This is a genomic window from Shewanella sp. DW31, assembly GCF_015767295.1.
GTDB lineage: Bacteria > Pseudomonadota > Gammaproteobacteria > Enterobacterales > Shewanellaceae > Shewanella > Shewanella oncorhynchi.
In genome coordinates this window covers 403270-460940 of record NZ_JADWMP020000001.1, presented here as the reverse complement: position 1 = coordinate 460940, position 57671 = coordinate 403270, and the positions used below count along the sequence as shown (strand labels likewise).

The 57671-nt window shown below is 45.7% G+C and carries 50 protein-coding genes and 4 tRNA genes (1 of these 54 running past the window's edge); 30 read left to right on the top strand and 24 right to left on the bottom strand.

The features are described 5' to 3' along the window. Nucleotides 1–61: 61 nt before the first annotated feature. Nucleotides 62–238 carry a hypothetical protein gene (locus tag GWI56_RS01955; RefSeq protein ID WP_006079984.1) on the bottom strand — a complete coding sequence of 59 codons (177 nt, stop codon included), beginning with the start codon at nucleotides 236–238 and terminating at the stop codon, nucleotides 62–64. Between the two features lie 324 nt (nucleotides 239–562). Between GWI56_RS01955 and GWI56_RS01950 the strand changes: the two genes are divergently transcribed. From GWI56_RS01950 to rimK, 4 genes are all read left to right on the top strand, one after another. Further along, a complete protein-coding gene (locus GWI56_RS01950; protein ID WP_173247621.1) occupies nucleotides 563–2716 on the top strand; it encodes a CHASE domain-containing protein in 2154 nt (717 codons plus the stop codon). Next, complete coding sequence (locus GWI56_RS01945) at nucleotides 2713–3147, top strand: response regulator (RefSeq protein WP_105250317.1); 435 nt, start codon at nucleotides 2713–2715, stop codon at nucleotides 3145–3147. The genes GWI56_RS01950 and GWI56_RS01945 overlap by 4 nt, the downstream gene beginning before the upstream one ends. Before the next feature lie 9 nt (nucleotides 3148–3156). Further along, nucleotides 3157–4872 carry a GGDEF domain-containing response regulator gene (locus GWI56_RS01940; RefSeq protein ID WP_131523939.1) on the top strand — a complete coding sequence of 572 codons (1716 nt, stop codon included), beginning with the start codon at nucleotides 3157–3159 and terminating at the stop codon, nucleotides 4870–4872. A 179-nt stretch (nucleotides 4873–5051) separates the two neighbouring features. Next, on the top strand, nucleotides 5052–5957 hold the full coding sequence (rimK, locus tag GWI56_RS01935; protein WP_113939182.1) for a 30S ribosomal protein S6--L-glutamate ligase: 906 nt from the start codon (nucleotides 5052–5054) through the stop codon (nucleotides 5955–5957). Nucleotides 5958–6015: 58 nt separating this feature from the next. Here the strand turns inward: rimK and GWI56_RS01930 are convergent, their stop codons facing one another. The 4 genes from GWI56_RS01930 to GWI56_RS01915 all read right to left on the bottom strand — a co-directional run bounded on the left by GWI56_RS01930 (nucleotide 6016) and on the right by GWI56_RS01915 (nucleotide 8693). Continuing rightward, nucleotides 6016–6708 carry a TorF family putative porin gene (locus GWI56_RS01930; RefSeq protein ID WP_105250314.1) on the bottom strand — a complete coding sequence of 231 codons (693 nt, stop codon included), beginning with the start codon at nucleotides 6706–6708 and terminating at the stop codon, nucleotides 6016–6018. A gap of 292 nt (nucleotides 6709–7000) precedes the next feature. Beyond that, on the bottom strand, nucleotides 7001–7273 hold the full coding sequence (locus GWI56_RS01925) for an HU family DNA-binding protein (protein ID WP_006079990.1): 273 nt from the start codon (nucleotides 7271–7273) through the stop codon (nucleotides 7001–7003). A gap of 159 nt (nucleotides 7274–7432) precedes the next feature. Continuing rightward, nucleotides 7433–8230 carry a response regulator gene (locus tag GWI56_RS01920; RefSeq protein WP_105250312.1) on the bottom strand — a complete coding sequence of 266 codons (798 nt, stop codon included), beginning with the start codon at nucleotides 8228–8230 and terminating at the stop codon, nucleotides 7433–7435. A gap of 82 nt (nucleotides 8231–8312) precedes the next feature. Further along, nucleotides 8313–8693 (bottom strand): hypothetical protein, encoded by a 381-nt coding sequence (locus GWI56_RS01915; protein ID WP_105250311.1) that lies wholly within the window; start codon nucleotides 8691–8693, stop codon nucleotides 8313–8315. Nucleotides 8694–8820: 127 nt separating this feature from the next. Here GWI56_RS01915 and GWI56_RS01910 point away from each other — a divergent pair, with 127 nt between their 5' ends. Further along, entirely contained in the window at nucleotides 8821–9330 is a 510-nt protein-coding gene (locus GWI56_RS01910) for a DUF4240 domain-containing protein (protein WP_198571977.1), read from the top strand. Between the two features lie 13 nt (nucleotides 9331–9343). On the opposite strand, the gene GWI56_RS01905 is transcribed toward GWI56_RS01910, so the two are convergent. Then, nucleotides 9344–9658, bottom strand: a complete 315-nt coding sequence (locus tag GWI56_RS01905) for a hypothetical protein (protein WP_198571976.1) — start codon at nucleotides 9656–9658, stop codon at nucleotides 9344–9346. Nucleotides 9659–9793: 135 nt separating this feature from the next. After that, nucleotides 9794–10102, bottom strand: coding sequence for a hypothetical protein (locus GWI56_RS01900; RefSeq protein ID WP_105250308.1), 309 nt, complete (start codon nucleotides 10100–10102; stop codon nucleotides 9794–9796). Between the two features lie 278 nt (nucleotides 10103–10380). Between GWI56_RS01900 and GWI56_RS01895 the strand changes: the two genes are divergently transcribed. After that, nucleotides 10381–10905, top strand: a complete 525-nt coding sequence (locus GWI56_RS01895) for a DUF3016 domain-containing protein (protein ID WP_198571975.1) — start codon at nucleotides 10381–10383, stop codon at nucleotides 10903–10905. Between the two features lie 43 nt (nucleotides 10906–10948). On the opposite strand, the gene GWI56_RS01890 is transcribed toward GWI56_RS01895, so the two are convergent. Together GWI56_RS01890 and GWI56_RS01885 are read right to left on the bottom strand one after the other, a co-directional pair. After that, complete coding sequence (locus GWI56_RS01890; protein WP_198571974.1) at nucleotides 10949–12706, bottom strand: GGDEF domain-containing protein; 1758 nt, start codon at nucleotides 12704–12706, stop codon at nucleotides 10949–10951. Nucleotides 12707–12871: 165 nt separating this feature from the next. Continuing rightward, nucleotides 12872–13180 carry a prephenate dehydrogenase gene (locus GWI56_RS01885; RefSeq protein WP_198571973.1) on the bottom strand — a complete coding sequence of 103 codons (309 nt, stop codon included), beginning with the start codon at nucleotides 13178–13180 and terminating at the stop codon, nucleotides 12872–12874. Between the two features lie 48 nt (nucleotides 13181–13228). Between GWI56_RS01885 and GWI56_RS01880 the strand changes: the two genes are divergently transcribed. Then, a complete protein-coding gene (locus GWI56_RS01880) occupies nucleotides 13229–14131 on the top strand; it encodes a TraB/GumN family protein (RefSeq protein ID WP_198571972.1) in 903 nt (300 codons plus the stop codon). Between the two features lie 33 nt (nucleotides 14132–14164). Here the strand turns inward: GWI56_RS01880 and GWI56_RS01875 are convergent, their stop codons facing one another. Next, entirely contained in the window at nucleotides 14165–14938 is a 774-nt protein-coding gene (locus tag GWI56_RS01875; RefSeq protein ID WP_198571971.1) for a methyltransferase domain-containing protein, read from the bottom strand. 728 nt (nucleotides 14939–15666) lie between these two features. Between GWI56_RS01875 and GWI56_RS01870 the strand changes: the two genes are divergently transcribed. Together GWI56_RS01870 and GWI56_RS01865 are read left to right on the top strand one after the other, a co-directional pair. Continuing rightward, nucleotides 15667–16497: a MaoC/PaaZ C-terminal domain-containing protein gene (locus tag GWI56_RS01870; RefSeq protein WP_198572032.1), complete on the top strand. Its 831-nt coding sequence runs from the start codon at nucleotides 15667–15669 to the stop codon at nucleotides 16495–16497. 344 nt (nucleotides 16498–16841) lie between these two features. Beyond that, nucleotides 16842–18554 carry a formate--tetrahydrofolate ligase gene (locus GWI56_RS01865; protein WP_198571970.1) on the top strand — a complete coding sequence of 571 codons (1713 nt, stop codon included), beginning with the start codon at nucleotides 16842–16844 and terminating at the stop codon, nucleotides 18552–18554. A 72-nt stretch (nucleotides 18555–18626) separates the two neighbouring features. Here the strand turns inward: GWI56_RS01865 and GWI56_RS01860 are convergent, their stop codons facing one another. Further along, nucleotides 18627–20285, bottom strand: coding sequence for a mechanosensitive ion channel family protein (locus GWI56_RS01860; RefSeq protein ID WP_198571969.1), 1659 nt, complete (start codon nucleotides 20283–20285; stop codon nucleotides 18627–18629). A 233-nt stretch (nucleotides 20286–20518) separates the two neighbouring features. On the opposite strand from GWI56_RS01860, the gene GWI56_RS01855 reads away from it, so the two are divergent. Next, the gene (locus GWI56_RS01855; protein WP_168827347.1) at nucleotides 20519–20848 is read left to right on the top strand and encodes a hypothetical protein; all 330 of its coding nucleotides are present in this window, start codon (nucleotides 20519–20521) and stop codon (nucleotides 20846–20848) included. 146 nt (nucleotides 20849–20994) lie between these two features. Here the strand turns inward: GWI56_RS01855 and GWI56_RS21785 are convergent, their stop codons facing one another. Beyond that, nucleotides 20995–21120 carry a hypothetical protein gene (locus GWI56_RS21785; protein WP_105250299.1) on the bottom strand — a complete coding sequence of 42 codons (126 nt, stop codon included), beginning with the start codon at nucleotides 21118–21120 and terminating at the stop codon, nucleotides 20995–20997. Between the two features lie 288 nt (nucleotides 21121–21408). Between GWI56_RS21785 and GWI56_RS01850 the strand changes: the two genes are divergently transcribed. The 6 genes from GWI56_RS01850 to rraB all read left to right on the top strand — a co-directional run bounded on the left by GWI56_RS01850 (nucleotide 21409) and on the right by rraB (nucleotide 26006). Beyond that, nucleotides 21409–21699, top strand: coding sequence for an ABC-type zinc uptake system zinc chaperone (locus GWI56_RS01850; RefSeq protein ID WP_198571968.1), 291 nt, complete (start codon nucleotides 21409–21411; stop codon nucleotides 21697–21699). Nucleotides 21700–21780: 81 nt separating this feature from the next. Next, nucleotides 21781–22965: a hypothetical protein gene (locus GWI56_RS01845; RefSeq protein WP_105250297.1), complete on the top strand. Its 1185-nt coding sequence runs from the start codon at nucleotides 21781–21783 to the stop codon at nucleotides 22963–22965. Next, on the top strand, nucleotides 22949–23857 hold the full coding sequence (locus GWI56_RS01840) for a zinc ABC transporter substrate-binding protein (RefSeq protein WP_198571967.1): 909 nt from the start codon (nucleotides 22949–22951) through the stop codon (nucleotides 23855–23857). The genes GWI56_RS01845 and GWI56_RS01840 overlap by 17 nt, the downstream gene beginning before the upstream one ends. Nucleotides 23858–23861: 4 nt before the next feature. Continuing rightward, complete coding sequence (locus GWI56_RS01835; RefSeq protein ID WP_173496258.1) at nucleotides 23862–24662, top strand: metal ABC transporter permease; 801 nt, start codon at nucleotides 23862–23864, stop codon at nucleotides 24660–24662. A gap of 161 nt (nucleotides 24663–24823) precedes the next feature. Then, nucleotides 24824–25567, top strand: a complete 744-nt coding sequence (locus GWI56_RS01830) for a 1-acylglycerol-3-phosphate O-acyltransferase (protein WP_105250295.1) — start codon at nucleotides 24824–24826, stop codon at nucleotides 25565–25567. 40 nt (nucleotides 25568–25607) lie between these two features. Next, nucleotides 25608–26006 (top strand): ribonuclease E inhibitor RraB, encoded by a 399-nt coding sequence (rraB, locus tag GWI56_RS01825; protein ID WP_198571966.1) that lies wholly within the window; start codon nucleotides 25608–25610, stop codon nucleotides 26004–26006. A gap of 82 nt (nucleotides 26007–26088) precedes the next feature. Here the strand turns inward: rraB and GWI56_RS01820 are convergent, their stop codons facing one another. Together GWI56_RS01820 and GWI56_RS01815 are read right to left on the bottom strand one after the other, a co-directional pair. Then, a complete protein-coding gene (locus GWI56_RS01820) occupies nucleotides 26089–27063 on the bottom strand; it encodes a sensor domain-containing diguanylate cyclase (RefSeq protein WP_198571965.1) in 975 nt (324 codons plus the stop codon). A gap of 18 nt (nucleotides 27064–27081) precedes the next feature. Beyond that, complete coding sequence (locus GWI56_RS01815; protein WP_028759518.1) at nucleotides 27082–28077, bottom strand: response regulator; 996 nt, start codon at nucleotides 28075–28077, stop codon at nucleotides 27082–27084. A gap of 561 nt (nucleotides 28078–28638) precedes the next feature. Between GWI56_RS01815 and GWI56_RS01810 the strand changes: the two genes are divergently transcribed. Then, the gene (locus GWI56_RS01810; RefSeq protein ID WP_198571964.1) at nucleotides 28639–29445 is read left to right on the top strand and encodes a crotonase/enoyl-CoA hydratase family protein; all 807 of its coding nucleotides are present in this window, start codon (nucleotides 28639–28641) and stop codon (nucleotides 29443–29445) included. A gap of 35 nt (nucleotides 29446–29480) precedes the next feature. Here the strand turns inward: GWI56_RS01810 and GWI56_RS01805 are convergent, their stop codons facing one another. Together GWI56_RS01805 and rapA are read right to left on the bottom strand one after the other, a co-directional pair. After that, nucleotides 29481–30383 (bottom strand): DUF3530 family protein, encoded by a 903-nt coding sequence (locus GWI56_RS01805; RefSeq protein ID WP_198571963.1) that lies wholly within the window; start codon nucleotides 30381–30383, stop codon nucleotides 29481–29483. A 189-nt stretch (nucleotides 30384–30572) separates the two neighbouring features. Further along, a complete protein-coding gene (gene rapA, locus GWI56_RS01800; RefSeq protein WP_173247585.1) occupies nucleotides 30573–33479 on the bottom strand; it encodes an RNA polymerase-associated protein RapA in 2907 nt (968 codons plus the stop codon). Nucleotides 33480–33885: 406 nt separating this feature from the next. Here rapA and GWI56_RS01795 point away from each other — a divergent pair, with 406 nt between their 5' ends. The 3 genes from GWI56_RS01795 to GWI56_RS01785 all read left to right on the top strand — a co-directional run bounded on the left by GWI56_RS01795 (nucleotide 33886) and on the right by GWI56_RS01785 (nucleotide 41759). Next, the gene (locus GWI56_RS01795; RefSeq protein ID WP_105250289.1) at nucleotides 33886–35280 is read left to right on the top strand and encodes a PhoH family protein; all 1395 of its coding nucleotides are present in this window, start codon (nucleotides 33886–33888) and stop codon (nucleotides 35278–35280) included. Nucleotides 35281–35495: 215 nt separating this feature from the next. Beyond that, nucleotides 35496–39212, top strand: coding sequence for a response regulator (locus tag GWI56_RS01790; protein ID WP_113939159.1), 3717 nt, complete (start codon nucleotides 35496–35498; stop codon nucleotides 39210–39212). Nucleotides 39213–39350: 138 nt separating this feature from the next. Continuing rightward, on the top strand, nucleotides 39351–41759 hold the full coding sequence (locus GWI56_RS01785; RefSeq protein ID WP_198571962.1) for a zinc-dependent metalloprotease: 2409 nt from the start codon (nucleotides 39351–39353) through the stop codon (nucleotides 41757–41759). Nucleotides 41760–41779: 20 nt separating this feature from the next. On the opposite strand, the gene GWI56_RS01780 is transcribed toward GWI56_RS01785, so the two are convergent. Then, nucleotides 41780–43588: a protein kinase gene (locus GWI56_RS01780; protein WP_198571961.1), complete on the bottom strand. Its 1809-nt coding sequence runs from the start codon at nucleotides 43586–43588 to the stop codon at nucleotides 41780–41782. Nucleotides 43589–43837: 249 nt separating this feature from the next. On the opposite strand from GWI56_RS01780, the gene GWI56_RS01775 reads away from it, so the two are divergent. Both GWI56_RS01775 and GWI56_RS01770 read left to right on the top strand, forming a co-directional pair. Beyond that, complete coding sequence (locus GWI56_RS01775) at nucleotides 43838–44179, top strand: hypothetical protein (protein ID WP_105250285.1); 342 nt, start codon at nucleotides 43838–43840, stop codon at nucleotides 44177–44179. Between the two features lie 102 nt (nucleotides 44180–44281). Continuing rightward, entirely contained in the window at nucleotides 44282–44938 is a 657-nt protein-coding gene (locus GWI56_RS01770) for a thiopurine S-methyltransferase (protein WP_198571960.1), read from the top strand. 276 nt (nucleotides 44939–45214) lie between these two features. Here the strand turns inward: GWI56_RS01770 and GWI56_RS01765 are convergent, their stop codons facing one another. After that, nucleotides 45215–45406, bottom strand: coding sequence for a bacterioferritin-associated ferredoxin (locus GWI56_RS01765; protein ID WP_076498521.1), 192 nt, complete (start codon nucleotides 45404–45406; stop codon nucleotides 45215–45217). A gap of 261 nt (nucleotides 45407–45667) precedes the next feature. On the opposite strand from GWI56_RS01765, the gene GWI56_RS01760 reads away from it, so the two are divergent. Beyond that, nucleotides 45668–47242 (top strand): PAS domain-containing methyl-accepting chemotaxis protein, encoded by a 1575-nt coding sequence (locus GWI56_RS01760; protein ID WP_198571959.1) that lies wholly within the window; start codon nucleotides 45668–45670, stop codon nucleotides 47240–47242. 85 nt (nucleotides 47243–47327) lie between these two features. Here GWI56_RS01760 and GWI56_RS01755 read toward each other — a convergent pair whose 3' ends face one another. Beyond that, nucleotides 47328–48263, bottom strand: coding sequence for a D-2-hydroxyacid dehydrogenase (locus GWI56_RS01755; protein ID WP_173247570.1), 936 nt, complete (start codon nucleotides 48261–48263; stop codon nucleotides 47328–47330). Nucleotides 48264–48355: 92 nt separating this feature from the next. Between GWI56_RS01755 and GWI56_RS01750 the strand changes: the two genes are divergently transcribed. Beyond that, nucleotides 48356–48691 (top strand): DUF3392 domain-containing protein, encoded by a 336-nt coding sequence (locus GWI56_RS01750; RefSeq protein ID WP_113939153.1) that lies wholly within the window; start codon nucleotides 48356–48358, stop codon nucleotides 48689–48691. A gap of 20 nt (nucleotides 48692–48711) precedes the next feature. Here GWI56_RS01750 and GWI56_RS01745 read toward each other — a convergent pair whose 3' ends face one another. The 5 genes from GWI56_RS01745 to rsgA all read right to left on the bottom strand — a co-directional run bounded on the left by GWI56_RS01745 (nucleotide 48712) and on the right by rsgA (nucleotide 55614). After that, on the bottom strand, nucleotides 48712–49434 hold the full coding sequence (locus GWI56_RS01745; protein WP_173247567.1) for a glycerophosphodiester phosphodiesterase family protein: 723 nt from the start codon (nucleotides 49432–49434) through the stop codon (nucleotides 48712–48714). Nucleotides 49435–49448: 14 nt separating this feature from the next. Continuing rightward, nucleotides 49449–52652 (bottom strand): mechanosensitive ion channel domain-containing protein, encoded by a 3204-nt coding sequence (locus tag GWI56_RS01740; protein ID WP_198572031.1) that lies wholly within the window; start codon nucleotides 52650–52652, stop codon nucleotides 49449–49451. Between the two features lie 68 nt (nucleotides 52653–52720). Next, nucleotides 52721–53602: a DMT family transporter gene (locus GWI56_RS01735; RefSeq protein ID WP_198571958.1), complete on the bottom strand. Its 882-nt coding sequence runs from the start codon at nucleotides 53600–53602 to the stop codon at nucleotides 52721–52723. Nucleotides 53603–53608: 6 nt separating this feature from the next. Further along, entirely contained in the window at nucleotides 53609–54487 is an 879-nt protein-coding gene (gene asd, locus GWI56_RS01730; protein WP_028761759.1) for an archaetidylserine decarboxylase, read from the bottom strand. A gap of 62 nt (nucleotides 54488–54549) precedes the next feature. Further along, the gene (gene rsgA, locus GWI56_RS01725) at nucleotides 54550–55614 is read right to left on the bottom strand and encodes a small ribosomal subunit biogenesis GTPase RsgA (protein WP_105250279.1); all 1065 of its coding nucleotides are present in this window, start codon (nucleotides 55612–55614) and stop codon (nucleotides 54550–54552) included. A 112-nt stretch (nucleotides 55615–55726) separates the two neighbouring features. On the opposite strand from rsgA, the gene orn reads away from it, so the two are divergent. From orn to GWI56_RS01695, 6 genes are all read left to right on the top strand, one after another. Continuing rightward, a complete protein-coding gene (orn, locus tag GWI56_RS01720; RefSeq protein WP_006080044.1) occupies nucleotides 55727–56272 on the top strand; it encodes an oligoribonuclease in 546 nt (181 codons plus the stop codon). A gap of 269 nt (nucleotides 56273–56541) precedes the next feature. After that, nucleotides 56542–56617 (top strand) — tRNA-Gly (locus GWI56_RS01715). Between the two features lie 42 nt (nucleotides 56618–56659). After that, nucleotides 56660–56735: transfer RNA gene (locus tag GWI56_RS01710), tRNA-Gly, on the top strand. Nucleotides 56736–56856: 121 nt separating this feature from the next. Next, nucleotides 56857–56932, top strand: a tRNA-Gly gene (locus GWI56_RS01705). Nucleotides 56933–56974: 42 nt separating this feature from the next. After that, nucleotides 56975–57050, top strand: a tRNA-Gly gene (locus GWI56_RS01700). 515 nt (nucleotides 57051–57565) lie between these two features. Further along, nucleotides 57566–57671: the beginning of a hypothetical protein gene (locus tag GWI56_RS01695; protein ID WP_028761762.1), read on the top strand. 350 nt of this gene lie beyond the right edge of the window; 106 of the gene's 456 nt are visible here — the first part of the coding sequence; the start codon lies at nucleotides 57566–57568; the stop codon falls past the right edge of the window.

The following is a 57671-nucleotide window of genomic DNA, read 5'->3' as shown; positions in this document are numbered from 1 at the left end:
TGATCACCGACTGAGATCATCATCCCATCATTTTGACCACTAGATAGCGAGATAGAATTGGCTAGAAAAAATCGTCATCTCCTAATGCACGTTTTAACTCCGCCCGCTCGAGGTAGTCTTCTAAACGCTTTTTGACTTCGCGTCTATGCTGCATTGCCTCGGCGGCTTTGCTGTTTCTTGGTGTGGTCATTGCCTCAAGTTCAGTATCGTTGGGCACGACTTCAGTAATATGAGCCATAACGAATTCCTCTTGTTGTTCCTAACGACTTTCTAACTAAAAATAGTATGGTAGAAAAGCAAATAATTTTGTGAGTTAGGGTGAAAAATTCTTCCCGTGAGTCGGATGATTCAGCTTACCGCTGTTTTGCGTAGGCACTAGACTGCAATTGAATATTTGATTAATTTAGTTTTTGCTTATTTTGTGATTAAGAGCACGGTATCGTCATAGATATATTCGCGTTAATTCCGAGTTAAATAGTAGGATAAACTTGAATTTAGTCATAATTACAACAACACTTGTACCTGTGTTTGTTGTTAATCGTTTGCTAGGGAATTGGCTTACATGGACAAGGATCAGTTTTCTAAATCACTCCCCCCATCTAATAATATCTACTTTAGCGTGCTGAGCTCTAGCTGGCTGATGATAGTGGCTGCCTTACTTTTCATGGGGATCTCTTGGTATGTGCTTGAGCAATATCTTAGGGATAGAGGTGAAGAGCGTTTCGAAAATAGCGTTCAAGAATTAACAGAAGCCGTGAATCGCAGAATGCTTGCCTATGAGCAAGTCTTACGTGGTGGCGTTGGCTTATTATTATCCTCGAGTAATGTGACACGTCAGGAATGGCAAACTTATGTCATCAATGCTCATTTATCTGAGTATTACCCAGGTTTTCAAGGTTTTGGCTATGCTCAGTTACTTCAACCTGAAGCATTAAGTGCGCACATCCAACAAGTTCAAGCTGAAGGTTTTAAAGACTATAAAGTTTACCCAGAAGGAACGCGTGATCAGTATTGCGTGATTGTGTACTTAGAACCCTTTGATTGGCGTAATCAAAGAGCCTTGGGTTATGACATGTGCTCCGAGTCTAATCGATATAAAGCCATCACTCGCGCTATTACCACTGGACTGCCGACAGTTTCTGGCAAAGTCGTATTAGTTCAAGATACTTCTGATGATGCGAAAGCGGGCTTTTTAATGTATTTACCGCTTTATCAAGGCACCACAACAACAGAGGCTGAGCGTAAACAGCACGTGTTTGGACTTGTGTATGCAGCGTTTAGGATGGATGACCTCATGCAAGGGATTATGGGGGAGCGATTCTCAGGCTTGAAACTTGCCATTTATGAAAGTCCGCAGGCAAGCGCTGACAGTCTAATGTTTACCAGCAGCAAAGTGGCCCCGAATGAGCAGGATGTGTTTTATCACTCACAGACTGACTTAGTTGGAGGGCAGTTGTGGCGCTTAGACATTTCATCACAATCGCGTTTTATCTCGAGAGCGGAACAGACCCAAGGTATGTGGCTCCAATTTATCGGTTGTGGTTTTATTTTGGCATTGTTTTACTCAGTGTTAATTATGGCGCGTAATCGATATAAGGAGTCTTTACTGACTTCAGAGTTAATTGCTAACGAAAAACGCTTTAGATTAGTAATTGAAGCCTCTCCAAGTGCGCTATTTATGGTGGATAAATCTGGATTTATTACTTTAGTGAATACCCATGCTGAACGTTTGTTCGGCTATACCAGAGACGAGTTACTCGGTCGTTCCATCAATATGTTATTGCCCGAAACCCTAAGGGATGCTCATCAGCAGCACATGAGTAACTATTTAGTGCAGCCTATTGCGAAAAATATGTCGATGCGGGATGACCTGTTTGGCTGTTGTAAAGATGGCAGTCGACTCGCAATTGAAGTGGGGTTGACGCCTATTCATTTTAGTAATGGCATTTCTATTCTCGCGACAATTAATAATGTCTCTGAACGTAAACGCATTGAAGTTCAGCGTGCAGAACATATGCTTGAGCTTGAGCGTATCAATCAAGAATTAGACAGGTTCGCCTATATTGCTTCCCATGATTTGAAATCCCCCTTACGTGGTATCGAGCAGCTAACCTCTTGGTTATCAGAGGATTTAGTCGATAACACCAATGAAAATGTACAGAAATACCTAGGGCTTATCCAAAGTCGTATTCATCGAATGGTGTTATTACTCGATGGACTATTGATGTTTTCTCGGATTGGTCGTGTTGATACCGAAACTACTGAAGTGAAAAGTCGGCAACTGGTTGAAGACATGTTTGCGCTCGTCGCGCCGCCACAGGGATTTGAATTAGTCCTAAAAGGTGAATTTCCAAATTTTTATACCGTAAGACCATTGTTGGAATTAGTTATACGAAATTTAATCAGTAACGCCATAAAACATCATGACTTAGGTACAGGTGTGATTACGGTTTCATGTGAGGCGGTTGATCAGCAGTATCGATTCAGTGTGATAGATGATGGTCCGGGGATATCAAGCTCATATCATGAAAAAGTCTTCGAGATGTTTCAAACACTTAAACCAAGAGATGAAGTTGAAGGCAGTGGTTTAGGCTTATCACTTGTGAGGAAAACGGTTGAAAGTTTAGGTGGAGAGATTCAGCTCAAATCGCAGGGCCGAGGTTGTTGTTTTTGCTTTAGTTGGCCTAAGAAAATAGTGAAAAAGGAGCTTCTATGAGCGCAGCAAATCACTATCAACAGGTCACCATTTTATTGGTTGATGATGATGACGTGGATTACATGGCCGTGCAGCGGGCGATGAGACAATTGAGGTTACTCAATCCCTTAGTGCGTGCTCGGGATGGGATTGAAGCATTAACTATTCTAACTAGTTTAGACACGATCAAAGGTCCGTATCTTATTTTGCTCGATCTTAATATGCCAAGAATGAATGGGTTTGAGTTCCTTGAGCGAATACGCTCAGATCCTTCTCTTTCTTCGTCTGTCGTTTTTATGCTCACCACGTCGAGTACCGATGAAGATAGGATGAAAGCCTATAGCCATCATGTGGCTGGTTACATGGTTAAAACTGATATGAAAGACGGTTTTAACAATATTTTTAATATGCTTGAAGGTTATTGGCGAATAGTGGAGCTCCCATCCGCATAAGGTGAGTATATGGATTTACTACTGATCGATGATGATGAAGTTGATAGAACTGCGATCATCCGAGCACTCAGACAGTCAAAGTTGACTTTTAATGTGGTCGAAGCAAATTGTGCATTTGATGGTTTAAATCTCGCATTAGAACGTCATTTTGACGGTATTCTATTGGATTATTTATTACCCGATGCTAATGGCTTAGAAGTGTTGATCAAGCTCAATGCCATGACGCAAGACCAGACCGTAGTCGTTATGCTGAGTCGCTATGAAGATGAGAAACTGGCTCAACGCTGTATTGAACTAGGGGCACAGGACTTCTTGCTTAAAGATGAGGTTAACTCGCGGATACTAACCCGTGCAATTCGTTATGCGAAACAAAGATCTTCAATGGCGTTGGCGTTACGCAATAGTCACCAAAAACTAAAAGAGCTAGCTGAACACGATTCGTTGACTAAGCTGGTTAATCGCTATGGTTTTGAACTTTGTCTTAATCGAGCGATAGCAAGGGCCAAACGTTGTCACGACTATTTAGCCGTTATCTTACTCGATTTAGATGATTTTAAAGCGATCAATGACACTCTAGGCCATCAGACGGGGGATATTCTTTTAGTTAAAGTAGCCGCTCGATTAAGTGAAGTACTACGAGATGGCGACATTATTGCCCGTTTAGGTGGGGACGAATTTGTCGTGCTAGTCACTGATAATGATTATAAATATTTCCCTATGATTGTGGCTAATCGATTGTTAAAAGTGTTTGAGGACGTGTTTTGTCTCGGTGATAACGATGTGCTTATTGGTGCCAGTATCGGCGTGGCTTTTTATAATGAAGCGGCTTCGAACAGTTCTGAGCTGATGAAATGTGCCGATATCGCTATGTATCGCGCTAAAAAAATGGGCCGAAACCAGATTCAGTTTTACTCAGAAGCTTTAGATAAAGAGGTGCGTTACCGTAATCATATCGAGTCGAGTTTGCGTACTGCCTTAAAAAGAAATGAATTTAAGGTTCATTATCAAGCGCAAGTGAATGCGAAAACCCATCAGCTGGTGGGGATGGAAGCCCTTATCCGATGGCAGCATCCTGTAGACGGCATTATCACCCCAGATCAATTTTTACCCATAGCCGAAGAAATTGGATTAATGGAGGACATTGATGATTGGGTGCTTGAACAAGCCTGTATTCAGGCACAGGTTTGGTTAACCCAATTACAGCCAACAGGGAGAGAATTTACCATTGCCGTTAACCTGTCTGCATCGCAAATTGGAAATGAGAACCTGTTTGATAAAATAGCGAATACGCTGACTAAGACAGGACTTCCTGCTGTAGCATTAGAGCTTGAAATTACTGAGAATTGCCTTATTGAAGATCCCCATGAACATGCCAAAATGCTCGATAGAATCGCCGAGTTAGGGGTGCGTTTTGCCCTTGATGATTTTGGGACGGGTTTTTCGTCCTTAGAACATATCAAATTGTTTCCCATTAGCGTGCTGAAAATCGATAAAAGCTTTGTCGCTTCCTATGATAAGGATGATAAAGACACTCGTTTGCTCGCTGCATTACTTAACTTCGCCCATGGGTTTAATGTCATATCAGTAGCTGAGGGCGTTGAAACAATTGAGCAGGCTGAGTTTTGTACTTCTCGCCATTGTACTGTATTACAAGGTTATTTGTTTTCTCGTCCCTTAGATGCAACGGAGTTTGAGGCTAAGTATATTCTGCCGCTGTTAACTTAAACCGAGTTCCGAGTGTGATAGGTCTTGAAGTATTTCATTAGCATAATGATTTCGTCTGGTGAGGAATATTTTCTTGCTTTACACTGAGCAATAGACAAATATCAGCCCCTTTTTCTGTCGCTGTGCTTTTGGTGCCGCAGAACGGTTTATTCACTCATGCTTAAGTTGGTCACTCAGCAATGAAAATAGGTATTTTATCCCAATTCCCCCAGTTGTATTCAACACAACGTTTAGTCGCGGCTTGCCAAAGTCGTGGACATGAAGCGGTCGTGATCAATACGCTGAATTGCTATATGAATATTAATTCTATTAAACCTAGCATTCATTATGAAGGTACTGAATTAGTTGGGTTTGATGCCATCATTCCGCGTATTCATGCTAGCGTGACTTTTTATGGTTGTGCCGTTGTACGTCAGTTTGAAATGATGGGCGTATATGCCGCGAATGATTCAATCTCCATTGCGCGTTCGCGGGACAAATTGCGGGCACTGCAACTACTTTCCCGCAAAGGGATTGGCATGCCAGTGACGGGTTTTGCCAATAAGCCAAATGATATCCCTGATCTCATCAATATGGTGGGCGGCGCTCCGTTAGTCATTAAATTACTCGAAGGCACTCAAGGGATTGGTGTCGTACTCGCTGAAACTAAAACGGCTGCTGAGAGCGTGATTGAAGCATTCTTGGGGCTCAAAGCGAATATCTTAGTGCAGGAATACATTAAAGAATCCAATGGTAGTGATATTCGTTGTTTTGTTGTCGGTGACAAGGTTGTTGCTTCGATGAAGCGTCAAGGTCCCGAGGGAGATTTCCGCTCAAATCTGCATTTAGGTGGTTGTGGTGAGGTGGTAAAAATCACCTCTGTTGAGCGTAAAATGGCTATTGCCGCTGTGAAGGCGATGGGATTGGTTGTCGCGGGAGTAGATATTTTACGTTCTAACCGTGGTCCACTGATCCTTGAGGTTAATTCGGCGCCAGGCATTGAAGGGATTGAACAAACAACAGGGATTTCAGTGACTGAGCCCATTGTTGAATATATCGAGAAAATGGTTGCGGCCCGTAAAACAAACCGGTCAATTATTGCCTAGTAGGTGATGGTGATAAAATGACGCCACTTTTTAAGGTGGCGTTTTTTATGTTTAGAGCTTATAGATCAAAACTGTAGGAATATCCGAGTACTAGTTTGGCATCATCATCGGTGAGATCGGTATCAGAGACCATAAATGACACTGTGCCTATGCTGGTATCTGCGCTGAGAGTCACGTTATAGTCGGCATAATTATCTTCGCCAAACCAAGATTGGACGACATCACCGTTTGAGTAACCATAGTGCACTGATAAACTCAGCTTTTCAGTGAGAGGAACGGATACCGTCGCGGCAAGATAACTGAGATCTTTATTATCTAAAGGATCGGCGGCCAGATCGTCACCGGCATTGATGACTTGGGAGTAAGCCAGTTCGAGCCATTTCCACGTGACAGCAGCATGGAGCTCACCAAAATCAATACTGCCCGGTGCGTCTGGATAGGCGTAGTAGAGATAGCCAAAGTCGTAGCTGATGTCTTCGGTAATACTGCCGCCATAACCCGCATATAGATCAAGCTCGTAGCTAGTATCATCACCAAAATCCACATTCGATGCCCAAGTTCCCGCATAAAATCCAGAATCGTGGCTGTAGTCAAGGCCACCTTGGATTGCGACCGCATCTTTAGTTTGGGTCGCACCGCGCCATAGATAATTAGAGGTACCGCCAATGTTGCCTGATACGGCTGCAAAGGCGTTGCCTGCCAGTAACATTCCCGTCGATAAGGCCAAAACGCTGTACAGTGATTTCTTCATGCTCATCCCCTCGATTGACTTATTTATCGATTCACCATTGGCACACTCAAAGTCAGCTGTGTTCATTAGTGCATCTTGGTTTTTTTCTAAGGAAGGATTTGCTAATCACATGCCACTATTACAATGCCATGTAAAACAAGGTATTAGAATTCGCAATGTTAATTAAATGTTTTTTTTTTGCCAGTTTGTGGGGCAGAGGCGCACTTTTGTTGTGCAAAAAATATTCAGTGCTTCACTGGGATTGGGCAAAAAAAACGCCTCACAATGGAGGCGTTGTATTGAATTTTATAACTTAGTTTACGCTGTCACGTAGGGTTTTACCCGCTTTAAACTTAGGCACTGTCGCTTCAGCAATTTGAATTTCTTTACCCGTTTGTGGATTACGGCCAGTGCGAGCGGCACGAGTCGCTGTTTCAAAAGAACCGAAACCTACGATGGAGATTTTGTCACCATTTTTCATTGATTCGGTAATAGCTGCTTCAAAAGACTTCAATGCGCGTGCTGCTTCTACTTTCGTTAGATCGGCATTTTCTGCAATTTTGGCGATTAGTTCAGTTTTGTTCATTTTTATTGTCTCTTCTTTCCGTAGATTTATTTGAAATAAGCGTGCCTAACATGCCATAAGGTTTAACACTTGGAAAGCCTTTTGCGTCTAGCGTGCAGCAGGATGTTCAGTAAAGCGCAGAATATTTACTCAGTTCGTGATTTAAGTTTTATTCTGGTTTTATTCTTCTAACAGTTGATAGAGTAATTTTTTAACAAGTTTGGGTTCAAAGGGTTTGTCACATAAGGCATTTACACCCGCTTGGGACACATTGCTGAGGTGGGTATCGTTGGCTTCGGAAGACACCATCAAGATGGGAATGTGTGATTGTTGGCTTTCATTGCGGATAAATTGTGTCAAAGCTAGCCCATCTACACTCGGCATATTGTAATCAGTGATCACTAAGTCGAACATATTGTGTTTCATTAACGCTATGGCTTGCGCGCCATCCTCGGCCTCGGTAATTAGCTTCATCCCTAAGTTACCAATTGTACGTTTAATGACGTTTCTTGCCATACGGCTATCATCGACCACTAATACACGCACATCTTGTACATCGAAATTACTGAGGTCGAGTTCATCGTGGCTGAGTAAATCAATCGTGGCATTCAATGCTGTACCTAAATGGTCGGCACTGAAGGGTTTAGGTAGAATCGCTACGACACCCGATTGGCGGAATATTTCAAGTTGTTCACGGCGGCACTCACTCGAGACCAGCATAAATTGGATATCTTTGCAGTCAGCGTTGGCCCTTAAGTAGCCCAAGAGATCGATGGCAGTGCCATCATCGAAATGCATGGCGCTCGCAATAAGGTCAGGTTTATGGCGAGCAATAATATCTTTAGCCGCTTCTATGTTTTCTGCGGTTTGAATGCTGAGAATGCCTTCTTGTTGTAAGCGCTGAATAATAATTCGACGCTGTGTCTCTGAAGGTTCTACTAAAAGAATGGAAAGTTCGCTGGGCGATAAATGGCTCATAGTCTACTTCAAGTTAAGAGTCGTAAGTATTTTACTGGGTCGCTAAGCTACGCTATTGATAACAGCTTAGCAACAAAGTCCATTACTGAGTTTGGCGGGTCAAATAGTGTCTCGTGACCTTAGAAAATGCGATCCAATACTGCACGAGTAAAATAACAATAATGCTCACTGTGAGTGGCAACATAGGAATGTTGTGGCCAGAAACAACTACTTTTACATCCTCAGGGGTAATGCGATAGGCAATAATTGCTGTAATCCCCAGTGCCGAGAATCCTAAGGTTTGCATGCCAATATAAATCTTCAACACTAAGCTAGACCACGGCGCCCGTATGAGTATGCCAACGAGCACGGGGAGGACACCTAGGGTGAATACATCAAGGGATTGAGTCATCACAGTACGCCAAAGTGCAGCAATGCTGAAGAGGCAATATAACGTGATCAGTAGTATAAGACGTTTAGGCATAGATTGAAGTGCACACCAGTAGCAAAGAAGATGAGCAAGTGTAGGAAATGCCCTAATCCGAGTCCAGTATAACCGTGATATCGTGTAGAATATGCCTTTTTGCTAGAGGCTCTAATAGGTGACGTTTATGACAGAAGTTGAGTTTTGGGGGTTAGTCACGCGAACGGAAGCGGCGCAATCACAGGAGTCTTTGACTCAAGCACTGAAGCAGAAACTTGCCGAATTGAGTAATGAAGAGTTAAAAGCTTTCGATAAAATCTTTGGTCAGCAGATGCGCCGTAGTTATTTGTGGTCTGTTTGGGGGGCGGCTTACATTATTACGGGCTGTGATTCTGAATATGCTTTTGCAGAGTTTAGGTGTTTTTTGATTTCACTCGGTAAAGAAATTTTTGACGGTGTGGTTAATCAGCCTGACACCCTAGCACGTTTAGTCGCTTGGCCAGAGCGAGATGCCTATGCTTACCCTTTTGTAGATGAATACGACCTTATCGCAGGGCAATTATACGAAGATAGAACCGGTGAGGAACTGCCCTTTATGCCATCGGGCAAGGCGACGCCCGCGGGTAAAAAATTTAGCACTAAGCCCAAGGATTTAAAGCTGCAATACCCTGAACTGAGTGCCCGTTTTCCATTTTAATCTTGGCAATACCTTACGAGCGTAAGCAAGCGTTGGTAGTGACATCGAAGGTCATGCCGTATTTAGGGCAGATGTCGCTCATAAACTCATGTTCTTGCGCGGTTAATTGTTGACTAAAATCTTGCTTAAGCTGCTCTGTCATTTGATGTTCAGCCGCATTTTGCGCCTGAGCCAATTTACTCAAATGAACAGTAACAGCCTGTTGCTGGCTGATGGTCAATGGTGCGGCATGGCTTGAAAGGCTGATACTCGTTCCGATTGTCAGCAGTGCCAATAAAGCGAGTTTTCGTGAATATGGGTTGAATAGATAAGCCGTTTTTAGGTTCATAGGTAAGCTCCAAGTTAAAAATTACGTTTAACACGTTAGTTCTAAATCGTGCATCCTTAGACGGTAAAGAAAACGAGTTGTACTGTGAGGAGCTGAGTTTATTGTATAAATATTGAACCTATGCTGAATGGTTAGTTAGTGCTCATTCTTCATTTCTTCGCATTGAAATCCTTGCTTACGAGTATCGAACTGGCACATAGATCCACATTCCCAAGGCACATTGTCGTAGAAGGCAGATTGTTCGCGAGCAAAATCGCGGCAAGTATTATAGCTGTCAAAGTTATCGGTTTTTTTATACTTTCCTGAATCATAGCCATGGTTGTAGATAAAGGCTGACCAAGTTTTAGGGCCAGTATTTTTGTCACTCGGGGAGATAAACCAAATCGCACTCACGACGCAGGTAAACAGGATAAGAATGAACACAGGTACAACAGGGAATTTCATTTTTTATTAAGTGGGCAATGTAAACAATAGCGGAAGGATAACGCTTTTTTTGTCGTTATGCGCGTGAAATGTTCACAAATTGATAACTATGCACTTACTTGGTGCAATTTCGATACAAAAAGATACGTATCGATTGTGATGGTTAAATAATATTTACTTAATTATACAAAAGCTTACGACACATTTGCTGTACTTATATCAGTTTTGCGTTAAGCTCTAGTTCAGGTTAGATTTTGTACTGTGGTTCTCAGAAAGTTATCTAGGCCTTGGAGGCAAACATGAAAATTCAGTCCCTTTTACTCGCAGGTGTATTAAGTTGCAGTGCGGCTTGGGCGGCCGATGAAGCGCCTGTGGATCCCATCACCGAAGATGGTGTGGTTAAAATTGTTTGGCAAAGTCCTAAAGATTATCGCGATATAAAATCATCAGGGGAGCTCCAATCCCGTTATGAGAAGCGCTTATTTGAAACATTAACAGAAAACATCAATAAAGAAGCTGCGAAGATTTTAAAACCAAATCAAAAGCTTGAAATGACCATTACCGATGTTGATCTTGCGGGTGATATGCGTCCAACATTTGGTGCGACCGCCAATGATTTACGCATTATCAAAGACATTTATCCGCCGCGTATGACTTTTTCTTATCAAGTCATGGAAAACGATAAAGTGATTATCGCGGGCGATGAAAAACTGTCGAATATGGGGTTCATGGATGGGATCCAATCTTTAAATGATAAACCTTTTATGTATGAAACCAAAATGTTAACCGAGTGGTTAAAGAAGACGATTGCACCACAACTTTAATATCTCATATCGGTCGCTAATGCTGAGTATTAAAGCTGTTTAGCTATGCTGTTAGTGCCTGAGTGTCGATAATTAGATGATTTTCTAACAGGTAAAATCCGTTATTTGCGGATTTTGCCTGTTTTTTTGCCCTAGCGCTTAAGGTCGATAGACTATGTTCATGGGCGTTAAAGGTGAGTGCGGGTGGTAAAATGCCTACACACAGACTGATCAATTGATGGTAACAGGCTTCACCTTTTCTATCGTCGGCGAGCATTTCCTGGGCCAGCCAGTGATCTGCGCTATAAAATAAATGCTTATGGGTTTCAAAATCCGCTAGAATTCGCTGGCAACGGCTGATCATATGCTCACAGGTGCTGATAATTACAAAGTCATCGCCGCCGACATGGCCAACAAAGCAATTGTCGCTTTTATACTTCAGTAACAGATTCGCCACTTCACAAATCACTTCATCGCCACGGCAAAATCCATAAATATCGTTATAGGGCTTAAAGTTACACAGATCAAAATAGGCTAGATAAAAATGTTTCTTTTGGATCTTAAGGCGTTTTAATTCCTCTTGAATGGGCACATTACCCGGCAAGTCTGTAAGAGGATTTGCATGGCGCGCCATCTTAATTCTGTGCTCTGTGATCCTTTGTAGCAGATCCTTGGTATGGCCTATGCCGAGTAGTTTACCACGGCGAAGGATAATGAACTGTTGTGCTACCGTATTAGCACTCTCTGAGGTCAGTAATTGACTTACGATGGATAATGGTTCGTTGGCCTCAATCTGGATGACTTGCGGGTCCATCACTTCACTCACAGCATGATTTTCATGTAAGGCGCGACCATAGGGTGTGCTGAAGAGTTCAAGTAAGGTCGCGCGGCTGATAATACCGAGTGGCAACTGGTTATCGACCACTACAACCGCCTGTAATGCAGGTTGCGAGATAAAGGTGTCACTTAAAAATTTGAGTTTAAGCGTGGGCGCTACGGTAATGGCGCTCGTGCACAGGCTCTCGGCCGATTCGCTGTATCTAGGTTGAATTTGAGTATTGCTCGGCACTAAGGTCGCTTTCATCGCGCGGCAGGGGAGCACTTCTGGACGACCGAGTAAGTAGCCTTGGCAATAGACGATACCCAGTTGTTTGAGTACGGCTAATTCCTCTTGCGTTTCAATTCCTTCGGCTATCACTTTGCAGGTTAAGCTTTGGCATAACTCCACAATCGAGCGGACAAATTCCTGTTTGACGGGAGTCGAATCAATCTGATGGATAAAGTGACGGTCGATTTTGACATAGTCGGGTGACAATTCTGACCAGAGTCTCAGACCCGAATAACCAGCACCTAAGTCATCGATCGCCGTTAAAAAACCTTGGCTACGATAGTGATTTAAGCAGGATTTGAGTAAATCGATATCATCGGCGGGATATTGCTCTGAAAGTTCAATCACAACCTGTGATGGCGCTATGCCGAGTTGTTGCAGCAGTTGTAAGGTCATGCCCTTAGGGTGGGCAGGATCTAATAATGCCTTGGGCGAGATATTGATAAACAGCTTGCCTTGAAACTGGCGCAACTTAAATTGCTCGAGTGAAATACGGCGACAAAGGGTTTCTAGCTCGCTTAATTTACCTTGATGTTCGGCGGTCTGAAATAGCGGGACTGGGGAGTATAACGGGCTGTGTTCAGGGCCACGGCTTAACGCCTCAAAACCATGAATTTTATGTTCTAATATATTGAAGATTGGCTGAAATAAGGGACTGATTGCAGCTTTAGAGATTATTTTATCGAGCTCTTTAGCCAGATCTAAACTTGTCATTACGTCAGCCCCTTCGTCTATGTGAGCGGAGTCTATGACTTAGAAATGACAAAATGATGACAGTTTTGGGGAAGCTTAGTGCTATCTATCTGTGTTGGTGGGCTTGATTGGATATGCCATGGAAAGAGCTGAAATCTAAGGTGAGTTTCAGCTCCTAATCTCGGTTTAGCTTTGCTTCTTAAAGGCCTGCAATGTTTGCAGTAATACGCCTAACTGACGCACATAGGTTTCGAGTTCTTTAGGATCGAGCGTTTGATGTTCTTCCATGCGAGTTAAGTCATCGACCAGCTCTTGCACATAGGGCAGAAAGCGATTACTCGAAGCGATAAAACCTTGTTCTGCCGTGAATATGCTGGTGAAGTTTCCATGGCCAGCTTTCTTTAGCTCATCTAACTTAGTGTCGGCGTCTATGGCTTGGCGATAGGCGATTTGAAGATTTTCTTTCAGTTGCTCTACAACCTTGGTATGTGGCATAACAGCGTCTCATTGCAAAATTTGCAGGAATTATAAGGGGCAAAGGATATGGCAACAAGCCAATGGCGACTAATTGCATCAATCAGTTTTCTGGCGTTAGCGGGTTTGAGCACAAAAGTGGCGGGTGCAGAAACCGATAAACCACCATTTTATCAATTGCAATGGCAAGGCAAGAGTGCGTATTTGCTAGGTTCGATTCATATTGGACGTGCCGACTTTTATCCTTTACCCACCCAAATTGAAACCGCGTTGGGTAAAGCTAAGGGCTTAGTCGTAGAAGTCGATATCAAGAAAGTCGATAGCACAGCCTTACTGCAGCAATACGGCCGCGCCGATAAAACTAAGGGTTTAGATTGGCAGAGCCGAGATAAGCAAACGGTCGAGAGCATGACGCCTTACTGCGCTGCCACGGCAAATGTTTGTCAGTCGATACAATCTTTTGCACCTTGGCTGCAGGCTACTCAAGTTAACTTATTGCGTTATAACGACTTAGGTTACAGCACGGATTATGGCGTTGATATGCAGTTGATGGCTCGATATGCGACTTTGCCTGTGTATCCGTTGGAAACCGCCGAGTCACAATTTCAATTGTTAGCGTCTTTTAATAGTCAAGAGCAGTGGTCTATGGTGCGTGAGGCGATTAGCGCATCGGATGCGGAGCTTTTATCGTTAATAACGGCTTGGCGTTCAGGTAATGAAACTGAGCTTGATGCCATAATGCAGGAGCAAATGGGCGGCGAGGGCGACACTAAAATGCTAGAGAAAATCCTCTGGCAGCGAAACCATGTGATGGCCGATGGCATTATAAAATTAATGGGCTCGATTGACGTGACTTCACCTTTGTTTGTGGTGGTTGGTGCTGGCCATGTGGTGGGGGATAAAAGCGTGGTGCAATTGCTAGAACAAGCAGGCGCCAAAGTGAGCGACTGCTGGAAACAGACTTGTCAGTAATCGTTTAAGCAGCGCGTTTGTAACGACGCGCGTTCACACTGCAAAGCTTTGCCCTAAAAAGTGCACATATCGGCCGAGGGAAATATAGGGTTCGCGTTGCGAGTACTCCAGCTCCATTTGTAGCAGCTTGTGATAGTCGAAATCCGCAGGCTGACTCTTTTTCAAATAGTCGTGGATTACACGCACGCCAGACTGGCTGATAAGTGACATTTGCCATTCGCTAAACCAATCTTTAACTTCTTGAATATAAAGCGGATGAGTGGGAGTTAGTCGCACTTTCTTCTTCACTTTTAAATCGGCGGCGACGTAATCGAAATTGCCAGACACTAAAGCATGAAAGCGCATGGCTTCTTTGTTGTAAAACATCAAAGAGAATAATCCGCCGGGTTTTAGCATAGTAAGTAAACCCGCTACGGTGGGCTTAGCATCCGTTAACCATTCGACGACTGCATGACACAGTATGATATCGAAATAGCCATGGTTATCGACCGATAATGCTTGGATAGGCGCATGGATAAGCTGGATAGCTAATGGTTCAGGTGAGGCATCAATTTGTTCTTTGGCTTGAGCCAGCATCTCAGCAGAGATGTCGCAGAGTACAACTTCGTGGCCGAGGCGCGCTAATCTTTGGCTAAAGTAACCAAAACCACCGCCCGCATCTAATACTCTGAGTTTTTTATCCCCCAGTTTTGCCAGCGCGGGGACGAGGTCGCGCCATAGCACTGCGGCACGAATTTCGCCCTTGGGCGTGCCATAGATGTTTTTCGCAAATTTTTGCGCGAGCTTATCAAAATTCTTATCTTGCACGTGATAACTAGGTTAAAGAGAGTGGAACGATAGTGTGACACAGTCGTAAATTTTTCGCACTCTGGAGATGTTATTGCCGAGTTGAGATGGATAAATTTGCATCGTTAATTCTTAATGTATTGATTTTATTGGTAGTAATTATTCCTACTAAACTTAGGGATACACAGAACTCAGTGCTCTGGGTTATAATCACGCCGTTTTCGCCAAACCTGACTCTATATACCCAAGCGACCTGAAGATACGAGTTTCAGAGCGCCTAGGGTGCTTCAATTCAAGGCGCATCAATGACAGAATGTCGGCCACCTTTTGAATTGATGCAACACGGAAGTGAAGTGCCCTAGGCGCTCCGTCCCGGCGGGTTTTAACGCACTTTATGCTGTGTTGGTTATTTTGAACTTAGTCCACTAGGTCCGCAAATAACCGCAATCGCCATGGATGGCGTGAATGCCATTTATGCAGGAGCAATAAAGGGCCTTGCCTAAAGTGCGTTAAATTCCCGCTGAATCCTGCATTTTCAGGTTGTTTGGGTATAGTTGTCCATTCGGAGAGTCAGCATCAGCCCTTATTAAGACGCAGCACTGCCTGTTTTACACTCGTTATCAGCTTGATTGATCAGACGTTACTCGTCTGTGCGGGGTAATTTATGGCAATGTATTTTTTGTGCCAAGGGATAGTTAATTAAAAGGTACTCAGACTTGAATAATGCATATTGTGTTGAATTGAACGCGATGCCGTCGCTGTTTTCTCTTTATCGCAAGATCTTCTTTGGCCGTAAGCCTGGTTGGGATCAACAGCCGTTGCCCCAAATCAAGGTGACCGCGCCGCATGTGATTGTGTCTGAAGCTAAAGTAAGCCAATATGCGCAGGTGTGTGGTTTTCAATTTGACGGTAAAGTTTTACCGCCAACCTATCTCTACGTGATGGCATTTCGCCTGCATGCGGTGATCTTTACCCACGATGGGATCACTTTCCCACTGCTTGGGATGATCCACCTTAAGAACCGCATTCAAGTGTATCGGCCTGTGACGGTGGACGAGACTTTCTCCCTCGAGTGCGCTTTGACCACGAGCCGCGAGACGGATTCTGGCTTAGAGTTTGAATTTGTGTCTAAGGCGTTTGTCGGTGAAGAACTCGTCTGGGAATCGTTATCCACCTATTTATATCGTATCGATGTTGCTGGGCGTCGCGTTCGCCCACCTAAAGCCATTGATATGGCATGGGAAACACCACAAAGCTGGAGTTTGAGTGAAGATTTAGGTCGTCGTTATGCTAAGGCATCTGGCGACTATAACTTGATCCATCTGCATCCCGTGCTTTCAAAGCGTTTTGGCTTTGATCGAGTGCTCGCCCATGGCATGTGGTCTAAGGCCCGTTGTTTAGCAGAGTTGATGCCAAGTATTGGCGATCGTCCATTCACTGTGGATGTGACCTTTAAGCTACCACTCTTGATGCCTGCCGATGTTGGATTTGGCTATGAGCAGAATGCTAATAATATGGTATTTGAATTACGTGACAGCAAAGGCCGTCGACCTCATTTAAGTGGCTATGTGCAGTTTTAAGCCGCACTCAATAATACATACAACCACGGCGCCTTCTGGCGCCGTTGTTGTTTATGGTTGTTGCTTTTGAGAAACAAAAATCAAGGTACGCTGTGACCCATAGATGCCTACCAGATACTGAACCATTGCTAATGACTGAGCTCGATCTCATTGGCGGCGACGGCGCTCTTGAGCCGCTCGAACGCAGGACAGATTATTTGATGCAGATTAAGGAATCGCTCATTAACCCTTTCGACGGCTATATATCTTAAAGCCAATCACCTAATATCCGCCCTATTCAATGAGTGTTGTTAGTTGAACTCTCATACTAAACCAGAGTGTATCTGAAAGGGAGAAACCGACGCATGCTGACAGATATGGATATTTCGAATCGCGCTAGCCTAAAAGACATTAATGAACTGGGCGCCGACTTAGGTCTATTACCCGAAGAGATGATGCAATTTGGTCACACTAAAGCCAAGGTCGAGCTCAGTGTGTTGCAGCGTTTAGCTGGGCAGCGCAAAGGCAAATTGATTATCGTCACCGCAGTTACGCCTACGCCACACGGCGAAGGTAAAACAGTGACGAGCATTGGCTTAACGCAATCGTTAAATGCCATAGGCAAAAAGGCCTGTGCCTGTATTCGCCAGCCCAGCATGGGGCCTGTATTTGGGGTGAAAGGTGGCGCTGCGGGTGGCGGTTATGCGCAAGTGGTGCCCATGCAGGAGATGAATTTGCATCTCACGGGTGATATTCATGCCGTGAGCAGTGCCCACAATTTAGGGGCTGCGGCGATTGCGGCGCGGCTATTTCATGAAGCGCGCTTAGGTAAGGCGGAATTTGAGGCGCAATCTGGGCAAGCGTTTTTAGATATCGATCCCAATGAGATCCGTTGGCACCGAGTGGTCGATCACAACGATCGCTGTCTTAGGCAAATCCAGGTGGGCTTAGGCGATAATAATGGCCCAGAGTACGCATCCAGTTTTGATATCACCGCCGCCTCTGAGTTAATGGCGATTTTAGCCTTAAGTCATAATTTGGCAGATATGCGGGCGCGGATCGGTCGTCTAGTGCTGGCGTTAAATACCCAAGGGCAAGTGATTACCGCCGAAGACTTAGGTGTCGCTGGTGCGATGACGGCCATCATGGCGGATGCGATAAAGCCGACGTTAATGCAGACTTTAAATGGTTCACCTTGCCTGATCCATGCGGGACCCTTTGCCAATATTGCCCACGGTAATTCATCCATTATTGCTGATGATATTGCCCTCAGACTGGCGGATTTTGTGGTGACTGAAGCTGGTTTTGGCTCAGATATGGGCTTTGAAAAGTTCTGTAATATCAAGGTGCGTCAATCGGGTCAGGTGCCCGCTGCCGCTGTGCTGGTCACTACTTTAAAAGCGCTGAAGGCCAATAGTGGTTTAGTGTCTGAGTCAGATATCAATCTACCAGATCAGGCTCGACTCGAAGCAGGCTTTGCAAATTTAAACTGGCATATCAATAATGTGGCTCGCTATGGTATTCCTGTGGTGGTTGCCATTAACCGTTTCGCCACTGACACTGATGCCGAGTTGCAATGGCTAACTGAAGCCGTCAACGCGAGCAGCGCCTTTGGCTGTGAGGTCAGCGATGCTTTTAGCCAAGGGGAGGCTGGCGCTGTCGCCTTAGCGCAGACTGTGGTTCGCGCCGCTGAAACCGAGAGTCAGTTCAAGCTGTTATATTCAGATGAAGCCTCATTGGAGGCTAAGTTATCCACTTTAGCCGAGGTGGGGTATGGCGCAGCGGGCGTTAGCCTTTCTATCGAGGCCAAACAACAGGCGCAGCAGCTGACCGTATTAAGTTATGGACATTTGCCCCTGTGTATGGCCAAAACGCCGTTATCAATTAGTCACGATCCTAGCTTAAAGGGCGTTCCTCAGGACTTTGAGATCCCAGTGCGTGGTTTAGTCTTGCATGCTGGTGCGGGGTTTATTACCGCCTTGGTGGGGAATGTGATGACTATGCCAGGACTTGGGCTGAAACCGGGTTACTTAAAAATTGATATTGATGCGCAAGGTGAGATAGTCGGCTTAGGCTAACACTGATGCAGAGATTTATAAAAATAAGGGCGAGCTCATTGCAACGCCCTTCTTCTCTCGTTTAACGCTGGTTTAAAGCGGTGATTTCGTGGTTTGATAGATATGCACATCACGCTGTGGGAAGGGAATACTGATCCCTTCGGCGTCAAAGCGCATTTTCACTTCGCGGGTAATGTCCCAATACACTTCCCAGTAATCTTCCGGTTTTGCCCAAGGGCGAACGATAAAGTCGACCGAAGATTCGCTCAATAGATGTAGTTTAATCGTCGGTTCTGGCAATGGTTGTACCTTAGGATGCGCTTCGACGATGGACTTGAGAATCGCTTCAGCCTGTTCGATGCTGTCGCTATAACTGATCCCAAAGGTCATATCGACTCGACGTTGATGCTCAGCTGTGATGTTGTTAATTGTGTCACCCCAAATCTTATTATTAGGAATAATAAGACGTTGGTTATCCATGGTTTTAATCGTGGTGGAGACAAGGCTCATGTGACTGACGCGTCCGGTGACGCCAGCGGCGTTGATCAAATCGCCCACATCATAGGGACGGTAAATTAAGATCATCATGCCTGAGGCGAAATTCGACAGGGTATCTTGCAGGGCAAAACCAATAATAACACCCGCGATACCAAAGCCTGCGAGCAAGGGACCAAGTTCGATCCCAAGCTGTGAAAGGGCGATTAACAGCCCGATAGTAAAGACGGCTTTACCTGATAGCGAGGTGAAGAAGTCTTGTAATAACTTACTTAAATTCAACTTAGAATTGCTAACGGTATTTTTCACTATCTGTTTGGCTAACTTGCCGGCGAGACCCGCAATAAACAAGATCAAACAGAAAACAAATAACTTAAACACGACGGTTGGGCCGTGATTAATCGCTTGTTCTTGTGCCGTATTTAGCCACTGCTCAACGAGACTTGATGCCACATCAAAGTTCAACACATCTTGAGTGATATCACCTGAAACACTAAAGAGTGTCTTTTTCAGCGCGGCTGTATCATGGCCTAAGGCGTCGAGTAGGCTGATGTCGATATTTAAGCTCTGACTATTTTGTGCTAAGCGTTCCTTTAGCATCATTACGTGGCTGGTTTGCGCCGAAGTGACATCTTTACCTGCATTGGTTGCGGTATCGATTGCTGCTTGTAGTTGTTGCTGGGTATAAGTCACTAAACTTTCTAGCGTATCGGCACGAGCTACTAAAATTTGCATCAGTGATTTTTGTGCTTCGCTAATATCTTGGCCAACTTGTTCGAGCCAAGTGAGCGTCTCGAGTTGTTGCTTGTAATAGGTGTCTTTTTCTAATTCGCGCTTTGATATTTCCAGCAGAGTCGCATCATCTGTGCTCGAACCTAATTGCTGTTCTAATTTACTAATGTTGTCATCGATATAAGCATCAATTTGTTGGATGTAGTTAAGTTGTCCTTGGATTAATGGTTGCAGAAAAGCTTTGTCGATTGGCGTTGCTTCGAGCAGATCTTTAATCTTATTACGTAACTGTAAGGTTTTGTTTTGAATTCGATATTCAACAATTGTCTTCAATTCGCCTTTGGCATTTTTTAGTTTACGTATATCCGTATCGATAGCCTGTTGCAGCATTACCAGTTCTGTCTTGAGCGTTACAGGAGTGCTGGATGGGCTTTCGGTTGCAGCGACAGGTTCAGTTTGCGCTTGGGATGAAAGGCTGAGTAGTGGTATTAGCAGGGCAAACACGAGAGCGAGGTAGCGGTGCATAGGAGTGATCTTAAGTAGAAATATGTCTGAGTATGATAGATGTTGCCGGATCTACTGTAAAATATCTGCGAGTGAAATAGCCCTTGGAATTAAACTTTTTGGGAAGGGTTGATTTGAGCTTAACCTTGAGTGCGGTGCTTTATCTGCTTTTTCCGACATTTTGGGTATTTACAGGCCGAACTCTAGTCGGTATCTGGTAAACTTGCGCATCGTTATTTAGGAATCGTGTTTTCATGTTGTGTTCCCATTGTAATCAGTACATCAAGGTCAGTGACATTAGCCAGCAAAGAGGCAAAGGTTTCGACGCTCAAGTGCGTTGCCCCCATTGTTCGGCTTGGTTAGGCCGCAGCCCAACATTGGCTAAACTCAAGTTATTAGGATTTTATTTGAGTGTGTTTACGGCGGGATACAGTTACTTTGATGCCTCTGTGCGGTATTTTGCGATCCCTATAATGATTTTTTCGTTGATGTTGTTGTTTGTGAGCCATTTTATGGATCAAGTCATCACCATTGAAGCGCCCGAGCAAGTCGATGATAGCGATCAAAGACAGAAGTATCGTTAAGCTAATAAGTGGATTCGTTATGGATAGGAAAATCAGCGGTACAATTTTCCAGAGACGAACATAATTTGAGCGCCTTTAGCAGGCGCTCAAAATGCAACTAAGAGGGTTTAAGGGGCGAACTTCAGCCGCGCTTAATGAGTTTTTGTTTACTGCACGACTTGTTCTTGGCTCGTTAAGGAGTGCTCAACGTAATAAATACCACCAAATATCACCGCGCTGAAGATGACTATCCCTAAGATAAGCCCTAAGTTTTCACGAAAAAATGCTAGCATAATAGTTGCCTTTAGGTGGATAAAACGGAGCCATATCGAGCTTGATTTCGTCATTGTGCTCGCAGACATAAAAACTAAATACACTATAGTTACACTCACTTAAGCTAATCTTAAATGCGTTTTTTTACCTGAGTCCTGGCAAGATCCTACCGCTATTGAAACAAGAAGTTATTGGTAAGACTGGGTACCTCAAATATCTTGTAACCTTTTGCAAAGCGATTACCTTATTGCAACTTGCTATGGCACTGACATAGACTTATGCAACTTTTTAACTATGGGGACGACTGAGTGAGACTTAAAAGTCACATTAGACGCACAATTTCGATATGGCTTGCTGCCGTACTGATATTGCTGTCTCTTGCTGCCTCAGCCCATAGTGTGACCCATCTTGATGATGGCGCTAAGACTCACTGTACCCTGTGCTTCCATCAACACCAACTCAACAAGATTTTATTGACCCATCCGCTGACGCTGAATTTAGCTATACAGCATTTCGATGTGGTCGAATTTATTTTTCCTTCCTCTATTTTTGAACACGTCAGTGTTTATCGCAGTCGTGCGCCTCCCTTCGCTCTCTAAATCAACTTAAAATTTTAACTTATTGTATTTCTTGATGACTTTATATCAGTCGTCGAGTGCTAGTTGTATTTTGGAGATATCATGACTGTTTTAAATACCCGAATTTCTTTGGTGGCTTTGGCGTGTGCGCTCGTTTCGCCTAGCTTATTTGCAGAAGACTCGAGCTTGACCAACCCTAATATCAGTGGTGTGCTAAATGGATATTATCAGACGGGAGAGCGCCCATTAGCCGAGAGTCCAGATGGCTTTGGTTTAGGTGAAACTGAACTGGCGATGAGTGCCAATATCGATGATATGTTTTACGGTAAAATCACCGCAGTAGTTGAAATGCATGACGGTGAGACTGAACTGAATCTGGAAGAAGCCTTTATTCAAACCATGGCGATGCCAGCGGGTTTTTCTATCCGTGGTGGCCGTTTCTTATCGGACATTGGTTACCTCAATAACCAACATTTACATACTGATTCCTTCACCGACCGTCCTGTGGTTTACCGTGCATTCTTAGGGGGACATTATTTTGATGACGGTATACGTTTTAACTACGTAGCGCCGACGGACTTGTATTGGACCATGGGCGTTGAAGCCTTTAAAGGCGATAGTTTACGTGCTGCCGATGAGCATGGTGAGCGTGAGTTTAAGAAGGTCGGTGTTTATACCTTGTACTCAAAAATAGGTGGCGACATAGGCGATAATAGCTCATGGCAAGCGGGGTTGAGTTACTTGCGCAACGAAAATGGCCAAGTGACTGCCCATGAAGAAGGGGAACATGAAGATGAGCATGCTCATGGTGATGAGCACGAAGGTCATAGCCATGCCGCATCTTACACAGGTAAAAATACCTATGGTGCTGATTTTGTGTATAAGTGGGCGCCTAACGGTAACTACAAATATCAAAATCTCACAGTGAGCGGTGAGTACTACCGCGTGAGCGATTTTACACCTATCGATTTACATCCTGAGGATGCACCGAGCCAAGATTACCACCAAGGTTGGTATCTGAGCAGTGTGTATCAATTCACGCCGAGCTGGTCAGCGGGTGTGCGTTATGGTGAAGCTGATACGCAAGAGCTCCATGGCGATCATTTTCATGGGCAAAAGTTGAAGGAATCTGAGGTGAGTTTGGCTTGGCATTCTAGCCACTTCTCGACGGTTCGTTTCCAGTATACCAATCAAAAGGGTACTAATTTCGATGGAATAGAAGACGATAACATCTTCACTATTCAATACATTATGTCTCTGGGGGCTCACGGTGCGCATCAATTCTAATTTAGCTAAATTGGCCGCTGTGGCCTTATCTGTCACTTATACTGGTTTGGCCCATGCCGAGCTGAATGTGTTTGCCTGTGAACCTGAATACGCTGCATTGACCAAGGAGCTTGCTCCAACGGCTAGCATCTATTCGGCAACGACGGCATTACAAGACCCTCACCAAGTGCAGGCGCGTCCGAGTTTGATCGCTAAAATGCGTCAGGCGGATCTTGTGGTGTGCGCAGGTGCCGATCTTGAAGTGGGTTGGTTGCCTATGCTGCAGATGAAGTCGGCAAACGCAAAAGTGCGCTCGACCGAGCAAGGCTTATTTTTCGCTGCCGATCAAATCGAGACCTTAGATAAACTGGCCACTGTCGATCGCAGCATGGGTGATGTGCATGCTCAAGGCAATCCACATATTCATTTTGACCCGACGCGACTGTTAAAAGTCGCCACGGCATTGAGTGCTAAGCTGGTTCAGTTAGATCCTGCTAGCGCGGCCGATTATCAACAGTCACTGGCAGATTTTACCACTCGCTGGCAAGCTGCTGTCCCACGTTGGGAAGTGCAAGCTAAGGGATTACAAGGTAAAAAAGTGATCGCTTACCACTCTAGCTTTAGATACTTATTCAACTGGATTGGTATCGAGCAAGTGGCAGATTTAGAGCCAAAACCGGGTTTAGCCCCCACTAGCGGCCACTTAGCGAGTCTGCTGACGCGCGCCGAGCAGGGGGATATTCTGGCCGTAGTTGTGGCCTCTTATCAGGATGAGCGCGGTGCAAAATGGCTGGGTGAAAAAGCGAACTTGCCCGTGGTAATGCTGCCTATGTCTGTGGGGGGGAATGATAAGAGCCAAGATTTATTTAGCCTGTATGACAGCGTGATTTCCCTCTTAAATGGAGTGAAATAAACCTATGTTTGATCTTGAGCTGATGTCGATTCTGTTACCTGCATTGGCTGCGGGGATCTTGGTGTTGTCGACGCATATTGTACTTGGGAGACAAGTGCTTAAGCGTGGCATCATTTTTATTGATTTAGCGATAGCGCAAGTTGCCGCTTTAGGCGCGATTGTCGCTCACATGGACCACAGATTAGAAGATATGCCGTTTGCTAATGTGTGGATGCCAGCGCTGTTTGCCCTTGCGGGTGCAGGGTTTATCGCTTGGTTAGCTAAGCGTATGGCGGGTGAGTTGGAGGCTATGATTGGCTGCTTTTACGTCTTGTCTGCGGTGGCCGCAATGCTGTTGCTGGCAAACGACCCACATGGCGCCGAGTTGTTAAAGCAATTGATGTCAGGTCAGATCCTGTGGGTAAGTTGGTCACAACTGATTTTGCCGGCCGTAGTGTATTCACTGGTGTTATTAGCGATATTCCTACGCCCCCAGATGTTGGACGGGGCAGGATTTTATCTGCTATTTGCGCTAGTGATTACCTTATCGGTGGAATTAGTAGGCGTTTATCTGGTGTTCAGTACCCTGATATTGCCAGCTTTAGCGTTGAACAAGTACCGTGGTAAAGGTCGGCTATTTTACGCTTACCTCGTCGGTTTACTGGGCTATGTTTTGGGCTTAGTTCTATCGGCGACCTTAGACCTCCCTAGTGGTGCGGCAATTGTCGCGACTTTGGCCGTGAGTGCCTTAGTGATCCGCTTTGTGTTAAGTAAAGTCTCGCCTCAGGCAACTGAGTCTGAAATCCTACCCAAGCACCACGCTTAGTTCGATATTAATCTTAAAGCCCATCGATACACTGGAGGTTCAGTATATCGATGGGCTTTTTTGCTTGCTTGTTAGCAAGTCAGCTTACAGATGTAAACAATATATTGAGTCCCAAAGCCATGGTGGCTATACTGTCGCCATTTTTACAGTCGGAGTAAATCGTGCTTTTAATCGTCAGATCAATGTTGTTGGCGGTATCTTTGTTGCTTGCCTTTATTTTTGGTGGCTTAGTGTGTTTATTAAGGCCTCGCCATCGCGACAATGTACATATGTTCGCCAAGATCTTCTCATCGGTTGCGCCAATCCTTGGGATTAAAGTGATTGTTCGCCGGCACGAAGATGTGCAGGACGGCCCGTATATTTTCTTAGCAAATCATCAGAATAACTTTGATCTCTTTACTCACACGACAGCAGTTCCTAAAGGTACAGTGAGTTTAGGCAAGAAGAGTTTGGCGTGGATGCCGCTATTCGGTCAAATCTATTGGTTGTCAGGTAATATTCTTATCGACCGTAAAAACCGTCACAGTGCCTTTGATACTATGGCTAAAACGGTTGAAAAAATTAAGCAGAAGAATCTATCCGTATGGATTTTTCCTGAAGGTACACGTTCGCGTGGGCGTGGTCTGTTACCTTTTAAAGCGGGAGCTTTCCATACTGCAATCGCGGCGGGAGTTCCAGTGGTGCCAGTGGTTGCTTCGTGTCAGAGCCATATTAAGTTAAATCGCTGGAATAACGGTGTCGTCATCATCGATATGATGGCACCTGTGCCGACCGCAGGTTTAGATAAAGCCGATGTGAAAAACTTCTCTGCGCAAATTCATGCCAGCATGTCGGCGAGATTTGCTGAGATAAATCAAGAAGCGGCAGCACTTATGGGTAAAACTCTCGCGAGTGATGACGTATAATGCCAATTTGAGCCAGATTTACCTTAACGGAGACAAATCCATGTCTATTGAAAGTCAGTTAAAAGCCCAACTTGCAGAGAATCGTGACATAGTGCAAGCCCTGCTTGACGATGGCTCAGAGCCTGATGCGGAATATGTTATTGAGCATCACTTTTCATCGACCAATTTTGACCGTCTTGAAAAAGCGGCTGTGGATGCCTTCAAATTAGGTTTTGAGGTAAACGACGCTGAAGAAATGGAACTAGAAGATGGTTCAATTATTTTCTGTTTCGATGCTGTCGCGCACCACAAACTAGAAGTTGAATTACTGGATAAAGCCGCAGAACAACTGCTGCAATTAGCGGTAAAACAGAAAGTGGAATATGACGGTTGGGGCACCTATTTCGTCGGCGATGAAATGGATGACGAAGAAGATGAAGACGATGGTTTCCCTCATTAATTCGTTGGCGGATCTCTAGTTTAATCTTCACTTGTTTTAAATAAAAATGCCCATCATTGATGGGCATTTTTATTGGGTATACTTAGGATTTATTTGTTTTACTCGTATGTAAAACACTGCAGTTACGACCTTTTTGTTTCGCTTCGTACAGGGCTTTATCGGAGCAGGAGATCCAGCTAGAACTGCTGGTAATATGGGAGCCAATTTCACATACGCCTAAACTTACCGTCACAGTAATCTTAAGGCTTTCATACACTATGACGGATGCGGCGATTTTCTCCCTGAGTCGCTCGGTAAAGTTCATCGCATCTGCGCCGCTGGTTTTAGGCAATACAACCGCAAATTCTTCGCCGCCATAACGTCCTGCACAGTCGGTATCACGTAAGGATTGGCTGAGTAAGTGCGCAATATGCTGAATGACTTTATCACCCGCCACATGACCATAGCTGTCGTTGATATGTTTAAAGTTATCGATATCTATCATGACTAAACTTGCTATACCTGAGTAGCGGGCATACAAGTCGTACTCGTGGTCTAAGCACTCTTGCCAATGACGACGATTATGCAACTGAGTTAGACCATCGGTTTGGCTAAGGCGTTCGAGTTGCTCGTTGGCAGCTTTAAGTTGCAATTTGTTGATGGCGATATCTGTCACGTCATAAATAATCACACTGATATGGGTCACTTGTCCCGTGAGCGATGCCAGCGGCAGCAGGGTCACGTTCTGGTACATATAGTCTGCACGGCCTGTTATCGGGCGATAGTTTTTAAATTGGAAAACGTACGGACGTTGTTCCCAGCTGATAAAAGCACGGTTTTTAAGCATGAAAACCGATTCCATTTTCTGCTTTAACCAAGTGGCAGGCAGATCGGGGAAGCGGGTAAACAGGTTTTGACCTTTGATCGAATTAGGGGAAACACCGCTGTGATTCTCCATAAAACCGTTCCACAGCTGGATATTGTAATGGCGATCTAATACCACTAATCCCACCTCTATGGTTTGTACCATATCGATGAGCCAGTGTAGTTCGTTCATTGCGCTTTGGTCATTTGACATAGGATAAAATCCAACTGGTTAATCGAGTAAATAGCCGAGTTTATAGCTAAGTGTGGGGATAGAATCCTCGGTGAAGAGCAGTAGCAAATCGCATTGAATATTATGATCTTCAATCCGATAGTTGATCTCCATTGCCAAAGTTCGGTGCCATTTCTCTGAATTATCATGGATCAGATCGTTAACCGTGCAGTGCCGTCCCAGCACGACAGGGTGAGCCTGACTAAATTTCATGTCGAGCTGTTCAGAAATGCCGTTAAGGAAAGCGCCTATCAGCACGTTTCCAGTATCGATCAGGACTTCTATCTCAGTATTTTTGTCTTCTGGATTAGCTAATCCCATCAGCTTGGCCATGTCTTTAAAGCTGGAATCATGGAACAAGAGCAGAGCTTCTCCCGCAATACCCGCCCCGATAAAACCTTGGCAGAGCGCGGATACCGTTGAGCTTTCTTCCGTGGCTTTGAGTGCCATGGTTAACTCACTGACTTCAAGCACGTTCACATTAGGGATAGGTAGTAATACGAATACATCGAGTAACTTAGCTAACAGATCAGCGGCGCGTCCCATGGCAACGTTGGCTATTTCTTGGCAAGCGTCGCGCATGTCGACTTTGATCATCGGGACTTCATCGGTGAGATCTTTCTGCGTCAGCGTTAAGATGCCGTAATCTTGTAAAATGTTGCTGATAGCATCGGCGCTCACCGGTTTTTGAATAAAATCTAACGCACCCAAGGCTTTAACCCGCTCGTGAGCTTTGATTTGAATATCGCCGGATACCACAATAATCAGCGCGGGTAAGTCCTGTTGCTGCACGGTTTGCAGTACTTCATAACCGTCCATGACAGGCATGTTGAGATCGAGAAACACCACTTCGCCTTTTCCAGCGCGGATGGCATCAAGGCCTTCGGCACCATTGGTCGCATAAGTTATTTCCACATCCCACTCTTTGGGGAGTGTGCGGGCCATTTGCTTACGTGCCATGGCGGAATCGTCACAGATGAGTACAGATATTGACATGCTGACTAGTGATCCTTATTTGCCCATTTATTGAAGATAACACTTATTTTTTAGGTCTGACTGACGAATTGCGTTCTTCGGGCAAGTCTGATTAATATCTTTTATATGTAACTTATAGATATCATTGATAAATTTATATTTTCTGATGGCATTAAAATTTGAATCATTGTTGAATCAAATCATGCTGAATCTTAAATCGAACTGGCTAATGTTAGTAAATAACAAGGATATAGTGACTAAAAAAGGACTATAGAATCCATATATTGCAGCCCAATCGTCCTTCGCTGCAGGTAGCATTGCGATACTGGTGTCGATTTTTAGCAGTTAAATAGCTAGCGGTTAAATACGCTTAATTATTGAGCTTGCTAAGGCTATCTAATCGAAAAATACATTAGGATTACTGCACGTAGTGATGACAGCCTAACATAAGTTGCCTTCAATCCATGATGGAATTGGCAATATTTTGACTTAAGTCAAAAAACAGGCTTATGTTATATCTTTTAGTGAATTATGCCAAACGTGTTAACATTTATTCTGGACTGACCAGTAACGGAATATTTCATGAGTGGCCAAAGTGTACAAGTTAAAATCGATGATGGCATCGCCTACGTGTTGCTTAATCGTCCTGAAAAAATGAATGCTATTAACTATTTAATGTTTAGTGAGCTTGACTGCGCGATTAAAAGTATTAAATCCAATCGTGCGGTGCGAGCCGTGATCCTCTCGGGAGCGGGTGGGCATTTTAGCTCTGGGCTCGATGTCAAAAGCGTCATGTCGGCACCTATGCAGGCAGTTAAGTTACTGTTTAAGGGCTTACCAGGGAATGCGAATTTGGCACAGCGGGTGTCACTAGGTTGGCAAACCTTGCCTGTGCCAGTGATTGCCGTGCTTGAGGGCTGTTGCTATGGCGGCGGTATGCAGATCGCTTTAGGCGCAGATGTGCGTATTGCTAGCCACGACAGTAAGTTATCTATCATGGAAGCGAAATGGGGACTCGTGCCAGATATGGCGGGGTTAGTCGCATTAAGGCAAATTATGCCTAAGGATCAAGCCATGTTACTTAGCCTGACGGCAAAAGTGCTTGAGAGTCATGAAGCGCTGGCCTTAGGACTCGTGACACAAGTGAGTGAGACGCCCATGGAAGCCGCTGAGCAATTGGCGCGGCAACTGATGCAAACCTCACCGGATGCGGCAGCGGCCATCAAACTTAGCATTAATCGCAGTTGGACTGCTTCTATCCGTAGTCTACTGTGCCGCGAGTCTATTAGTCAGATTCGGTTATTGTTAGGCAAAAATAGCAAGATAGCGGCGACGCGTCAGCTGAAAGATCCGCAGAAACCCTATCTGGATCGCCAATCGGGTTGGTAATGCTATTTTGTCTGAATTAGCTTGAATCGCCGTTTTTACTGCGCGCCGCTCATTCGGGCAGAAAAGCCTTTAATCGCATTTAAGCAATTCTGCCATGCGCTCTCGTTATCTAAATTGAGCGCTAGGGTAGTTTGGCGATAGTTAGGGCTTTCTAAGGTCACCGCGAGTTTTTTGCGATTGTCGGCCGTCTCCAATGAGGCTGGGTGACCGTCTGGCGATTGAATATCTAAAATGGGCAGCGTGAGTTTTGCCAGTTGCTCCGCGAGTGCTTGATTACGCTGTTCGTCTTCTCGATAGGGATTGATGACGATCAGCACATCAGGATCGGCAATCTTCTTCTGGCTTAATAGGTTAATTAATAATCCTGCACTTTGGTCTGCGGTGATCAAAATACGTTTTCCCGCATAATCAGCACCGATGGCATCTAACTGCGACATGCTTTTGACGAGAAAATCTTCCTGCTCTTGCTGGTGCTTGCTGTTATCTTCGGGCTTGATTTTAGGGCTTGGTTTGTTGGACGGTGAGCTTAATTGCGCGGCGCCAGGCGAGGTCACTTCAGTGGCGGCAGTAGCAAAGTTAGCTGCGGGCATTTCACTTGGCGGAGTTAAACTTAAGCTGGCCCAACCAGCAGGATTGATATTGCGGCGTACAAATGCCATCAATCCAGGCGCGTCTGCGGTACCATTTGTGGCAGGCAGGATTATCGCCGCACCAAGTTTCTTTTTACCTTCCCATGGTCGCACTAACAAATCGTAGGGCTGATTATCAATCGTGATTTGTTTAATTTCATTTGTGGGTAGATAGCTGTTATTCGACTTTTTGGCACTGATTTCGGCTGGCGCAGATGTTGGCGGAGTTGTTGTCGTGTCTGCCGCGTAAGTAGCGATGGTTGTGATGCCGAGAATGAGGCAAAAGAGGAGTGAAAGAATGCGCGGCATAGAATTGATAACCACCTGTGTAGTCTCATAAATTCATCAGTGTTTGAGTATAACCTGAACAATTACCAAAAAGTGAATTTTCCTCGCCAAAGAATTGCACTTGTCATTTAGTATAAAAAGCCACAGGGCATAAAAAAGCCCAACGCTGAGGCTGGGCTAATTGATTGAAACCTGCAGTTCCGCTTAGGTTTATACGTGGCTGACGAGCACCATACGGATCGCATCGAGTTGTAACTGGCTGGCATCCAGATAAGTGTTTAACTCTTGCATCTGATTACGCAGGTATTCCAATTCTTCCTCACGGATATTTGGGTTCACAGCCTTGAGTGACTCTAAACGATCAAGCTCTGCGCTCAGTTGCTGAGTCATTTTCTCTCTGGCTTGGGCGACCATTTCATCGACAACCACTTGAGCATATTCTTCACCCTTAGCAAATAACGGATGCAAAATAGGCTGAGATGCGGTGACTAATTTGCCGCCAATGTGACGATTCACCGCGCTTAATTGCTTATCGAAACTGGCGTAATCCACTTTAGCCGATAGATCGTTACCGTTTTTATCCAGCAACACGCGAATGGGTGTAGGCGGTAAATAACGGTACAACTGGCTCGACTTAGGTGCTGAGGCATCGGCCATGTAGATGAGTTCTAAGAATAAGGTACCTGCTGGCAGGGCTTTATTCTTTAGAATTGCGACGCTGGTGGTGCCAGTTTCAGAACCTGTGATCAGATCTAGCCCCGTTTGCACCAGCGGATGCTCTTGGGTGATCAGCGCAATATCATCGCGTGATAACGCTGTGTCACGATCAAAGGTCACTGTTACGCCATCTTCTGGCAAGCCAGGATAAGTTGGGAACATCATGTGCTCACTCGGGCGCAGAATAATCGAGTTTTCACCCTTATCTTCTTGATCAACACCGATAATATCCCACAGACGGATCACTGAGCCGATTAAATGAGTATCACCGTCACTTTGGGCAAGGCGGTTGACGATTGCCTGTGCCTTATCGCCGCCGTGTGAGTTGATTTCCAGCAGCTTGTCGCGGCCTTGCTCCATGGCGTGCTTGAGTTCTTTATAACGGCTCTGGGTGTGATTGAGCAGGTTTGTCAGCTCGTCGCTGTCGTCACCCACAAGCACGTTTAGCAGATCTTCGGCAAATTCACTGTAAAGCACATGGCCACTCGGGCAAGTGAGTTCAAAGGCATTTAGCCCTTGGTGATACCACTGCATCAAACGTTCTTGGGCGGTATCTTCAAGGTATGGCAAGTGAATTTGGATATCATTTTTCTGGCCGATACGGTCTAAACGACCGATTCGCTGTTCCAATAGATCGGGGTTTAGCGGCAGATCGAACAGCACTAAGTGGCTGGCAAACTGGAAGTTACGGCCTTCAGAGCCAATTTCAGAACAGATCAGCGCCTGTGCGCCGCCTTCCTCTTGGGCAAAGTAAGCGCCGGCTTTATCGCGCTCGATAATCGACATGCCTTCGTGGAATACCGTTGCTTGAATCCCTTCGCGGGTACGCAGGGCTTCTTCTAAGCTCAGGGCGGTTTCTGCTTGGCTGGCGATGATCAGCACTTTTTTGCTGCGGTGGGATTTTAAGAACTCAATTAACCAATCCACACGGGGATCGAACTTCCACCAACTGGCGCTGTTATCTTCAAATTCTTGATACAGTTTTTCAGGGCTCAGGGCTTGCGCCGCTTTCGCCTCTAATGACTTGTGTCCGCCCATCATACCGCTGACGCGTGCGGCAGTTTGATATTGATCTGGCATGGCATGGGGATAAGCGTTAAAGAAACGCTTTGGAAAGCCTTTTACCGAGGCGCGGCTGTTTCGGTATAACACGCGGCCAGTACCGTGACGGTCAAGTAATTCTTGCAGTAATTCGCTGCGGGCGGCCTGTTGTACTTCGGCATCAATATCGTCGGCTTGGATTAAACGAATACTTGGGCTGATATCTTTCTCGCCCAGTAATTCGGTCAAGCTGTTGATGGCGGCATCGGGTAATTTAGCGTTACCAGCCAAGGCTTCGGCGGCAATGGCGACGTCTTTATAACTGTCTTCTTCAGCTAAGAAAGCATCGTAATCGTAGAAACGATCCGGATCGAGCAGACGCAAACGGGCGAAGTGACTTTCATGGCCGAGTTGATCCGGCGTTGCGGTTAACAGCAAAACACCTGGGATGACTTCGCTCAATGCTTCAACCACTTGATAGGCGCGGCTTGGCGCTTCTTCGGTCCATTCTAAGTGGTGCGCTTCGTCAACGACTAACAGATCCCAATCGGCATCTAGGGCTTGATCAAGACGTTTTTTCTTACGCAGTAATTCGAGTGAACAAATCACTAACTGTTCTGTGTAGAAAGGATTGTCATGATCGGCATAGGCTTCTACACAACGGTCTTCATCGAATACCGAAAAGCGCAGATTAAAGCGGCGCAGCATTTCCACTAACCACTGATGGCGCAGAGTATCAGGCACGATAATCAGAATGCGTTCGGCGCGGCCGGTCAGCAGTTGTTGGTGAATAATCAGACCTGCTTCAATGGTTTTACCTAAACCCACTTCATCGGCTAACAGTACACGCGGTGCATAGCGACGGCCGACTTCATGGGCAATCCACATTTGATGCGGAATAAGTCCAACACGTGGACCTTGCAGACCCAGCAAATCCGATGAGGCCAGTTTGTGGCGCAACATTTGGCATTGATAACGCACACCAAAACGGTCGAGGCGATCGATTTGACCAGCAAATAAACGGTCTTGGGGTTTGTTGAAACGAATATTGTGGTTCAGCAGGGTTTCACGCAGTGTAGCTTGCTCGCCTGTCTCACTGTGAATGCCGTGATATATCACTATCCCGTCTTTCTCGGTTAATTCACTGACCGCAAGGCTCCAGCCTTCATGGCTTTCAACCGAATCGCCGGGATTGTATATAACGCGTGTCAGAGGGGCTTCTGCTCGGGAGAACATGCGGTTCTCACCCGTGGCAGGGAATAATACAGTGACCATACGGCCTTCTACTTGAACCACAGTTCCTAAACCAAGCTCTGACTCGGTATCACTTATCCAACGTTGACCTAAGGCGAACGGCATCTTAAATTCTCATTTCTAGGCGGACTCTAACAAAGGGCGCGTATGTTATACCAATACTCGTGATATTTAAATCGCCCTCTCACCCGTTAGAGCCTAATTCCCAGAGTGCTAGATTACAAATTGTACAAGCGACAAAATTGTCGTGGCAGTACATGAAAGTGTCACGCTAATGTCACATCCGCGGTTATACACTGCTTCGAGTCTGTAAGGTAAACAATGGTTGCTGTATTGTTATCTTGTGAGTTTGGTGCCAATATCAACTTAAGGTTTAAGTGCGAGTAAAGTGCTATCAACTTGAACCTTATGATCATTCTTTGCCATATGCTTAGCCAGTAATAGGAGCCGTGTAACTTTTATTGAGACTCAAAAGTGTGTTTAAACTTTAATGAAGCACTCTGGAGGCGCCATGGAACAAGACGACAGAAAGTTGTTTGTACTGGATACCAATGTGTTACTACATGAACCTTTGGCGATCTATTCGTTTAAAGAGCACGATGTGGTCATTCCGATGACAGTGCTAGAAGAGTTGGACCAGATTAAAGATCGAAAGAGTGATGTGAGTCGTGATGCTAGGGTTGCTATCAGGGCATTGGAAGATACCCTAGGCGGTGAAACTACCCCTGAGCAGATTATCAATGGCGTCCCTTTACCCAGCCGAGAGGGTCATGCCGATGCCGTCGGTTCGCTCTCAATTTTCCCTGATCACCTTGTCGATTTTACCTTAGGCGCACTGCCTGGAGATGGAAACGACAATCGCATTATCAATACCGCGCTACATCTACAAAACCTACATCATCCCCGTACCGTTGTCTTAGTCACCAAAGATATCAATATGCGCCTTAAAGCCAAAGGTGCGGGTATTCAATTGGTTGAGGATTATCGAACTGACCAGTTGATCGATGATATCCGCTTCCTCAGTAAAGGCTTTTACCAGTTTGAAGGTAATTTTTGGGAGCACTTGAACAAGGTCTCCACCGAGCGCCACGGTAGACATACAGTGCATGAAGTACCGCTCAAAGACCTCGAAAATGATAATTTCTATATTAACCAATATCTTATCGACACAGAGTCTGATTTTTGCGGTCGTGTTATCGAACGCACAGACACCCATTTACATATTTTAGATTTAGGCCGTGAGCGGGTGAAAAACCTCGAGGCATGGGGTGTTAAACCTAAAAACGTCTATCAAGGCATGGCACTGCAGGCGCTGCTCGATCCCGATATCGATCTGGTGATCTTAACCGGCCCTGCGGGTTGTGGTAAAACCTTGCTGGCCATGGCTGCGGCGTTGGAACTGGTGGTCGAGCGTAATCGCTACGACAAAGTGATTGTCACCCGTAACACCCCTGAAATCGCCGAATCTATCGGCTTCTTGCCCGGCACGGAAGAGGAGAAGATGATGCCGTGGCTGGCCGCCATTACTGATACGCTCGAAGTACTGCATAAGAATGATGTGAATCCCACGGGCAGCATGAATTACATCATGGAGAAGGCTAACATTCAGTTTAAGTCGATAAACTTTATGCGCGGGCGGTCGATCCAAAATTCCATCGTGCTACTGGATGAATGCCAAAACCTCACGGCCTCGCAGATCAAAACTATGATCACCCGTATGGGCGAAGGCACAAAACTGATTTGTTGCGGTAACTTAGCGCAAATCGACTCTAACTACTTAACTGCTGTTACCTCTGGTTTAACCTATATTGTCGAACGTTTTAAGGACTTTGAAGGCAGTGCCAACGTGTATCTGAATGGCGTGGTGCGTTCACGCTTAGCGGAATACGCTGAAGAGCATCTGTAAAGCAGGTCAGTTTAATTTAGGGTAATGACTAAGGCCTCAGATATGGAGGCCTTAATTTTATGGAGTAGTAGATTTTTAATCGACTTATCAGTGGTATGAGTAGGCTTTATCTGACAATTATTTTATGTGATTGGCAGTTCCTTCCTGCTACTATATGGAGCTCATAGTTTTTGCCGCCGTAGGCTGAAATTAAGCGCTGCAATCAAGGGTAGTGGATGAAATCGAGTGAGCCGGATCTCCAACTAAAATCGCCGATCCAGAAGAACTACAACCGTGCCGTTTTTTATACGTACATCGGCGTTATCGTCATGTCTTTGTTGACCGCATGGATGTTTTTCGACCGCCAAAAAGCACAGCAGATGGAGCAGCGTGAAGAGCAGGTTCAGCGCCATGTATTGCAAATCGATCTGCTACTTGAGTCGAGCATTAGAGCGGTAAAAAGCTTACGCAACGTTGCTGTGGATCATTTACGTTTGGGCGAACTCGTGCGTAAAGAACGCTTACCCCAATACGGTAAATTCAACGAAAGCGGCCAGTATTTTACCTTAGAACCTAGCTACGCCCAGAGCGGTGAGCCTTTTACCAACATGGGTAGGATTACTGGTGCGGGTTCCCTCGACGGCCGCGACGACAAGTTCTATCAAGAGCTTGAGATGTTGTTTGAGCTTTCATTGTCATTCCCCGTCGCCAAAGAAGCCGCCCCGAAAGCCTCGGCGATTTATTACCTGTCGAAGCGTAGGATCATGTCCTACTTCCCTTGGTCGAATGACGATCAACGTTTTAGGGACGAATTACTCAACAAGAAACAGTTTCAATACGCCACCCCAGCAATGAACCCGCAGCGCAGTGTATTTTGGAGTGAAGCCTATGTTGACTCCACCGGCAAAGGCTTATTGACCACTTTAGGCGTGCCCGTTTATTTGGATGATGAGTTCATTGGCTCAATCAACTTAGACATGACGCTTGCCTCGTTAGCGCGGCAAATTCGGGTTTACTTTAAGATGCCGGGCACAGTGATTTTGCTCGACCAACAGAACAATATTTTATCCCACAGCGATTTTGATAGCTCAGATATCAATCGGGTCTATCACATCAGCCAACGTATTCCCTCTGAGCTGCATTCTTTACCTGAGTCGGAATTGTTTGATGCCCACGACGGCATCATCCGTAACGGCTATTACATTCACTCGGTTGCACTGCATAACGCGCCTTGGCGTTTACTGTATTTGCAGGATGAAGACGACCTATTCCAAGACTCGTGGGAAAAACTGCAGCTGACGTTTATTTTAGTGGTTATCGCCCTGTCGGTGTTGGTGACCATAGTGCATTGGCAGACGCGTCGATCTTTTGTGAGTCCAGCCTCGCGACTACTGTCGCACCTTGAGGGCTGCTCCCAAGAGCCGCGTAAGCCACCGGAGAAAATCACCCGCGGCTGGGAACCTTGGTTCTTGCTGGTGAGTCGAATTTTTGAGGAAAACAAACAATATACCCACCATCTGGCTGAGCAGAATAAGCGGCTCGATAAGCTAGTGGCGCGGCGTACTGAACGCTTAAAAGACACCACAGAGCGGCGTGAGCGCGAATATGCGCTACTGCGATCCCTGCTTGACTCGATTCCCGAAGCGATTGTCTTTAAAGATAAAGAAGGCAACTATTTAGGTTGTAACAAGGCGGCTGAACGCATGCTGGGTTACACAGAGAGCGAGATGATAGGTTTATCATCTGAGGATCTGACCTCGCCTGAAATGGGCATACGTATCCGCGCCGAAGACGAACAAGTCTTAAAAGATCGCACGCCGCTGCGCTACCAAGAAAAGGTCGAGCTTGCGGGCAAACCTGTGTTGCTCGATACCCTTAAGCTGCCTTTCTACAATCGCCGCGGCGAACTGCAGGGATTGATTGCCGTGTGGCGTGATGTGACGCGGGAATACGAATCCGCCGAACAATTACGCCTGTCCGAAGAGCGTTATCACTTAGCTATGGATGCGGTGGAAGATGGCCTGTGGGACTGGTATTTAGACTCTGAACAGATCATTTGTAACCCAGCCTATTATTCTATGTTGGGTTATAAAACCAATGAATTCCCAGCTTTAGTATCGACGATTGATGAATTATCCCACCCCGACGATCGTATTCGCGTCGAGGAATACCGTGCTCAGTATCTTGCTGATCCCGTCGGTGCTTTCGAAATTGAATTCCGTATGTTAGGTAAAAATGGCGGCTATCACTGGGTGTTATCCCGTGGTCGTGTGGTGGAGTTCACCGCCGAAGGTCAGCCTAAGCGTATGCTGGGTACCCATAAGGATATTACCCGCCATAAGAGTAACGAAGTGGCGTTGCTTGAAGCCAAGCAAGACGCCGAACTCGCTAACCTCTACAAGAGTGAATTCTTGGCCAACATGAGCCATGAGATCCGCACGCCGATGAACGCCATTATCGGTATGTTGCAGTTGGCACAGCGCACCTCGTTAACTGCGCAGCAGAAAGATTACCTCGAAAAAGCTGGTTTCTCGGCACAATCGCTGCTGAGGATCATCAACGATATTCTCGACTTCTCTAAAATTGAGGCGGGTAAGTTGGAGCTTGAGCGGGTGCCATTCCCGCTGGATAAAGTGCTCGATCACGCTCTGGATCTTAATGCGCTCAAGGCACAGGAACAAGGCGTCGAGTTACTCTTATATGCCCCAGTGACGGCGGGACTCATTCTTAAGGGCGATCCGCTACGTTTAGGCCAAGTGCTGATTAACCTGTTATCGAATGCGGTGAAATTTACCCAATCTGGTGAGATTGAGCTCGGCTGTGAAGATGTCGGCGAGCGGGATCATCGGATTACCTTGAAGTTCTGGGTGCGCGATACGGGGATCGGCATAGGTAAAGATCAACAGGATAAGTTGTTTGATGCCTTCGCCCAAGCCGACGGTTCGACCACCCGTAAATACGGCGGCACTGGCTTAGGTTTGTCGATCAGTAAGCATCTGGTGTCTATGATGGGCGGCAAGATGCAAGTGCAGAGTGAGCTAGGGGTCGGTAGTACCTTTAGCTTCACCATCAGTTTTGAAATTGCCGAAGCCGCTAAGATTGAGCCTTTGGTCGTGCCGGAAAAACTCAATAGTCTACGCACCTTAGTCGTTGACGATAACCCGACGGCACTGCAAATTTATTCGACCTTGATGCGAGATTTCCACTTCGACGTCGATACTGCCGCCAGCGGCGCCGAAGCGCTTTACAAACTGTCGCGGGCACCAATCGATCTGTTATTGCTCGACTGGATGATGCCAGAAATGGACGGTAGCGATGTGGTCAGCGCCATAGATACTATGGTCGCCGAAGGCCGTTTAGCGAAACGACCAGTGATTATCATGATGACGGCCTATGCAGCAGAGCCCTTACAGCATGAAGTCGATAGTGCCAATGTGTTTGCTGTACTGCAAAAACCGTTTAAGGCATCGAGTCTGTTCGATGAGATCATTGCCGCCTTTGCCGATGAACCGAGATTGAATGTGGTTCAGCCTATGGTTGAAGTTCAAGTTGAGGAAGGGGAGCACACAGGTTTAGTGCTGCTGGTGGAGGATAACTTTATCAACCAGCAAGTGGCCACCGAACTCCTTAAGAGCGCTGGCTACGAAGTGGTGCTGGCCGACAACGGTCAAGTAGCGCTGGATACTATCGACTCGCGGCCGTTTGATGCTGTGTTGATGGATATTCAAATGCCAGTGATGGACGGGTTAACGGCCGCAAGGGCATTGCGTGAGCGTTTTAGTGCCGATGAACTGCCTATCATTGCCATGACAGCCCATGCAATGTCGGGCGACAGGGAAAAGAGTTTAGCGGCGGGGATGAATGCCCACATCACTAAACCCATAGTGCTCAACGAATTATTTGAAACATTAAATCACTGGATCAAACACAAGAACCAGCATCAGAATCGTTAATTTATTTGCTCGGGGCCAGTGATGGCCTCGCATTATTTACTTTAAATCAATCGCTTGAGATAAGCAGTCATCAAAGATGCTTATGACATAAATGACTTAATAAGGTAAATAACGCAGCCAGCCGAATCAGGAGGAAAGATGAAACCCCAAAGTGTAGCCTTAGCCTTATTTATAGCGCTGTTAGGATTTCCCACCGTTACGGTCGCGGCAGCCGCGCCTAGCGCCAAGATCATTAAGCAGGGCCAAGAGGCGAAAGGGTTTCTTAATCTCTATTACGAGGAGTCTGAGGGAGAGTTATATCTTGAGGTCAATCGTTTAAATCAACCTTTTATCTTAGTTACTAGCCTGCCACAGGGCGTAGGCTCAAACGACATTGGCCTCGATCGCGGCCAACTGGGTCAGACCCGTATGGTGCAGTTTGAGCGCCAAGGTCCCTATGTTTTACTTAAGCAACTTAATACTCAATATCGTGCGAATACCTCTGATGCCGCCGAGCAAAGAGCGGTTGAAGAAGCCTTTGCCGATTCTGTGTTATGGCAAGGCAAAGTGATTGAGGGCAAGCCAGATTTGGTAGCGATCAACGATCTGGTGCTCAATGATTTACACGGGGTGTCTTCCGTATTGCAACAAACAGAGCAGGGCAATTATCAGCTCGATTTGAGCCGTTCTGTCATCTTACCCAAAGGGATTAAATCCTTTGAGAAAAACGCCGATGTGGATGTGCAACTGACGTTCAAAGGCGATGTTGCTGGCGCGCAGGTCGCACAGGTAACACCCGATGGCACCTTAATGTCGGTGCGGATGCGTTATTCCTTTGTTGAGCTTCCCGATGCGGATTACCAGCCGCGGGCTTATCATCCTATGAGCGGTTATTTGTCCGATGAGTATCGCGATTATGCCACGCCCTTTAACCAACCTTTAGTGCAGCGTTTTATCCTGCGCCACCGTTTACAGAAAGTGCATCCAGGCCCAGCGCCAAGCGAAGTCGTTAAACCTATTACTTATTATCTCGATCCTGGTGTGCCAGAACCTATACGGTCGGCGTTGCTCGATGGCGCGCGCTGGTGGGAGACGGCTTTTACTCGAGCGGGATTTATCAACGGCTTTAAAGTTGAGTTATTACCTGTAGATGCCGATCCGCAGGATATTCGCTACAACATGATCCAATGGGTGCACAGGGCGACGCGGGGTTGGTCCTATGGCGCCGCACTGACAGATCCTCGCACCGGTGAAATCATCAAGGGTCAAGTCACGCTCGGCAGTTTGCGTGTGCGTCAGGATTACTTGATTGCTAAAGGCTTAACCGCAGGCTGGCAGGATAGAGTGGCGGCCGAGAAAGCGGCGACAGCCTTGTCGCTGGCGCGTATTCGCCAACTGGCTGCCCATGAAGTCGGCCATACCTTAGGGCTAGATCATAACTTTGCCGCTTCGACCAATCAGGATGCCTCTGTGATGGATTATCCCCATCCGAAAATCCAGCTAAAGGGCAATGATATTGATATTTCCGCACCTTACACTACAGGTGTTGGTCCTTGGGATGATTTTGCTATCGCCTATGGCTATAGCGATCAAGGCGATGCTCGCACCCAACAAGCGCTGCAAGTCGACTTACTGGCCGATGTCGCCAAACGTGGCTTACGTTATATCGGTGAGGCCGATTCCCGCCAAAAGGATGCGAGTCAGGCCTATGCCAGTTTGTGGGATAGTGGTGACGATCCGATCGATCAGCTGGGTAAGTTAAATAAAATTCGCACTAAGGCGATTGCGGATTTCTCCAGTGCGACCTTGTTACCCAATGAGCCACTGGGCGAGCTAGCCGATGCCTTTGCGCCAATTTATTTGCTGACGCGTTATCAAATCGATGCGGTCGCTAAGTTTATTGGTGGCACTGACTATAACTATCAATCTATCGGTGAAGGCAGCCGCTGGAGCTATATTGCGCCGCAGTTGCAGTTAACAGGCTTAGACGCGCTACTTAACACACTCGATGCGGCGAGTTTAACTGTGCCGCAAACCTTGCTCGACAGTTTAGTACCAAAGGCGGGGAATTATCATGCCACACGGGAATCCTTCGACTCAGGTTTAGGCGCAATTAACGATCCTCTCGGCATGGCTGAAGTATTTAGCCGTCATACTGTTAGCTTGCTATTGATGCCTAAGCGTTTGAACCGTGTCAGCCAAGCATCCATGGCAGATAGCGAGCAGTTATCGGTGACGACATTACTGGATAAGTTATTTGCAGCGACCTTGTATCAAGAGGATAAGCTTGGGCTGGTCGAAGGCGTTTGGATGCGAGTGAACGCTGTGGTGATTGATGAAGTGCTGGCAACGCTGCACGATCCTCAAACCTCACCAGAAGTGAGGGCTGCGATTAACGATCGCGCTCAGTTTGTGATTAAGCAATTGAAAGCGAAGTCGAATCGAGCGAATGTGAGTCTTGCGGCGCACTATACTTGGTTGCAACAGGGTCTTACTGCGGGTTTGACTGATGCTAAGGTTAAGCTTATTCCTAAGCCGTTAACCTTACCGCCGGGATCACCGATTTAATCCGATGAACATAGGCGCCATTAGGCGCCTATTTCTTTTGGATTTTTCGGATAAAAGTGATCGGCTTTACGCTCTAGATGAGTAAAGCGGCGGGTGTTTTTATAGGGCAGTTTCATAAAGCCCGATACGCCGTGACCTTGGATTTTTCCGACATGATGTAAGATGCGATCGAGGCTCGCGCGAAATGCCGCTTGCTTACGTGGATTGAGCAGCTTCAAGTAACTGTGAATTTTTAAGTGATTCGGCAGCGCCTCAAAAATGATGCAGCCTGTGTGGTGAATTTGGTTGATGCGGGCTAATTCTTCCATGATTTCATGGGGTAATTCGAGGTTCTCATCGGGATCTTTACCGTCTTCAAAATAAGAATGTAACCGCGACTTATCTTCTAAGGTGGGTACGTCACCGACTTCGAAGGGCAACTGCAGTGCGGCACTGGCGACAAAAGGCTCGCTGATGTCAGCTCGTTCGATATGCAGTGTGTCTTTGGCGTTAAAGAAACAGGCTTTAAACACCCCTATACGTTTAATTCCCCGCGCGAGATCCACCATATTGTTGACTGCAATGATTAACGCACTTTTTTGCTTCGCATCGTAAATTGCAAGATTGGAGTCGATAAACACGCCGGTTTCCTGCCAATGAATAGCCAGACCACCCACGATCGGATATTGCGCTAAACGACCCACTGCGGCGATAAAGCCTTTTTCGGTATCGCCCATGCCAGCGAGGAAGTTGCGGTAATATTTTTCGAGCTGAATATCATCCATCTTAGCGATGGGATCTTGGGCGTTGTGTTCCTTTAAAAAGGATTTACGCGAACTGTAGCTGACGGTTTCAACATCTTTGTCGCGGGATTGTACCCAAACAGGAATTTCACCCTGTAAATCAGCTTTGGGCAGTTCAGGTAAATGTAATCTGTGGCTGTGGCGCATACTTTTTAAAAAGTAATCGCCGGCAATGTTGCGCTGCTGCGGATCTGTGCTGAGCATGCCCTCTAAGGTGCGGGCTAATTCTATCGGTAAGCCAATGCTAGTGGGCGAGATCACCTGCGCACCGAAGCGACTTGCTTGCCCAGAGGCGAGGGCATACAGAGTCGCGGCAACACCTTGCTCGTCAAAGCGCGGGCTGGAGAGTGCTCCATTGAGTTGCTCTTCGCCGATAAAGTACACATCACCCATTCGGGCGTTGGTATGTTGTTGATCGCTAGACATTAACGCCATCACATTGTCTTCGACGGGTTTGTTATGTTCATCCCGCTGCGCAAATACCGCTGAGCCCCAATCGATTAACGATAAGTGTTGTTGTTCAATATCGTAAACCAGATTCGAAGGTTTGATATCGCCATGCACTAAAGGCTTGCCCGTGCGCAGGTAATACAAGATATCGGCGAGTTGGCGGGCGATGCTCATGACCATAGCGGTCGGCAGGGCGCCCATACGGCGGCAAAGTTGGTCGAGATCTTCTCCTTTTGCTCGTTCCATCACGAGTATGCCTTGTTTGCCGACTCGCTCAAATTTGATCGCCCCCGGCACATTGGGGTGCTTGAGTAAGGAGAGCATAAAGGCTTCTTCTTCGAGCCGATCTTGAATATGTTGCGGCAAATTAATCCGTGAAAACTTAAACACATGGGCATCACCCGCTTGATTGATACCCGCAAAAACGAAACCGTAGGCGCCTTTGCCGACCAATTCGATATCGGTATAACCTAATTTGCTCAGCTGTTGTTTACAGAGGCGGATCCACGCCTTGTGTTTACGGGCATCATTGGCTTTGAGCAAGTAAATGGATTGCTCTTCAGAAATATAAAAATGCTGCAGCTGCGGTGTTTGCAAATTGTGCTCCTTGTTTTGTTCATTTAACCAGTAAGCGGGGGAGATAATCAAATAGCGGGTGGCTTTATTTTAGTATTTTGAATGGCATTGATGATCAGCGTCAGGCGCGGCTTACCTATACGATCATTTCGTCACTGACTTTGACTTACATCAAATTAAATCCTCGCGACTATAGGTAATCTTTGGAGCATTAGATGGAATCAATTTTTGTTAATTAACCCACAGACAAAGTGCAGCTAAGGAGGGCGTATGCCCACCCAATATAAAGCCTTGTTGATCGAACTTTTGGAATATCCGCGTAAGCGTATTTTACAGTCAATGGAAGTGACCCATTGCCCGCATGCGGTATTTTTTAATGATAGAGACGAGCAATGTTTAACTTGTCATCAGGGCATGGAATGTATCTGGATGAACCAGAATGACGAGCTGGTGGCCGTGAACGAAAAATCGATTGCCGAGTTAAAACAGCAGTTGTTGATCGCCGTGGACTTTATCGACTCATCTTTAAGCCCACATCATTTATCACGCCGTCAATGCCAATGCGATAACTGTGTTTGGCTGCGTAAAGTGCAAGCCACGTTAGATCAGTAAGTTAGTCTTTACATTGCTGAGTTTGCCGAATGGCAGGAGGCTTTGCATCCACTTTAAAATGTCATTAGAGTAAGGACAACATTAGCGAATAGAGATAAACCCATGGAACCCGGTTTTTGGCATGAAAAGTGGCAGCAGCAACAGATAGGTTTTCATCAGCAAGACATCAATCCTTTCCTCATTAAGTATTGGCAGCAGCTTGCATCACCCGCAGATACCAAGGTTTTTGTGCCCTTATGTGGTAAGTCGCTAGACATGTGTTTCCTCGCAGAACAGGGGCATCAGGTCATAGGGTGTGAGTTGAATGAATTGGCTGTACAGCAATTTTTTAGCGATAACCAACTCGAGATGACGCAAACGGCCGTGGGTGAACACCAGCATTATCAAACCGAACAGATCAGCTTGTATCAGGGTGATATTTTCACCCTACCTAAGACTATCACCCAAGCGGTGACGGCATTTTACGATCGCGCGGCTTTGATCGCATGGCCAGAAAGTATGCGTGCACAATATGCCAAGCAGTTAGCGAGCTTATTACCTAGCGGCAGTGTCGGTTTATTAGTGACTTTAGATTATCCGCAAGAATCCCTTATCGGCCCACCTTTTGCGGTATCCCCTACTTGGGTAGAGCAGCATCTGAGTGAGGATTTTGATATTGAAGTATTAGCGTCGCAAGATGTGTTGGCCGACAATCCACGTTTTATTAAGAAAGCCGTGCCTTGGCTTAATGAAGCGGCCTATTTGTTGAAACGTAAGTAGGCTTGACTCGGAGGTTGGATCTGTAACCCCATTGAATTATTCGCGGCTTTCGAGCTTGGAGTTCAGTGGGGCTTGTCATTAAAACATCATATCTAAAGTCTAAACTGGCAAGATTATTTAAGACGAAGTGGCGGATAGAAGGCTTTGTTGTCGCGGGACTTTTTTGGATTGAGTTTGCTTGAGCTGGATTAAGTTTGCTTGAGTCAGCGTGGTTTTAACTTGTCGGAAGTTTGTTCGTGAGTGAATTACTCTTTACCATGCTATTCGCGATGAACTCTATGCGACTTCGTAATAATTAGGCTCAAGCTCTAGTTGATTTTGAATGATCTGCACCGCCATTCTGGCGCATTTACCACATTGATCGGCAACACCTAAGCGCTTTTTTACGTCAGCAAGCGAGCTATCGCCCTGGCTTACTGCGTTTTTAATTTGCGTATCAGTGATCGCATGGCAAAGACAAACGTACATATATTAGTCTCCAATCGAATTGCGCTAATTCTAAATGAAAACGCTTATCAAATGCAATCATGTTTTTTGGGTGATTTTCATACTTTAACGCTTTCGTTACATGGCGCACGTTTTATCGTCTATGCTAGGTGTGTTTTAGCACTAAAAAGCTAGGCAGTTTTAGAAGTAGGTTTAGGAATACAGAGTCAGGGTGATGATGCCTCACGGATGGATAACTCATGGATGAATAACGAAGAATTAATCAAAGATCCATAAGGTTTCATGAGAACTAATCTACCAGTTACACAGCGAGAATATGATTATCCAGCGGATTGGATTTTATTGTCGACTACGGATACTCAAAGTCATATCACTTACGCCAATCAATCTTTCTGTACCGTTGCCGGTTACGACCTCGATGCCATGCTAGGCAAGCCCCACAACATGGTGCGTCATCCAGATATGCCTCCGCAAGCGTTTGAAGATCTGTGGCGATGTATCAAAAAAGGCGAGCCTTGGAAAGGGATAGTGAAAAACCGCTGCGCCAATGGCGATCACTATTGGGTCGATGCCTATGTCTCACCGATTTCAGTTAATGGCAAAGTCGTCGAGTTTCAATCAGTACGCACTAAACCCACACGCGATCAGGTTAAGCGTGCAGAAATAGCCTATGCAGAGTTGAACAAAAAGGGCAGCGTTAGTGCGTTAAAACGTACCTTGGATATGCCAGTTAAATTGCTGTTACTCGCATTGGTTGCCATGCTACCTATGCTTTACCTTGCTCTGCAAATTGGCTTAATGGGCTTTATTGCCCTAGCGATAAGTGTCCTAGTATTGCTGGTGGGCGGCAATCTGGTGCTGAGTCGCTATTACGCGATAGTGGCTAAGGCAAAGCATATCTACGATAACCCCTTGATGGCGCATATTTATAGTGGAAGCAGTGATGATCTTGGCGCGATTGATTTAGCACTGCAAATGCAAAATTCAGAGCTTAAGTCGATTCTTGGGCGTGCATCGGATTCCTGTTATAACGTGTCAGAACAGGCCAAAATATCTGCCGCTAAGGGAAAACAAATCCAGAGTACCAGTCAGGCTCAACTGTCTGAAATAGAGCAAGTTGCTACAGCGATGCAGGAAATGACCGCCACATTAGGCGATATGTCCTCCAATTGTGCCGATGCGGCGAGTGCCACGCAAATGGCATCCGCTGAAACCATCAATGGTGATAAAACGGTGTCGAGCACTATTCGCTCGATTCAAGCCATGGCGGAGCAACTGCAACAAACGTCAAAAGTGATTACTGAGTTAGAAGCCCACAGTAAAGATATTGGCACAGTGCTCGATGTGATTCAGAGTATTGCGGGGCAGACGAATTTGCTGGCATTGAATGCAGCAATTGAAGCGGCTAGAGCGGGTGAGCAAGGTCGTGGCTTCGCTGTCGTTGCTGACGAAGTGCGGGCACTGGCACAACGTACTCACGATGCCACCAAAGAAATCCACAGTATGATTAATCTGTTGCAGCAGGGGACGAATAAAGCTGTTATCAGTATGCAGCAAGGAGTGGTTGCCGCTTCCGAATGTATTTCAACGGCGGATTTAGCGGGTACGGCATTACGTACGATTCGTGAGGCCATTTCGACCATTACCGATATGACGCACCATATTGCCAGCGCGGTTGAAGAGCAATCGAGTGTGGCAAATGAGATGAATCGCAGCGTGGTGAATGTGTCGCAATTTACCCATTCTAGTCATCAACTCGGCAGTGAAATGGTCGGCTTGAATGACGAAGTGACCCGCGAGATGCATTCTCACTCGGTATTGGTCGATCAATTCTTAAAGCGCAGCTTTAGGGTTTAACTGCCTAAAATTTAAGATAAAAAGGCAATAGTCTGACTATTGCCTTTTCTTTTACTGATTTCTAACTCAATTTCTTATCTCTGATCTAATAACCTTTACTAAAGTCGACTCTATTCTGCAGTGGCTCACCCATGATGTAGCGGCGATAGTTTTGGCTAAAGATATCGACGATTTGTGCAGGATGGCTTGGCGCCGAAATATGCGGCGTGATCACGGCATTTTCCCGTTCCCAAATAGGATGGCTATTGGGCAAAGGTTCCTGAGCAAATACATCGAGGATCGCTTGCTGACTAGGATTAGCGATAAGCTGGATATTGAGTGCATCGAGATCGAGTGCATCACCGCGGCCAACATTAAACAGCACTGCATCCGTTTTTAACATAGCTAACATGTCAGCATTGAGAAGATTGTACGTTGCAGTAGTGCTTGGCAGTAGATTTGCAACCACATCTGCCTGTGTTAACACTTGGCCTAAATTGGACATAGCTTCTATGATATCAAAACCTTCTACGGCATTACCGCTGCTATTGATACCAGTAACATGCATGCCAAAGTGTTTTGCAGTTTTCGCTAAATGCTGGGCTATTGACCCTGTGCCAAGCAAGAGCAATCGCATGCCCTGTAAACTTGAGTGGCGTTGCTGGGGTTGAATCAGCCACTGTTTTTGTCCTTGTTGCTGGCGATAAAAACGATGGCTGCGGACATGCGCGAGTAAATAGCCGAATAGATACTCGCTCATCAGCGGGCCGAAAATGCCTTTAATATTGGTGAGTTGATAGTCTTTTCTGCCCCTTGGACTCATCAGGGCATCTATGCCAGCAAAGCTTGATTGTAACCATTGCAGATTTTTAGCATGGGGTAATAGGGGCGCGGCGAGTTTAGGTTCGGCTAACCAAATATCTGCTTCAATTATGCCCGCAGGATTATCATCGAGTAACGTTAAATCTGGGAGACTCTGCGCCTCAATCAAGTCGCGGTACTGTTGATTTGCCTTTGTTAGCAAGAGTAACTTGTGCCCCATGGCGTCTCCCTTTATGCTTGGTTATTGTTATTTTTCAATACGCTGTCGCGGCCACTCAGATGGATTGCGCTGCATCTTTTTAGGTTAAGTCTATGTTTGATCAATTAGTCGCCATTATTGCCCAGTTAGGAAATATGCTTCGCCCTTGGGCCTTCGATATTGCTACCGCTATGGTGGTGTGTCTTATTTTGGTTTTTTCAGCGGATGTAAATCGTATCTTAAGGCGTCATTTGTTGGGGCATTCTTTTGTGCTGCGAACATTTGTTTTTATTATTGTGAATGCCTTTGGCTATGGACTATTGATCGTGAAAGCCACGCCTTGGGTGGCAAGACATATAGTGGCTATGCCATCCCATTGGATGTTTCTGTTAATTGTGGCCATGTTTATTTTTATCGGTTATTGGGCTCAGCGAAATAGCCAAGCTTAATATCATTATTATTTTGGCCGTTACTCAAAGTAGCCAGAGTAATTGGCCATTGCCTTTTGAGTTAAGGCTTGCATGGCGCGATCGGGGTAATTGCTGAACACGCCATCGACGCCTATCTGCTTAAGTGCATGAATATCATCAATATGATCGACAGTATAAACATAAACCTTGGCACCTCGGTTATGGGCGTCGTCTACTAGCGCTTGGCTGATAAAACTCACATCTAAATGCAATGAATAGGCATTCAGTTCGCTTACCACGGCAGCCCCATCGAGTGGAATACTGGCAAGCAACGGTGCGACTAACGCATCCGGCAACGCCTGTTTAAGTTCATGTAGATAGGGGTGATTAAAGGAAGAGATCAGTAACTGCTCCTTCGTAAATCCAAGCTGACTCATAGCCTTTGGGTATAAGTCGATTAACGGCGTGACGGTATTAATGCCTTTTAACTCTATATTGACTATGCAGCGCCCCGCAATCAGCTCAAGTACTTGCCATAGCGTCGGAATGGATTCACCTTTCACATTGATGCTTGCTAGATAGTCCTTGCTCACTAAGTGAATGACGCCCGTGCCCGAGCTTTTATTATCGAGTCGTCTGTCGTGAAATACGACTAACTCACCTTCGACATTATGTACATCGAGTTCGACGGCTTGCGCACCCAATTCTAACGCTTTAGCCATGGCGGCTAAGGTATTTTCGGCCTGATAACCGCTGGCGCCGCGGTGAGCAAAAATAAGCATGGTCTACGATCCTATTAGCTTCTAATAATGCCTTGTTGCTCGCGATTTTGACCATTCTTAATATGGATTTCCATCTGCGGGTAGGCGAGTTCGAGATTGTTTTCTTTGAGTTTTTTAGTCACTCGTTTATGTAAATCATGGCGCAGTGGCCAGCGTGCCGACATATCTTTCGCATAGGCGCGCACTTCATAATCTTGGGTATGTTTACCAAAGCCGGCAAACCAGACTTCAGGTTCTGGGCTGGCAAGTGCATCTTCACACTCTTGCACCGCTTGATACAGGGTCGCTTCAACTTTGGCCGGGTCTGAATCCCGCGCCACCGACACATAAACAATGACCCGAGTAATAGGATCTGACAAGGACCAGTTGATCAGCTGCTCTGTGATAAAGGCCTTGTTCGGAATGATAATTTCCTTTCTATCCCAGTCAATAATGGTGGTCGCCCGAATTTGGATTTTACTGACTGTCCCTGTTAAATCACGAATTGTCACTGTGTCGCCAATCCGCACGGGTTTCTCAAACAAAATGATCAAACCTGAGATAAAGTTGGCGAAAATTTCTTGCAAACCAAAACCTAAACCGAGCGACAGTGCGGCAATCAGCCATTGTAACTTAGACCATTCCATCCCGAGATTAGAGAAGCCGATTAATAGTCCGAGGAAAACCACCAGATAACGACTGACGGTTGTGATCGCAAAACCTGTCCCGGGCGAGAGATCAAGCCTTTGCAGGATCATTAGCTCAAGTAGGCCGGGTAAATTGGTGGCAATCATTAACGAGAAACCTACTACTATCAGTCCAAACATCAGTGATTTCATGGTAATAGGCAATTGTTGCTCTAAGCCATTTACACTGGTATTGGTCGTCCACAGCGTAATGCCATCGAGGAAGGAAAACAGCGCCGTATGGGTTTGAGTCCACAGACCAATCAAACTGGCTAAAAAGGCCAATAACAAGAGTGAACGCACTAGGCCAAGGGATTGGCTCGAAATGGTTTCGAGATCGACTACTGGTTCTTCGTAGGTATCGAGTCCATCGACGGAAGGGTGATGCGTTTCGCCTTTTTCCCTTTGTGCTAAGCGTTCGGCACGTTTTGCCTTAGCGCGATCGAAGGCGATACGGCGGCGTTCGATTAACATCCACCGTTTGATCAATTGGTATAAGAGCAAGAAACCCAGACCCAGCACGATAGATAATTGCAGTTGTAACAGCATTTGGAAAGCGGTGAAGTAGTAACCCCTAAAGGCTAACACTGCGCTTAAAAGCGGCACAGAAATCAGCAAGGTCCAGAGCATTTTCTGAATGAGTTTTTTGTTTTTACCGTCTTTCTTGGCATCTGAGTTTTTACGGCTGAGGATTAAAATATCTTTGTATAACAAGAATAAAACGATACAGAAAATAATGAATGCGCCGCGGCCTATGCTATTACGCACCAGTGATGTGTCGAGCACTTCGGTAAAGCCCATCAGACCCAATAATGGGCTAGCAATCAGCACAAAGTGTCTGAGCCGTGATTGTCCCGCTTGGATGAGTTTTGAGGGGCGTTTGAAATGGCCCACGAGTACGCCTTTGTCGAGTGTCAGAATAAAGATAAAGCGATATAAGAGATACACTAAACCAATCGCCAGTATGCCCATACCCACTGCTTGCACAAAATTGCGATCGGAATGATAGAAAATCAATCCCGCCATGATCACTGGGAAAGGTTTTATCAACGCATAGCTGATACTGCAGGCGAGCGCTTTGAGAGTGTAAATGAATTTATCTTGGGTCACATTGCCCACATAAGTGGTGTAATGATTTAGCAAGCGATTGAATTTAGGCGTGATCAAGTCTTGTACGACTAAACACAGTACCAGCAATATGATCCACCAAGACCAATAATCGTTTTGTTCATCCCAGGCTTTTCCCAGTTCATCCCACTGTGCTTGTTGCACAAGCCAAACCGTGCTGCGCTCAAGATCCGTAAGCCATAACTTACTGATACTTGCAGCGTTAGGCACCCAGAATAAATGTTCGTTAAGGGTATTTTTTAGGGTGAGATTCTGTTGACTCAGTTGTTGGTAATTGACCTTCAGCTTGCCTAATTCACTTAAGTATTGGTCATAGCTTTGCATCAATTGCGAGATCAAACTCTGTTGCGAGTGTAAGAGTTTAATCTGCTGCTCATTGTATAAGCCGGGTTGTTCTAATTCTTGCTCATTGAGGGCTTGTTGCTGCTCTAAATGGTATCTGTCTAAGCGCGCATCGGCGATCAGCGTTTGCAGTTTTTCGTGATTCGGTGGTTTAGGCAGTGATTGCAACATCTGCAAAAAGCGCTCACCAAAGGCGGAGTTCATTTTGACCCAAGTGATCTGCTCTTGGATGTTTGCCAGTTGTTTGGCTTGGGATTGATATTGGGTTTCAGCCTGTTCCTGCTGTTCGACCACATTATTGATCTGCAGAGTTAACGTTTGCAGCTTTTGGCCGTAAATCTGGTTGGTGTCGGCAATATTACGGGTGATAGGATCGATGACTTTTTCGGTATTAACTAAGTTTTTGGCTAGGGTAGCATCCGTTTGTTGCTGACGTTGTTTATTGATTGCCTTGTTGATGGTTTCGATCAAGGCTTCTTGCTGCACCAGTTGTTGGCGGACTAGTTGTAATTGTAATTGCGTCAGTTCAATGCGTTTTTGGCTGCTGGCAAGTTCTGCTTCATCGGTGGCAAGGCTTTGTTCAAAGAAAAGTCGTTGAGTTTGCTGTAACTCTCCCGTTGGGGTATCTAGCGGGGCGAGTTCTGCTTTTTTGTTTTGGGCGACAGTTTGCCTCGCGCTGGCGATAACTGTAGGTAAGTCATTGTGACGTAGCAATAAATCGTTAACTTGTCGGCCAAGGGTGGATTCGCTTTCTTTAAGTTCAGACAAGCGAATATAGGCCATGGAAGCCTGCTGGCTGAGGTCAGTACCTTTTTCTAGTGATAAAGGCTTATAGGCGTCTTTCAGCGCTTGGTTAGTGCGCTTCTTATGTTGCTCAAAATCAATCTGCGCTTGTTGGAAACTGGCTGCGTTGGTGGCGAGTTTTTCTATGTTAATTTTTAGTTCGTTAATTTGTTCGTCAATTCTGAGATTTTGTTGCTGATCTTGCTTGTTCATGCCAAGACGTTTGTCCAATTGCAAAGGCGAATTGGCAAGTGCGGAAAATGTGAAAAAAGCAATAATGAACAATAAAATACGTGGCATATAGGCTAAAGACATTTAGGGGCGAAAGACGCTCCATATTAGCCAAATTGCGTTGAGATTGGTATGTTTCAGGCGTTCTTTTTTCGCCGCTGTGATTGGTGCGATTGATGGGTTTCGAAGATGGCGGTAGCGACTATGATAGTGCCACCAATTAGAGTGTTGAGATTGAGCTCTTCACCTAAAATGATCAGCGCTAACATGGCGCCATAAAAGGGTTGTAAGCAAGAGACTAGCCCAACCGTTTTGGCGCTGAGTTGCCTCAGCGCAGAAGTAAATAGCGCATGTGGCGCTGCGGTAAAGACGACGCCGAGTAAAATAATTAATCCCCACACTTCTAATGTGATACTGCCCAGTTCCGTTTGGTGCCACGGCATCAAGAACACCACGGCGACCAAAGTTTGATAGAACATGGCATGGGGGCCGCTGTACTGGGAAAAGTAGCGTTTGTGCAATAAGTTACGGGTGGTGAACAAGATAGCAGACACTATGCCGATGGCAATGCCCAGCGTAGTGTCGTTACCTAAATTTGCCTCAGGGATCAGCAATATCACCCCAATAAGCACTAATACACCGCTGATCATATCGTGTAATTTTATCTTATTACCTGTCAGCAACGGCTCGGCAATCACTGTCATCACCGGATAGGTGAAAAACACAATCATGCCAATGGCGACCGACGAGAGTTGCATGGCCGCAAAATAAGTCACCCAATGCAGGCTGACGATAACCCCAAGCCCGATGGCGACTAGATAATCTTGTTTGCTTGCCAGCGTTAAACGTTTGCGGTTGAATTTGACTAGCAAACCTAACACAGTGGCGGCGACGATACAGCGTAGAAAGGTGATGTCGAGGGCACTGAGTGGGATTAATTTAGAAAACAAAGCTGTGCCACCAAATAGCAGCACAGCCAGATGTAATTCAATTAATCCTGAAGGTTTAGCAGAACTCAAGAAAACTTAATCCGCTTGCTTAACGTCTTTCAGGTTAGCGAAGGCTTGTCCCATACGAGTTACTGCTTCGGCTTCGACACCTTCAGCAAATGTCGCGATAGCGTCTTTGGCAAACAACATCACCACAGTACTGCCTAACTTGAAGCGACCCATTTCTTCGCCCTTGTCTAAGGTGATGGCATCTGGGCCTTGGGTTGGATATTCCCAAGTGAAGACTTGCTTACCTGTCGGCGGCGTGACTGTGCCAGCCCATACGGTTTCAATACTGGCAACAATCGTTGCGCCAACCAATACCATGGCCAATGGACCTAATTCGGTTTCAAAAATCGCCACCACACGTTCGTTACGGGCAAACAGACCGGGTACGTGTCTCGCCGTTAACGGATTTACCGAAAACAGTTCGCCAGGTACATAGGTCATTTTTGATAACGTGCCTTTAATCGGCATGTGGATACGGTGATAGTCTTTAGGCGCCAGATAGATAGTCGCAAAATCACCGCCTTCGAAGCGTTTAGCATCTTCGGCTTGATCGCCAAGCAGGGTTAACGATGAATAGTGATGACCCTTAGCTTGGAAGATGCGACCGTTTTTGATTGGGCCTAACTGACTTACCGCACCATCGACGGGATGCACCATGATATCGGCGTCCATATCTAACGGACGAATACCGGGTTTAAGGGCGCGGGTAAAAAAAGCATTAAAGCTTTTATAGGCTTCTGGTTCGCTCTGCGCCGCTTCGCTCATGTCGATTTTATATTGTTTGATAAACCACTTGATAGCGGCAGTGGTCAAGGCGCCAGCTTCGGCTGCAGCGAGTTTACCCACTAAACGAGATAACAAGTGTTTTGGCAGCATGTACTGCAGCGCTATTTTGACTTTATCCAATTTCAATTCCTTTTCTTACTGCTCAATCTTTGCTGAGACTGTTGTTATTTATCAATAAGTCGTTATTCATCAGTGGCCGCACGGAAATGGCGGGCATGACGTTGTTCATCTAAGCTGGCGATAATTTTATGGTAATTATTAAAGCGATCTGCGCTGATCTTACCTTGGCTCAGAGCTTCTTGAAGTGCACAGCCGGGATCGTCACCGTGTTTACAATCGCGGAATTTACATGCGCCAAGATACTCGCGAAACTCGATAAAGCACCAGCCGACACGTTGTGCAGGAAGATGCCATAGGGCAAACTCGCGCACGCCTGGGGAGTCAATCAAATCGCCGCCACTAGGCAAGTGCAACAGCTTAGCAGTGGTAGTAGTGTGTTGACCTAAACCTGAGTTATCGGAAACATCGCCGATAATAAGCTCTGCATCGGGTAGTAATGCATTGATGATCGATGATTTCCCCACACCAGATTGGCCGGCAAACACGCTGACTTTATCTTTGAGTATGCCTTTGATGGTATCGATACCATCGCCAAGCTTGCTGCTGACCTTATAAACCGGATAGCCAATGTCTTTGTAGCGCTGTAGCGCTTCGTCGATTGCCTGCGCTTCATCGGGATTGAGCAAGTCAATTTTATTCAAAATGATGATAGGCGGAATATCGGTATCTTCGGCAGCCACTAAATAACGGTCGATGATCTGGGTGGTAAAGCTGGGTAATACCGAGGAGACAATCAAAATTTGGTCGATATTCGAGGCGATAATTTTCACGCCATCGTATAAATCTGGGCGTGTAAGTGATGAGCGACGTGGATGAACGGCTTCAACAATACCTGCGATGCCGCTATTGGCTTGGCTCTCAATGGCTAAGCGTACGATCACTTTATCGCCAGTCACTAAACTGGTGACGGCACGGCGAATATTACAGCGCACAATTTGGCCGCTTTCAGTTTCTATGTCGGCATGTTGGCCAAAACGTGAAATCACAGTACCGGGCTGTTCTTGCCCCAATGAACTATCCTGTAACTCTGGCGTATTTTTATCGCCACTATCACGATTGAGTCGCTTCTCGTGATTAGCGCGCATACGGCGTAATTGACCTTGGCTTAGGGGTTTCTTTTTACTCACTGATTCGTCTTCGTCAATTAGGTGATTTTTTGTGTTGGAAAAAAGCAGTATGATACACGCTCTTGAATAAAAAAGCCTGAATTTAGGCTAACTGACATGATAAGGCTGATTTATGACGGCAGATGTAAATAATCTCATTTGGATCGATTTGGAAATGACAGGGTTAGAGCCCGACGTCGACAGGATCATTGAAATTGCCACTTTAGTGACAGATCAAGAACTCAATATTATCGGTCAAGGCCCGGTTATTGCAATTCATCAGTCAGATGATGTGCTGGCTGCTATGGATGATTGGAATCAAAAGCACCATGGTGAGTCTGGGTTGATTGATCGCGTTCGTGCTAGCCAAGAAACCGAAGCGCAAGCCGTGGCCAAGACGATTGCTTTCTTAGAACAGTATGTTCCTAAGGGCGCCTCTCCAATGTGTGGTAACAGCATTGGTCAAGATAGACGCTTTTTAAATCGTTATATGCGCGAGCTGGAAGATTATTTCCACTACCGCAATGTGGATGTCAGTACGATTAAGGAGCTAGTGAAGCGTTGGAGCCCAGAAACTATGGCGGGCTTTAAGAAGCAAAATACTCACCAAGCACTGCAGGATATCCAAGAGTCGATCGCTGAATTGCAGTATTATCGCAGCAAAGTATTTAAAATTTGACCGATCAGTAGATAAATATGCAAGAAGGGGTTGCAGCCGCATGAATTTTTCATATAATGCGGCCTCAACTTTTTGATGCGAACAGAGATGTGCGGTCATTTAGATTGAATGCGACATTAGCTCAGTTGATAAAGGTTAAAGGCGATACCTTTGTTAATGTTGAAGGCAAATGTAGCAGCGATGCAAAAAGCGACATTAGCTCAGTTGATAAAAGTTGATAGACGATACCTTTATTAATGTTGAAGGCAAATGTAGCAGCGATGCAAAAAGCGACATTAGCTCAGTTGGTAGAGCGATACCTTGCCAAGGTATAGGTCATCGGTTCGAACCCGATATGTCGCTCCAAATTAAAATTTAGTGATTTGCCAAATCATTAATACAGATTATGCGACATTAGCTCAGTTGGTAGAGCGATACCTTGCCAAGGTATAGGTCATCGGTTCGAACCCGATATGTCGCTCCAAATTAAAACTTAGTGATTTACCAAATCATTAATACAGATTATGCGACATTAGCTCAGTTGATAAAGGTTGATAGACGATACCTTTTTGAATGTTGAAGGCTGATGTGACAGCGATAATTATGCGACATTAGCTCAGTTGGTAGAGCGATACCTTGCCAAGGTATAGGTCATCGGTTCGAACCCGATATGTCGCTCCAAATTAAAACTTAGTGATTTACCAAATCATTAATACAGATTATGCGACATTAGCTCAGTTGGTAGAGCGATACCTTGCCAAGGTATAGGTCATCGGTTCGAACCCGATATGTCGCTCCAATTTCAATAAATCCCCCAAAAATTACTTTAGCTAAGATAATTTCAATCGTGTTGCTCATATTGCTATTACTTACAATGCTTAGCCGTTGACTAAGGCATAGATCATTGCTCGAATCTCTCCCTATCAAAATCATTTCGCTGTACTTCCGTTAAACTCTCTAACAATGACTTTTTCGTGTCATTCCCTCAATTGGCTCATCTATATTTGTCTTGATTCACTGCCATCTACCTCAAGCACTCTATCTCAGATTCACCATGCACAACCAAAGACTTACGAATACCCTTTGGGAAAAGTACGTTGAGATCTCTTTTGGCTTTTCTCTTTTATACAAAACAGTGTGATAGGATTTAGATGCGTGATCTATAGCGTGTTTCTTCAAGTTTTCCTAAATTAGATAGCTGCGTGAAAGTTAAATTATGACCTTGTTCAAATATTCGTAACGCTTTTACTCACATAATGGAATTAGACAAAATTAATAGCGCCAAGTAGTTGGCCTGACAATGGAGTGCATTATATGCGTATTCAACAATTACGTGATCTACTCGAGTATGTGGCAAATTGCCGCTTAGATATGGCGCAACTCTATGGCCGACTCAACAATCAAGCTGACTCGGCTCGTG

What these genes read in the sequence shown, in the direction of transcription:
- GWI56_RS01955 (WP_006079984.1), bottom strand. Translation starts at nt 238, where the DNA reads ATGGCTCATATTACTGAAGTCGTGCCCAACGATACTGAACTTGAGGCA.
- GWI56_RS01950 (WP_173247621.1), top strand. Translation starts at nt 563, where the DNA reads ATGGACAAGGATCAGTTTTCTAAATCACTCCCCCCATCTAATAATATC.
- GWI56_RS01945 (WP_105250317.1), top strand. Translation starts at nt 2,713, where the DNA reads ATGAGCGCAGCAAATCACTATCAACAGGTCACCATTTTATTGGTTGAT.
- GWI56_RS01940 (WP_131523939.1), top strand. Translation starts at nt 3,157, where the DNA reads ATGGATTTACTACTGATCGATGATGATGAAGTTGATAGAACTGCGATC.
- rimK (WP_113939182.1), top strand. Translation starts at nt 5,052, where the DNA reads ATGAAAATAGGTATTTTATCCCAATTCCCCCAGTTGTATTCAACACAA.
- GWI56_RS01930 (WP_105250314.1), bottom strand. Translation starts at nt 6,708, where the DNA reads ATGAAGAAATCACTGTACAGCGTTTTGGCCTTATCGACGGGAATGTTA.
- GWI56_RS01925 (WP_006079990.1), bottom strand. Translation starts at nt 7,273, where the DNA reads ATGAACAAAACTGAACTAATCGCCAAAATTGCAGAAAATGCCGATCTA.
- GWI56_RS01920 (WP_105250312.1), bottom strand. Translation starts at nt 8,230, where the DNA reads ATGAGCCATTTATCGCCCAGCGAACTTTCCATTCTTTTAGTAGAACCT.
- GWI56_RS01915 (WP_105250311.1), bottom strand. Translation starts at nt 8,693, where the DNA reads ATGCCTAAACGTCTTATACTACTGATCACGTTATATTGCCTCTTCAGC.
- GWI56_RS01910 (WP_198571977.1), top strand. Translation starts at nt 8,821, where the DNA reads ATGACAGAAGTTGAGTTTTGGGGGTTAGTCACGCGAACGGAAGCGGCG.
- GWI56_RS01905 (WP_198571976.1), bottom strand. Translation starts at nt 9,658, where the DNA reads ATGAACCTAAAAACGGCTTATCTATTCAACCCATATTCACGAAAACTC.
- GWI56_RS01900 (WP_105250308.1), bottom strand. Translation starts at nt 10,102, where the DNA reads ATGAAATTCCCTGTTGTACCTGTGTTCATTCTTATCCTGTTTACCTGC.
- GWI56_RS01895 (WP_198571975.1), top strand. Translation starts at nt 10,381, where the DNA reads ATGAAAATTCAGTCCCTTTTACTCGCAGGTGTATTAAGTTGCAGTGCG.
- GWI56_RS01890 (WP_198571974.1), bottom strand. Translation starts at nt 12,706, where the DNA reads ATGACAAGTTTAGATCTGGCTAAAGAGCTCGATAAAATAATCTCTAAA.
- GWI56_RS01885 (WP_198571973.1), bottom strand. Translation starts at nt 13,180, where the DNA reads ATGCCACATACCAAGGTTGTAGAGCAACTGAAAGAAAATCTTCAAATC.
- GWI56_RS01880 (WP_198571972.1), top strand. Translation starts at nt 13,229, where the DNA reads ATGGCAACAAGCCAATGGCGACTAATTGCATCAATCAGTTTTCTGGCG.
- GWI56_RS01870 (WP_198572032.1), top strand. Translation starts at nt 15,667, where the DNA reads ATGCCGTCGCTGTTTTCTCTTTATCGCAAGATCTTCTTTGGCCGTAAG.
- GWI56_RS01865 (WP_198571970.1), top strand. Translation starts at nt 16,842, where the DNA reads ATGCTGACAGATATGGATATTTCGAATCGCGCTAGCCTAAAAGACATT.
- GWI56_RS01860 (WP_198571969.1), bottom strand. Translation starts at nt 20,285, where the DNA reads ATGCACCGCTACCTCGCTCTCGTGTTTGCCCTGCTAATACCACTACTC.
- GWI56_RS01855 (WP_168827347.1), top strand. Translation starts at nt 20,519, where the DNA reads ATGTTGTGTTCCCATTGTAATCAGTACATCAAGGTCAGTGACATTAGC.
- GWI56_RS21785 (WP_105250299.1), bottom strand. Translation starts at nt 21,120, where the DNA reads ATGCTAGCATTTTTTCGTGAAAACTTAGGGCTTATCTTAGGGATAGTC.
- GWI56_RS01845 (WP_105250297.1), top strand. Translation starts at nt 21,781, where the DNA reads ATGACTGTTTTAAATACCCGAATTTCTTTGGTGGCTTTGGCGTGTGCG.
- GWI56_RS01835 (WP_173496258.1), top strand. Translation starts at nt 23,862, where the DNA reads ATGTTTGATCTTGAGCTGATGTCGATTCTGTTACCTGCATTGGCTGCG.
- rraB (WP_198571966.1), top strand. Translation starts at nt 25,608, where the DNA reads ATGTCTATTGAAAGTCAGTTAAAAGCCCAACTTGCAGAGAATCGTGAC.
- GWI56_RS01820 (WP_198571965.1), bottom strand. Translation starts at nt 27,063, where the DNA reads ATGTCAAATGACCAAAGCGCAATGAACGAACTACACTGGCTCATCGAT.
- GWI56_RS01815 (WP_028759518.1), bottom strand. Translation starts at nt 28,077, where the DNA reads ATGTCAATATCTGTACTCATCTGTGACGATTCCGCCATGGCACGTAAG.
- GWI56_RS01810 (WP_198571964.1), top strand. Translation starts at nt 28,639, where the DNA reads ATGAGTGGCCAAAGTGTACAAGTTAAAATCGATGATGGCATCGCCTAC.
- GWI56_RS01805 (WP_198571963.1), bottom strand. Translation starts at nt 30,383, where the DNA reads ATGCCGCGCATTCTTTCACTCCTCTTTTGCCTCATTCTCGGCATCACA.
- rapA (WP_173247585.1), bottom strand. Translation starts at nt 33,479, where the DNA reads ATGCCGTTCGCCTTAGGTCAACGTTGGATAAGTGATACCGAGTCAGAG.
- GWI56_RS01795 (WP_105250289.1), top strand. Translation starts at nt 33,886, where the DNA reads ATGGAACAAGACGACAGAAAGTTGTTTGTACTGGATACCAATGTGTTA.
- GWI56_RS01790 (WP_113939159.1), top strand. Translation starts at nt 35,496, where the DNA reads ATGAAATCGAGTGAGCCGGATCTCCAACTAAAATCGCCGATCCAGAAG.
- GWI56_RS01785 (WP_198571962.1), top strand. Translation starts at nt 39,351, where the DNA reads ATGAAACCCCAAAGTGTAGCCTTAGCCTTATTTATAGCGCTGTTAGGA.
- GWI56_RS01775 (WP_105250285.1), top strand. Translation starts at nt 43,838, where the DNA reads ATGCCCACCCAATATAAAGCCTTGTTGATCGAACTTTTGGAATATCCG.
- GWI56_RS01770 (WP_198571960.1), top strand. Translation starts at nt 44,282, where the DNA reads ATGGAACCCGGTTTTTGGCATGAAAAGTGGCAGCAGCAACAGATAGGT.
- GWI56_RS01765 (WP_076498521.1), bottom strand. Translation starts at nt 45,406, where the DNA reads ATGTACGTTTGTCTTTGCCATGCGATCACTGATACGCAAATTAAAAAC.
- GWI56_RS01760 (WP_198571959.1), top strand. Translation starts at nt 45,668, where the DNA reads ATGAGAACTAATCTACCAGTTACACAGCGAGAATATGATTATCCAGCG.
- GWI56_RS01755 (WP_173247570.1), bottom strand. Translation starts at nt 48,263, where the DNA reads ATGGGGCACAAGTTACTCTTGCTAACAAAGGCAAATCAACAGTACCGC.
- GWI56_RS01750 (WP_113939153.1), top strand. Translation starts at nt 48,356, where the DNA reads ATGTTTGATCAATTAGTCGCCATTATTGCCCAGTTAGGAAATATGCTT.
- GWI56_RS01745 (WP_173247567.1), bottom strand. Translation starts at nt 49,434, where the DNA reads ATGCTTATTTTTGCTCACCGCGGCGCCAGCGGTTATCAGGCCGAAAAT.
- GWI56_RS01740 (WP_198572031.1), bottom strand. Translation starts at nt 52,652, where the DNA reads ATGCCACGTATTTTATTGTTCATTATTGCTTTTTTCACATTTTCCGCA.
- orn (WP_006080044.1), top strand. Translation starts at nt 55,727, where the DNA reads ATGACGGCAGATGTAAATAATCTCATTTGGATCGATTTGGAAATGACA.